This window comes from Alloyangia pacifica (genome assembly GCF_900116195.1).
In the GTDB taxonomy this organism is placed as follows: Bacteria; Pseudomonadota; Alphaproteobacteria; order Rhodobacterales; family Rhodobacteraceae; genus Salipiger; species Salipiger pacificus.
In genome coordinates this window covers 1-57,671 of the sequence record NZ_FOZW01000015.1, presented here as the reverse complement: position 1 = coordinate 57,671, position 57,671 = coordinate 1, and the positions used below count along the sequence as shown (strand labels likewise).

44 protein-coding genes and 4 pseudogenes (1 of these 48 running past the window's edge) are annotated in these 57,671 nt (G+C 63.2%); 19 read left to right on the top strand and 29 right to left on the bottom strand.

Annotated elements, in window-relative coordinates; all coding sequences use genetic code 11:
• The 3 genes in view from BM397_RS24670 to BM397_RS24660 are tightly spaced (at most 32 nt apart) and all read right to left on the bottom strand, a layout consistent with a single transcriptional unit that may run on beyond the window.
• Positions 1–372 carry the 5' portion of an ornithine cyclodeaminase family protein gene (locus tag BM397_RS24670; RefSeq protein ID WP_092430323.1) on the bottom strand. Its footprint begins 570 nt before the window's first position, so 372 of the gene's 942 nt are visible here — the first part of the coding sequence; the start codon lies at positions 370–372; its stop codon lies beyond the left edge, outside the window.
• Positions 373–387: 15 nt separating this feature from the next.
• Entirely contained in the window at positions 388–1,080 is a 693-nt protein-coding gene (locus BM397_RS24665) for a GntR family transcriptional regulator (protein ID WP_092430321.1), read from the bottom strand.
• Between the two features lie 32 nt (positions 1,081–1,112).
• Positions 1,113–2,129, bottom strand: a complete 1,017-nt coding sequence (locus BM397_RS24660) for an SIS domain-containing protein (protein WP_092430319.1) — start codon at positions 2,127–2,129, stop codon at positions 1,113–1,115.
• Positions 2,130–2,265: 136 nt separating this feature from the next.
• Between BM397_RS24660 and BM397_RS24655 the strand changes: the two genes are divergently transcribed.
• From BM397_RS24655 to BM397_RS24640, 4 genes are all read left to right on the top strand, one after another.
• A complete protein-coding gene (locus BM397_RS24655; RefSeq protein ID WP_092430317.1) occupies positions 2,266–3,159 on the top strand; it encodes a PfkB family carbohydrate kinase in 894 nt (297 codons plus the stop codon).
• 66 nt (positions 3,160–3,225) lie between these two features.
• Positions 3,226–4,203, top strand: coding sequence for a TRAP transporter substrate-binding protein DctP (gene dctP, locus BM397_RS24650; protein WP_092430315.1), 978 nt, complete (start codon positions 3,226–3,228; stop codon positions 4,201–4,203).
• 96 nt (positions 4,204–4,299) lie between these two features.
• Entirely contained in the window at positions 4,300–4,782 is a 483-nt protein-coding gene (locus BM397_RS24645) for a TRAP transporter small permease (RefSeq protein WP_092430313.1), read from the top strand.
• 6 nt (positions 4,783–4,788) lie between these two features.
• On the top strand, positions 4,789–6,063 hold the full coding sequence (locus BM397_RS24640) for a TRAP transporter large permease (RefSeq protein ID WP_092430311.1): 1,275 nt from the start codon (positions 4,789–4,791) through the stop codon (positions 6,061–6,063).
• A gap of 63 nt (positions 6,064–6,126) precedes the next feature.
• Here the strand turns inward: BM397_RS24640 and BM397_RS24635 are convergent, their stop codons facing one another.
• The 3 genes from BM397_RS24635 to BM397_RS24625 form a co-directional block, all read right to left on the bottom strand.
• Positions 6,127–6,900 carry an amino acid ABC transporter ATP-binding protein gene (locus BM397_RS24635; RefSeq protein WP_092430309.1) on the bottom strand — a complete coding sequence of 258 codons (774 nt, stop codon included), beginning with the start codon at positions 6,898–6,900 and terminating at the stop codon, positions 6,127–6,129.
• A complete protein-coding gene (locus tag BM397_RS24630; RefSeq protein ID WP_092430307.1) occupies positions 6,897–7,835 on the bottom strand; it encodes an amino acid ABC transporter permease in 939 nt (312 codons plus the stop codon). Before BM397_RS24630 ends, BM397_RS24635 begins: the two co-directional genes overlap by 4 nt.
• Before the next feature lie 87 nt (positions 7,836–7,922).
• Positions 7,923–8,792 carry a transporter substrate-binding domain-containing protein gene (locus BM397_RS24625; RefSeq protein WP_092430305.1) on the bottom strand — a complete coding sequence of 290 codons (870 nt, stop codon included), beginning with the start codon at positions 8,790–8,792 and terminating at the stop codon, positions 7,923–7,925.
• Between the two features lie 154 nt (positions 8,793–8,946).
• Between BM397_RS24625 and BM397_RS24620 the strand changes: the two genes are divergently transcribed.
• Entirely contained in the window at positions 8,947–10,065 is a 1,119-nt protein-coding gene (locus BM397_RS24620; RefSeq protein ID WP_092430303.1) for a LacI family DNA-binding transcriptional regulator, read from the top strand.
• Positions 10,066–10,140: 75 nt separating this feature from the next.
• Here BM397_RS24620 and BM397_RS24615 read toward each other — a convergent pair whose 3' ends face one another.
• A complete protein-coding gene (locus tag BM397_RS24615) occupies positions 10,141–11,070 on the bottom strand; it encodes a LysR substrate-binding domain-containing protein (RefSeq protein WP_092430301.1) in 930 nt (309 codons plus the stop codon).
• A gap of 95 nt (positions 11,071–11,165) precedes the next feature.
• Here BM397_RS24615 and BM397_RS24610 point away from each other — a divergent pair, with 95 nt between their 5' ends.
• The 3 genes from BM397_RS24610 to BM397_RS24600 all read left to right on the top strand — a co-directional run bounded on the left by BM397_RS24610 (position 11,166) and on the right by BM397_RS24600 (position 14,686).
• The gene (locus tag BM397_RS24610) at positions 11,166–12,386 is read left to right on the top strand and encodes a pyridoxal phosphate-dependent aminotransferase (RefSeq protein WP_092430299.1); all 1,221 of its coding nucleotides are present in this window, start codon (positions 11,166–11,168) and stop codon (positions 12,384–12,386) included.
• On the top strand, positions 12,383–13,660 hold the full coding sequence (locus BM397_RS24605) for an NAD(P)/FAD-dependent oxidoreductase (protein ID WP_092430297.1): 1,278 nt from the start codon (positions 12,383–12,385) through the stop codon (positions 13,658–13,660). The genes BM397_RS24610 and BM397_RS24605 overlap by 4 nt, the downstream gene beginning before the upstream one ends.
• Positions 13,661–13,774: 114 nt before the next feature.
• Positions 13,775–14,686, top strand: a complete 912-nt coding sequence (locus BM397_RS24600) for a LysR family transcriptional regulator (protein ID WP_092430295.1) — start codon at positions 13,775–13,777, stop codon at positions 14,684–14,686.
• Positions 14,687–14,750: 64 nt separating this feature from the next.
• On the opposite strand, the gene BM397_RS24595 is transcribed toward BM397_RS24600, so the two are convergent.
• Positions 14,751–15,704 (bottom strand): LysR family transcriptional regulator, encoded by a 954-nt coding sequence (locus tag BM397_RS24595; protein ID WP_256218779.1) that lies wholly within the window; start codon positions 15,702–15,704, stop codon positions 14,751–14,753.
• A 24-nt stretch (positions 15,705–15,728) separates the two neighbouring features.
• On the opposite strand from BM397_RS24595, the gene BM397_RS24590 reads away from it, so the two are divergent.
• Positions 15,729–18,569 (top strand): FAD-binding and (Fe-S)-binding domain-containing protein, encoded by a 2,841-nt coding sequence (locus BM397_RS24590; protein ID WP_092430291.1) that lies wholly within the window; start codon positions 15,729–15,731, stop codon positions 18,567–18,569.
• A 237-nt stretch (positions 18,570–18,806) separates the two neighbouring features.
• On the opposite strand, the gene amaB is transcribed toward BM397_RS24590, so the two are convergent.
• The 7 genes from amaB to BM397_RS24555 all read right to left on the bottom strand — a co-directional run bounded on the left by amaB (position 18,807) and on the right by BM397_RS24555 (position 27,696).
• Positions 18,807–20,327, bottom strand: coding sequence for an L-piperidine-6-carboxylate dehydrogenase (amaB, locus tag BM397_RS24585; protein ID WP_092430289.1), 1,521 nt, complete (start codon positions 20,325–20,327; stop codon positions 18,807–18,809).
• 19 nt (positions 20,328–20,346) lie between these two features.
• On the bottom strand, positions 20,347–21,726 hold the full coding sequence (gene hglS, locus BM397_RS24580; RefSeq protein ID WP_092430287.1) for a 2-oxoadipate dioxygenase/decarboxylase HglS: 1,380 nt from the start codon (positions 21,724–21,726) through the stop codon (positions 20,347–20,349).
• Positions 21,727–22,228: 502 nt separating this feature from the next.
• Positions 22,229–22,564: a substrate-binding domain-containing protein gene (locus BM397_RS30005; protein WP_369678443.1), complete on the bottom strand. Its 336-nt coding sequence runs from the start codon at positions 22,562–22,564 to the stop codon at positions 22,229–22,231.
• 50 nt (positions 22,565–22,614) lie between these two features.
• A complete protein-coding gene (locus BM397_RS30000) occupies positions 22,615–23,136 on the bottom strand; it encodes a LacI family DNA-binding transcriptional regulator (protein WP_092430283.1) in 522 nt (173 codons plus the stop codon).
• 220 nt (positions 23,137–23,356) lie between these two features.
• Positions 23,357–24,424, bottom strand: a complete 1,068-nt coding sequence (locus tag BM397_RS24565) for an ABC transporter ATP-binding protein (RefSeq protein WP_092430281.1) — start codon at positions 24,422–24,424, stop codon at positions 23,357–23,359.
• Entirely contained in the window at positions 24,421–26,622 is a 2,202-nt protein-coding gene (locus tag BM397_RS24560; RefSeq protein WP_092430279.1) for an ABC transporter permease, read from the bottom strand. Before BM397_RS24560 ends, BM397_RS24565 begins: the two co-directional genes overlap by 4 nt.
• Positions 26,623–26,682: 60 nt before the next feature.
• A complete protein-coding gene (locus tag BM397_RS24555) occupies positions 26,683–27,696 on the bottom strand; it encodes an ABC transporter substrate-binding protein (protein WP_092430277.1) in 1,014 nt (337 codons plus the stop codon).
• Between the two features lie 170 nt (positions 27,697–27,866).
• Between BM397_RS24555 and BM397_RS24550 the strand changes: the two genes are divergently transcribed.
• A complete protein-coding gene (locus tag BM397_RS24550) occupies positions 27,867–28,883 on the top strand; it encodes a LacI family DNA-binding transcriptional regulator (protein ID WP_245696230.1) in 1,017 nt (338 codons plus the stop codon).
• Here BM397_RS24550 and BM397_RS24545 read toward each other — a convergent pair whose 3' ends face one another.
• Genes BM397_RS24545 through BM397_RS24515 form a run of 7 tightly spaced genes read right to left on the bottom strand, consistent with a single transcriptional unit; the run spans position 28,884 to position 37,855 of the window.
• Positions 28,884–30,548, bottom strand: a complete 1,665-nt coding sequence (locus BM397_RS24545; RefSeq protein ID WP_092430273.1) for a Na/Pi cotransporter family protein — start codon at positions 30,546–30,548, stop codon at positions 28,884–28,886.
• A 13-nt stretch (positions 30,549–30,561) separates the two neighbouring features.
• Positions 30,562–32,130, bottom strand: a complete 1,569-nt coding sequence (locus BM397_RS24540; RefSeq protein WP_218124933.1) for a metallophosphoesterase family protein — start codon at positions 32,128–32,130, stop codon at positions 30,562–30,564.
• Positions 32,123–32,749, bottom strand: a complete 627-nt coding sequence (locus tag BM397_RS24535) for a dual specificity protein phosphatase family protein (RefSeq protein WP_092430271.1) — start codon at positions 32,747–32,749, stop codon at positions 32,123–32,125. Before BM397_RS24535 ends, BM397_RS24540 begins: the two co-directional genes overlap by 8 nt.
• A 3-nt stretch (positions 32,750–32,752) precedes the next feature.
• Positions 32,753–33,877, bottom strand: coding sequence for an ABC transporter ATP-binding protein (locus BM397_RS24530; protein WP_092430269.1), 1,125 nt, complete (start codon positions 33,875–33,877; stop codon positions 32,753–32,755).
• A 57-nt stretch (positions 33,878–33,934) separates the two neighbouring features.
• Entirely contained in the window at positions 33,935–35,158 is a 1,224-nt protein-coding gene (locus BM397_RS24525; protein WP_245696231.1) for an ABC transporter substrate-binding protein, read from the bottom strand.
• 45 nt (positions 35,159–35,203) lie between these two features.
• Positions 35,204–37,021 (bottom strand): ABC transporter permease, encoded by a 1,818-nt coding sequence (locus BM397_RS24520; RefSeq protein ID WP_245696229.1) that lies wholly within the window; start codon positions 37,019–37,021, stop codon positions 35,204–35,206.
• Positions 37,022–37,054: 33 nt separating this feature from the next.
• Positions 37,055–37,855 carry an inositol monophosphatase family protein gene (locus BM397_RS24515; protein WP_245696228.1) on the bottom strand — a complete coding sequence of 267 codons (801 nt, stop codon included), beginning with the start codon at positions 37,853–37,855 and terminating at the stop codon, positions 37,055–37,057.
• A 440-nt stretch (positions 37,856–38,295) separates the two neighbouring features.
• On the opposite strand from BM397_RS24515, the gene iolG reads away from it, so the two are divergent.
• The 5 genes from iolG (at position 38,296) to iolB (ending at position 44,973) form a co-directional block, all read left to right on the top strand.
• The gene (gene iolG, locus BM397_RS24510) at positions 38,296–39,294 is read left to right on the top strand and encodes an inositol 2-dehydrogenase (RefSeq protein ID WP_092430261.1); all 999 of its coding nucleotides are present in this window, start codon (positions 38,296–38,298) and stop codon (positions 39,292–39,294) included.
• A gap of 5 nt (positions 39,295–39,299) precedes the next feature.
• A complete protein-coding gene (locus BM397_RS24505) occupies positions 39,300–41,210 on the top strand; it encodes a bifunctional 5-dehydro-2-deoxygluconokinase/5-dehydro-2-deoxyphosphogluconate aldolase (protein ID WP_092430259.1) in 1,911 nt (636 codons plus the stop codon).
• A gap of 91 nt (positions 41,211–41,301) precedes the next feature.
• Complete coding sequence (gene iolD, locus BM397_RS24500; protein WP_218124932.1) at positions 41,302–43,152, top strand: 3D-(3,5/4)-trihydroxycyclohexane-1,2-dione acylhydrolase (decyclizing); 1,851 nt, start codon at positions 41,302–41,304, stop codon at positions 43,150–43,152.
• Positions 43,153–43,249: 97 nt separating this feature from the next.
• On the top strand, positions 43,250–44,167 hold the full coding sequence (iolE, locus tag BM397_RS24495; RefSeq protein WP_092430257.1) for a myo-inosose-2 dehydratase: 918 nt from the start codon (positions 43,250–43,252) through the stop codon (positions 44,165–44,167).
• Positions 44,164–44,973, top strand: coding sequence for a 5-deoxy-glucuronate isomerase (gene iolB / locus BM397_RS24490; protein ID WP_092430255.1), 810 nt, complete (start codon positions 44,164–44,166; stop codon positions 44,971–44,973). Before iolE ends, iolB begins: the two co-directional genes overlap by 4 nt.
• 337 nt (positions 44,974–45,310) lie before the next feature.
• Here the strand turns inward: iolB and BM397_RS24480 are convergent, their stop codons facing one another.
• Together BM397_RS24480 and BM397_RS24475 are read right to left on the bottom strand one after the other, a co-directional pair.
• A complete protein-coding gene (locus BM397_RS24480) occupies positions 45,311–46,834 on the bottom strand; it encodes a malonate--CoA ligase (RefSeq protein WP_092430253.1) in 1,524 nt (507 codons plus the stop codon).
• Positions 46,835–46,862: 28 nt separating this feature from the next.
• Positions 46,863–48,188: a malonyl-CoA decarboxylase domain-containing protein gene (locus BM397_RS24475; RefSeq protein WP_092430251.1), complete on the bottom strand. Its 1,326-nt coding sequence runs from the start codon at positions 48,186–48,188 to the stop codon at positions 46,863–46,865.
• 118 nt (positions 48,189–48,306) lie between these two features.
• On the opposite strand from BM397_RS24475, the gene BM397_RS24470 reads away from it, so the two are divergent.
• Both BM397_RS24470 and BM397_RS24465 read left to right on the top strand, forming a co-directional pair.
• Positions 48,307–48,957, top strand: coding sequence for a GntR family transcriptional regulator (locus BM397_RS24470; protein ID WP_092430249.1), 651 nt, complete (start codon positions 48,307–48,309; stop codon positions 48,955–48,957).
• 368 nt (positions 48,958–49,325) lie between these two features.
• Complete coding sequence (locus tag BM397_RS24465; RefSeq protein ID WP_092431548.1) at positions 49,326–49,520, top strand: MHC class I heavy chain; 195 nt, start codon at positions 49,326–49,328, stop codon at positions 49,518–49,520.
• 30 nt (positions 49,521–49,550) lie between these two features.
• Here BM397_RS24465 and BM397_RS24460 read toward each other — a convergent pair whose 3' ends face one another.
• Positions 49,551–50,300: a hypothetical protein gene (locus tag BM397_RS24460; RefSeq protein WP_092431546.1), complete on the bottom strand. Its 750-nt coding sequence runs from the start codon at positions 50,298–50,300 to the stop codon at positions 49,551–49,553.
• Positions 50,301–51,633: 1,333 nt separating this feature from the next.
• Positions 51,634–51,852, bottom strand: a pseudogene (locus tag BM397_RS24450) (transposase); the annotation flags it as partial.
• Between the two features lie 265 nt (positions 51,853–52,117).
• Here BM397_RS24450 and BM397_RS24445 point away from each other — a divergent pair.
• Positions 52,118–53,308, top strand: a pseudogene (locus BM397_RS24445) (IS110 family RNA-guided transposase); the annotation flags it as partial.
• Between the two features lie 124 nt (positions 53,309–53,432).
• On the opposite strand, the pseudogene BM397_RS24440 reads toward BM397_RS24445, so the two are convergent.
• A pseudogene (locus tag BM397_RS24440) lies at positions 53,433–54,434 on the bottom strand (IS256 family transposase); the annotation flags it as partial.
• 159 nt (positions 54,435–54,593) lie between these two features.
• Between BM397_RS24440 and BM397_RS24435 the strand changes: the two are divergent.
• Positions 54,594–55,637 carry an IS110 family RNA-guided transposase gene (locus tag BM397_RS24435; protein WP_245696285.1) on the top strand — a complete coding sequence of 348 codons (1,044 nt, stop codon included), beginning with the start codon at positions 54,594–54,596 and terminating at the stop codon, positions 55,635–55,637.
• 1,201 nt (positions 55,638–56,838) lie between these two features.
• Here BM397_RS24435 and BM397_RS24430 read toward each other — a convergent pair.
• Together BM397_RS24430 and BM397_RS30100 are read right to left on the bottom strand one after the other, a co-directional pair.
• Positions 56,839–57,327, bottom strand: a pseudogene (locus BM397_RS24430) (IS110 family RNA-guided transposase); the annotation flags it as partial.
• Positions 57,328–57,441: 114 nt separating this feature from the next.
• Positions 57,442–57,671: hypothetical protein (locus tag BM397_RS30100; protein WP_143015480.1), on the bottom strand; the 230-nt coding region annotated here is incomplete at its 5' end.

Genomic DNA, 57,671 nt, shown 5'->3' with positions numbered 1-57,671 from the left:
ATCCTCACGCGCCAGAAAAAGGGCGCCTAGGCCGCTGTCGGCAGCGGTCTTTCGGAACGTCATCGCCTCCCCGTCTGCCACCAGCTTCGGGGTTCCAGTGTCTGGATCGAAGACGGCGACGAGGCCCTGGACGCTGGCCTGTGGCGGGTCGAGTTGAAGGTTTCCGGGAAAGACGCCAACCAGTTTGGCTGCGATCGCCCCGTGGCCGTTCCAGCCGAGCAGGCTGACGAACTGGTTGCCAGTGCCTGCCGGATCGTCCGCAACGATATTAGCACCGAAGGGCGGCGGTCCGAGATGTGCCCGGCGCAGGGCGTCGATCAGATACGGGTAGTCCAAGAGGCGATGGACCTCTTCGGCGGTGACGAGTTGCATCGTGGCTCCTCCGCGTCAGGTGCGCAGCGAATAGGTTATTAGGTGGGTAGGGGTAACGAGGCGGGAAAAAGCTATGGGCTCGTCACCGGCGGCAAGCACGGTTTTGTCAATGCGCCAGACCGGATCGGTGGGCCCGACGCCTAGGTGACGGCGCTCGGCGGGCGTGGCGAAACCGACTGCCAGCGTCCGTTCGGCGGCGAGGGGCTGTGGCCCACCGGTATCCCGCAAGGTTTCGAAGAAGGAGGCGCCTTGGCTGACGGGACCGACGACCCGCGGCAGCGCCTCGGAGTCGATGAACAGGCTCTCGAGAGTGAGGGGGCGTCCGTCGACACAGATAAGGCGGTTGATGCGAAGCAACGGCGCGTCTCGCAGCACGGAAGCCTTGTCGTCGCGCACTTCCTCGACGTCGAGGACTTGGTGCGTGACCGCGCCCTCCGCCTTGAATGCTTCCGAAAACCCGGTGAGCGTCACAAGCTGCTGAGCGATGGGGCGCCGGGAGACCACCGTGCCGCGGCCCTGCTGGCGAAGAAGATAGCCTTCTTCGCATAGCTCCTTGACTGCGCGGCGCAGAGTGATCCGGCTGACGCCGAACTCAGCACACAGTTCCGGCTCCGAGGGGAGGAAGTCCCCCTCTGCCAGCGCGCCTGAGGTGACCCTGTTCTTCAAGTCCTGTTTCACGCGGGCATAGAGGGGGGCAATCTTGTTCATTTGGTTGGTGTGTCTCGCTCGACCGGTTCCGATCAGTAGTCGTGAAGCTTTTTCATGTAGCGCCGCGCTTCCAGCATTTCCTGGTCGCGAAGGTCTGCAATCTTGTACGCGAAACGCCACAGCGTGTCGAAGAAGATCAGGGGCACGAGGTTGCCTGCCAAACCGGCGTCGATGCCGGAGAGATCGAGTTCAGCCGCGTCGAGCACCAAGATGTTTTCCGTCGCGCCGAAGCGGTGGAGAAAAGTTTCCGCGCGCTCGGTGAGTGGGCGCGTGCTGTCGAGGCCCTTGAACAACACAAAGCTGGCATTTTCGTCCAGAACCTCAAACGGGCCATGGAAGAACTCGTTGGCATGTATTGCGTGCGAGTTGATCCACTGCATTTCCATCAACACGCAAATCGCAAAGGAGTAAGCCGCGCCATAGTCCGCGCCCGAGGCCATGGTATAGATGACGTCCTTCTTTGCGAGCCGAGGTGCGTAGTCGGCGAAGAGGGGGGCGAAGTGGGTATGCGCCCGGTCAATTGCGGGCTGCAGGGCTTCCAGCGAGTCCATCAGCGCGCCTAGTTTGTCGGAACCGTCGAAGATCTTCGCCAAGCCAAGCACAAGCTGGTAGATTCGGGCATAGTTGCTGTTCTTCGCATCGATCGGCACACCGGTGGTGTAGGGGGCCTCGAACCCAATGGCGTGATCTCCTGCCTCGGCAAGCGGAGACGCGGGATCGGTGGTCAGGACGAGCGTCAGCGCACCTGCGGACTGGGCAAATTTTGTCGCCGCAACGGTTTCTTTGGTCGTGCCAGTCATAGAGCACAGGACCACCAGCGATTGCTTCGTCAACCGCTTCGGGGCGCGAGCAACGAATTCAGCGGCATTTAGGACATCGCTCGGCAGCGCGGCTGAGTGTTGGTCGAGCATGAACTTCGCGGGATGCATGATGGAGAGAGAGCCGCCGCAGGCGACGAAAAAGACCTGATCAACTTCGCGCTCGGCCACGGCGGCAAGCGCGGCGGAAACACCTGGATCGAGGCGGGGGTCAATTGGGGTGAGCGGCATTTTCTAGCTCCATATGATAGTAATACGTCATATAACGTCATACTATCTGACATTGGAACCGTCAATGCCTTGAATGACAGTTGACAGGATGAGAGTGTAAATGAGAAGGTTCTCACAAAATTGCAGGACTGGCGAAATGAACAAGTGCAACAAGCGACCTTGGGTCGTGGCCTTCGGAGACAACGTGGTGGATTGCTACGCCGACCGAGGAGAGATGTATCCGGGTGGCAACACCCTCAACCTGAGTGTCTTCGTCCGCCGTTCGGGTGGACGTGCGAGCTATGTCGGAGCGGTTGCGGACGACGCTGCCGGGCGGCACATCCGAAACAGCCTGGCCGCCGAGGGCGTCGACATCTCCGGCTTGAGAACACTTCCCGGTAGCACGGCCTTTTGTGTAATCGGAAATAGTAACGGCGATCGGGAGTTCCTGGGCGCGGATCTCGGAGTCTCAATGATTTCTCCGGAGCCAGCGGATCTAAAAATGATCGCCGCCGCTGATGCCGTTCATACTGGACGTTCCAGCCACGCAGACAGGTTTCTAGAAGGCTTTTCCGCGCGCGCGAAGCTTTCCTTCGACTTTGCCGTGATCCGAGATCCCGGCCGCATTGCCAGGATTGCGCCGCACTGCTTCTTGGCAAGCTTTTCCGGAGGTGACCTGACTAAGGACGGCGCCGAGGCGCTGCTCCAGAACGCGCGCGCCGCAGGGGCTACTTGGGTCTTGGTGACGCGCGGCGGTGATGGCGCGCTGCTGGCCGGACCGGACGGAACCTTTGCAACTCCTGCGGCCTCTGCGACCCTGACTGATACACTTGGAGCAGGAGATACGTTCATTGCACGCACGCTGCTCGGCCTCTTGCGGGAAGAAGAACCTGGTACTGTTCTCACATCAGCCGCGAGGATGTCCGCAGAAACTTGCGGCCAGCGCGGTGGCTTTGGCCATCCAGCGCCGCTTGAGGTCGACCAGTCCCTCGCGAAACCACTTTCTGAGATTTACCTGGTCGAGGAAGCTCAGGAAGCCGCGCGAGCGTGAGTTTCGAAAACTTCAACCAAGCGACCCCCGAAACGTGGGGCGTATAATCCAACGGGAGAGAGAACCATGTCTTACATCACAAAAGCCGGAGTTGCCGCTGCGGCCCTTTTCGGTGCCACGCTATCCGCTCAAGCGGCCGAAATCACTCTGCGCATCGCGTCGGTCAACCCGCCGACCGCACTGTCGGTGCAGATCGCCGAGGAAGTGGCCGCCCGTATCACTGAACGCACCGAAGGCCGTATCGCCTTTCAGGTCTTTCCATCGGCGCAACTGGGCACAACGACAGATTCCCTTGAGCAAGCGAGCCAGGGCTTGCCAATCATCACCTTCACGTCCGCCAGCTTCATGAGCCAGTTCGGGGTGCCGGAACTCGCCACGGTCGAGGGCCCGTTCGCGATTTCGGGCGCCGAGGAGGGCCAGACGCTTGCCTTTTCGCCGCTTATGCAGGGCTACTATGACACCCTAGCGGAAAAGGCCGGCGTGCGCGTCCTGGCGCTGAACTGGTTCGACGGCGCACGCCATATGATCGGTGCAGCGCCCTATCCGGAACCGGCGGCTCTCGAAGGCGTGAAAATGCGGGTCCCTCCGGTCGAGACCTGGCTGAACACCTTTGAGCCGTTGGGAGTAGTGGCCACAACGGTCGAGGCCGCCGAGACCTATTCGGCATTGCAGCAAGGCGTTGTCACCGCAGCAGAGGCACCGATCACGGGTCTGCAGGCGTCGAAATGGTATGAGCCAGCGAAGAATATCACACTTACCGGACACTTTAATCTCTTTCTGGGTTGGGTCACCAGCGAAGCGGTCATGCAATCCTTGACCGAAGCGGACCGTAGCATCCTCATGGAAGAGTTCCGCAAAGGGGGAGAGGAGCTAACGCAGCAATCGATCGAGAAGGAAGCCAGGATTAAAGCCGAATTCGAGGCAGCGGGCGTTACCTTCCACGAGGCGAATCTGCCGGCCTATCGCGAGGCGACCGCGAGCTTCTGGGAGAACTGGCCTGCTGGGACTTATGACGCCATCCGCGCTGCCGCGACTGGCAAATGAACCATGTTTCGGACGACCTGGGTCTGACATTCGCCCCGGTCGTCCCCCTTCCATTGGCTGCACGAGTTTCCTGTAGCCTCTATTTGGGAAATGCTAATGCGCATACTATCGGGTTTCCTGACCCTTCTAGGTGCAGCTGTGCCGGCGACATTGCTCGGGATCGTCCTGTTGATCGTCAGCGCTGACGTGTTCGCGCGGTTATTCCTGTCTACATCGATCCACGTCGCCCATGACCTTGCCATCGTCGCGCTCGCCGGGGTCGTCTGGTTTGGAATGGTCGATACGGCGCGGCAGGGCGAACTGTTCGGTATCCGGTTCTTCAGTGACCGACTCCCCACCATTGTGCGCTACTGGGTGCAGGTGCTGGTCCACGTTGCGGTAATTGCCATCGCCTTCGAGATCGCCCGCTCTGGCATCTCACAGGTGCAGGGCTCACGCTTCACCCGTTTCGTATCTCTCGGTTGGCCGAAGTGGATCGTCTCCGCCGGATTGGTTGGAGCCATGGGCGCGCTAATGCTGGTCGAAAGCCAGCGCCTGTGGCGGCTGCTCACGACCCATCGCCCGACACCCTTGGACTAAATTCCCATGATGACTGCTGCCCTGACCTTCCTGCTTCTACTCGCGGTGGGCGTACCGATCGCCTTCGTGATCCTTGGCGCCTCCACCATCTACTTCATCCTGAACCCCCTTATGGCATCAATCGTGGCCCAGAGAATGGGCTCGGCGCTCGAGAGCTTTCCTCTGCTGGCTGTGCCCTTCTTCATCGTTGCCGGTGCCGCCATGGCCCGCGGGGGTATCGCGCGGCGGCTCTACCATCTCGCCGATGGCCTGGTAGGCCACTGGTGGGGGGGGCTGGCGCAGGTAGCGGTGATGAATTCACTGTTCCTTGGCGCGATGTCCGGCTCCTCCAACGCCGATGCCGCCATCGATGCCCGAACGATTGCACCGATCATGCGCGAACGCGGATATTCGAACGGGTTCGCGTCCGTGGTGAGTGCTGCCTCGGGGGCAATTGCCCCGATCATGCCGCCATCGATCGGCCTGATCATCTATGGCTTGTTGACCGATACCTCGATTGGAAAACTCTTCACCGCCGGCGTGATTCCGGCAATGCTCATAACCGCTGCGCTTCTCGTGACGGTTCGGATTGTGTCAAAGCGCCGCGGCTACGCGCCCGAACGCGCCACCCGCCTGCCTGCGCCGGAAATCGCGGCCCGCGCCAAAAGCGCGGGATGGGCGTTGGCCATGCCAGTCCTCCTGCTCGTGGGGCTTCGTGGCGGCTGGTTCACTCCCACCGAACTGGGCGCGATCGCGGCGCTCTATGCCTTCGTCGTGGGGTTGGTGATCTATCGCGGCTTTCACTGGAGCGAAACCTACGACCTACTCCGGGAATCCGCGCGCACCACTGCCAACGTGCTGTTCATAATAGCAGCTGCTGCCGTCTTCTCGATGATCCTCGCATTGGAGCAAGCGCCGCAGAAACTGATTGCCGTTCTTCTAGGAGTTTCTGACAACAAGTGGGTCGTGTTGCTAGTTATAAATCTGCTGTTGCTGGTGCTGGGCACGTTGCTCGAAGGCCTGGCGCTGATGATTATCCTGGTGCCTGTCTTGTTGGAAGTGACCCGGACCCTCGGGATTGATCCGGTACACTTCGGAATTGTGCTGGTTTTCAACACCACCATTGGGTCGATCACGCCGCCGGTGGGGACGGTGCTGTTTACCGTTTGCTCGATCACTAAATGCTCGATCGAGGAGTTCACCCGTGAAGCCTTGCCATTCCTCGCGGCGCTGGTGGCGGTACTTTTATTGCTGACCTTTGTGCCTCCGCTCGTGACCGTGCTGCCAAATCTGCTGTACTGAAGCATTGGAAATGGCCCCGGCGTGGTATCGCTCGGGGCCATTTTTTGCAGTGGACGCCTCACCTCAGGCGGTTTCGAGCACTCGAGAGAGGAATGCGCGGGTGCGCTCCTCGCGTGGGTGGGCCAAAACCTCTCGGGGGTTGCCCTCTTCGACAATCACACCGCCATCCATGAAAATGAGATGCTCCGCAACGTCCCGGGCGAAGCTCATCTCATGCGTCACGACGACCATCGTCGTGCCTTCTCGCGCGAGATCGCGCATTACGGACAGCACTTCTCCGATCAGTTCTGGGTCGAGAGCGGATGTTGGCTCGTCGAAGAGCACGAGCTCGGGCTTCATGGCAAGGGCTCGGGCGATAGCACAGCGCTGCTGCTGTCCGCCCGACAATTGGTGGGGATAATGCCCAGCACGGTCGCCAAGCCCCACCTTGGCCAGAAGTTCCATGGCCTCAGACTCGGCCCTTGCACGCGGCACGCCAGAAACGATCATCGGCGCCTCGCTCACGTTCTGGAGCGCTGTCAGATGCGGAAAGAGATGGAAACCCTGAAACACCATGCCCATTTTCTGCCGCTGCTTGGCAAGTTCGTTGAAACTCATCTCAAAGAGTCGCTCACCCCTCCATTTCAGTCCGATAGGCTCTCCCTTGAGGAAGACAGCGCCCGAACTTGGCTTTTCCAGGTGGTTGAGACAGCGCAGCAAGGTCGATTTGCCCGAACCGGAGGGGCCGACAATGCAGGTTACATCCCCCCGATGCACCTCCATGTCGATGCCCGAAAGCACCTCGTGGTTGCCGAAGCTCTTGCGAAGCCGTTCGACCTTGAGAAGCGGCGTAGTCATGCGAGATCCTCCTTTCGGCGCAGCGCGAAAGGCGCCTTGAGATTGCTTACCAAAGCCCGGGAAAGGCTGGGACGGCTGCGCGTCACATCGAAGTGTGCCTCAACGGCGTGCTCGATTAAGGTGAATGCGGTGGTCAGAACCAGGTACCAGATCGTGGCGACGATCAGTAGGGGGATCGTCTGGTAGGTTCGGGCATAGATCATCTGCGCCGAATACAGCAAGTCGGGCAGGGCCAGGATACTCACGAGACTGGAAAACTTGAGCATAGAGATGGTGTCGTTCCCAATCGGCGGTATCACGATGCGCAGCGCCTGCGGCAAAACGATCCGGCGCAGCGATTGCCAGCGGGTCATACCGAGCGTGGCGCACGCCTCTGTCTGACCGCCGCTCACGGCGCGAATGCCTGCGCGCAGCATTTCGGCTGCATAGGCGCTCTCAGTAAAGGCCAGTCCCATTATGGCCGCGCTGAAAGGGGTGATGAGGTCGTTGACGTCCCAGTTCACCAGCGTCGGGCCGAATGGTACAGAGATGGTGATCCGTGGGATCAGCAGCGCCATATTGTACCAAAAGATTAGTTGAACGAGCGGCGGCACCCCACGGAAGAACCAGATCCAGCCCCATGCGACCGACTGGAAGACCCGCGAGGAACTGAGTCGCATGACGGCCAGGATGACGCCGAGCAACAGACCCAGCAGCATCGCCAATAAGGTGAGCATGAGGGTGATACCCAGCCCCTTCAGGATATCGGGTGAAAAGAGGTATTCGAATACAACGGCCCATTGCATGTTCGGGTTGTTCACCAGCACTTCGAGGAAGAGCAAGGCGACGACCAGCAAGACTGCCCCGGCCAACCACTGGCCCATGTGGCGGACTGGAACGGGAGTAGCCGCATGAATGTCTCGGCTTGGCGTGGGTTTCGTTTTGGTTTCAGGCATGACGCTTTCCTGGCTTGGCGCCTGGCTGCGGCGCGGCGGAAACATTTCCCCGGCGCGGTTGGCGCGCCGAGGTGAAGCGGACCGACCTCATGGCGTCGGGTTCGTCTCGGTGATCAGCGCCGCTTCGGAGAGCATAGAGTCGTTGTTGAGACCCCAGTTCCCCATGATTTGTTCGTAGGTGCCGTCCTCGATCAGGGCTTGAATTGCAGCGGTAAAAATTGGGCCGATCTTGCTATCTTTCGGAACGCCGATGCAGGAGTGAGTCGCGGCGGCCTCAAGGCCACCAACCTCGAAGACCGGGTTGTTCTTCGCCATGTAGACCAGCTTAGCCCGAGCGGCGGCGGTCATGTCGACACGGCCAGACTGCACAGCAAGTTCCGCTGCGGATTGGCTCGAGAAGGTCTGGATGTCGATCGGCTCGAGACCTTGGGCGCTACAGACCTCGGCGTTCAGCGTCTCCATCAGATCGTGATCCCAGGAGCCATTGATGATTGCGGAGGAATGTCCGCAGACATCTTCGCGTTCTTCGATCTTCAGGCCGGAAGATTTCAGGAAGGCAAACCCGGTGCCGGCCGTACGTTGGGACACGAAGTCAAGAGATTTCAGGCGCTCTTCTGTCGCGCCCATCGAGGCGAAGGCGGCATCGAATCGCCCAGATATCAGCCCAGGTATGATCGCGTCCCAACCGGTCGGGACGTAGTTGAATGACACGCCCAACCGGTCCGAAATCGCCTGAGACAGTTCGACACTCCAGCCTTTCAGTTGGCCGTCTTCGAGGAATTCGTCGGGTGCCCAGTCGTTGAAGACCGCGATGTCGATTCCGTTTTCGATAAGGTCCTGGGGTACCTGCGCGTGCAGCTCTTCGATCACGGCGGCGCTGGCAGGCAAGGCTCCATGAAGAGCGGCTGAAAAGGCAACTGCCAGGAGCAGTTTGCCGTTGGCGACGTTTGGTTGCATGACGAGTTTCCCTATTGTCCAGAAGATAGCTTGCGAATTTCATACGCTTTTGTGTGAACGTTCTCACATGAATTCACAGGTTCGCATTGCGGTCAAGTGATCAGCGCGGCATCATGGGCGCCGGACAATTTTTTAATTCGGGGATCACCGCGGAATGCGGAAGGCGACAACGACAATCGCAGACGTCGCCCGGAAGGCGAACGTCAGTACCGCGACCGCCGGCAGGGTGCTAGGAAACTACGGCTATGCCAGCGAAACGGTTCGCAAAAAGGTACAAAAGGCGGCGCGCGAGCTCGGCTATCGCCCCAACCACCTCGCAAGGAGCCTGATCCGTGGTGAAACACGCACGATTGGCGTAGTCGTGGGTGACATTCAAAGCCCGTTCTACGCAAGGATCATTCGAGGGATCTCCGATGTCGCGCGGGCATCGGACATGGGCCTGATCATAACCAACAGCGACGAAGCCACTGATCTAGAAGAACAGTCTGTCGAGCTCCTTATGGACAAGAAGGTCGATGGAATGATCGTCTCGCCTTGCGACACCATCAATGCCGCTCATCTTAGAGCGGCCCACGAAGCTGGGATACCGATGGTCCTCATCGATCGCAGAGTGAAGGGGCTTGAAGTCGATTCTATCAGCCTGGACAGCGTCGGGAGCGCCCGAGCAGGAGTGGGGGACCTATTGCGCGCCGGGCATCGCAGGATCGCTCTTGTTGCAGAATTGGCGGGCACCGGCGGGATGACGATCGAGCGTATCATGTCGTCGAGTCCGCCGGGGCCGCCGGACATCAATTACCACTATCCGAGTTGGCAGCGGCTGCTGGGTTACCTGCTCGCACACCACGACGCGGGGATTGCGCCGCAGAGCGACCTGATTTGCCAGGTAAAGAGCTATTCATCCAAAGTTGCGGCGAAGAAAGCTGTGGAAATTCTCAGATCGGACACGCCGCCGACTGCGCTGTTCACCGCTGATGGCGTTATGTCCGCTGGTGTCATGGCAGCGGTCAAGGAAGTCGGGGCGCGGATCCCGGACGATATTTCGCTGCTATGCTTCGACGACTTGGACTGGATGGAATTCATGGTCCCCGGGATCGACGCGATCTCGCAACCTCGCAAGCAAATGGGCCAAATGGCCGCACGCCTGCTGATGGAGCGGATAGCCGACCCGACGAGCGAACCGCGCGTTTTGGATCTGGTGCCGCGGCACGTGGAGCGCGGATCAATTCGTCAAATCTTGACCACCGAAGGCGTCAATGGTGGCCCCGACGCCTGACATTGAGAGCGTTCTCACTGCATTGCTGCGGCTCGAGAGTATGCGGTTCACTTTAAGCGCCTCTTAGGGCACTCTTCATACAACAGTGGACGCAAATGATCGGGTAGGGCGTTGCGACCGGATCTTGCCACGTTGCCGTAGAAACTCGATCAATAGTTGCAGTTCGGGCGTCGGTTCGGCCTCCTGTGGCCAGACAAGGAAGTAGGAGTTCCCAGAGTCCTGAAATGACGGCCCCATCCGTATTAGGCGGCCAGCGTCGAGTTGCCCATCTGTGAGGAAGTCTGGTAGCAGCGCCACCCCCTGTCCGGCCAATGCCGCGTCGCAAAGCGATAGAAACTGGTCGAAAAGCGGGCCCCGCAGAGTACCGGGCACAACCTCCTGTTGCAAAAACCAGCTTTCCCAGGCCCCCGGCCGACTGGCCAAGTGCAGAAGCGGCATCTCGAGCAGATCCCGAGGCGTCGCCTCGGAGGGAAACCCTGCATTGGGGCTCGCGACGGGCACTAATCGGTTCTGCGCGAGCGGGAGGAACTCGACGCCCGGCCAATCGGGCGCCCCGAAATGAACCGCAGCGTCGAATTTCTCCGCCGCGAAGTCAAAGGCGGAGTTTCGGGTGGATTGATTGAGGTGAACGGTCGGGTTTTCCGCGAGAAAAGCCCGCAGATGCGGGGCGAGCCAATACAATCCGAAGGTTAGCGGAACAGCTAGGTTCAGCCCATTTCGGTCTCCCGCGGCTCGCAACTGCAAGCTGGCCCGTGCCAGGTCGTCGAGGCAATGCCGAACCGAGCGCGCATATCTGCGCCCCGCGGAGGTCAGGCGCAGCCCCTTACCTTCGCGAGTCAGCAAGTTCACGCCCAGCTGTTCCTCTAGACTCTTTAGTTGGCGGCTCACCGCGGAATGCGTCAGGTCGAGATCCCGCGCTGCCGCGACAGCGCTTCCCAGTCGATCCACAGCCTCCAGCGCCCGCAGACTGCTGATCGTGGGCAGGAAGCGTCTCGGGATTGACATGTGACAAAAGCTCCAAGGTTTGTGCGGACAAATCGCTTTTCGGGCACGTATCAGTACGGCAGTTTCTTGGAAAATCCCATGGTAGATTGGCACCAATGCAGAATGTTCCGAATTTTCGCCGCGCTCAGAGAATCCAGTCGTTGGAGATTTCTGAAATCGTCCAGCTTTCGGAGCGCGCCGCCTACCTGCGAGCCGAGGGACAGGACATAGTCGCTCTCTCGACAGGCGAACCTGACTTTCCGACTCCCCCGCATGTTGTCGCGGCGGCGCATTCCGCTGCCTTGGCGGGAAAGACGAAGTACCCGGCGACCCTGGGCACGCCCGAGCTTCGGGACGAAATCGCCCGTCAGGCGGGCGTCAGCCGGGCTCGGGTCATCGTGAGCACCGGCGCAAAGCAAGTGCTCGCGAATGCCATGCTCGCGACGCTCGACCCGGGTGAGGAGGTGATCATGCCTGCCCCGTTCTGGACCAGTTACTCGGACATTGTCCTTCTGGCCAGCGGCACCCCCGTGGTCCTGCCTTGCCCTGTGGAGGACGGTTTTCGCCTTACAGCCGAACGGCTCGAAGCGGCGATCACGCCACGCACTCGATGGCTCATGCTGAACTCACCCTGCAACCCAACTGGCACCAACTATTCCGAAGCCGACTTGCGCGCCCTCGCGGAGGTACTGCGGCGGTACTCGCAGGTGCAGATCCTGATAGACGAGATCTACGATCAGCTATCGTACGTGCCCTTCACCTCGTTCGCCACGGTTGCACCGGACCTGTCAGAACGGACGCTGATCGTGAACGGGGTCAGCAAAGCCTACGCGATGACCGGATGGCGCATCGGATGGGGTATCGGCCCAGCCGCCATGATCTCCGCCATGGGTGCGGTGCAGGGGCAGTCGACGTCTGGCGCGAGCTCGGTTGCGCAAGCCGCGGCCTTGGCGGCGCTCTCCGGGCCGCAAGAGTTCCTTCTGGAAAGACGCGAGGTGTTCCGGTCACGCCGCGACATGGTCGTGGCGCGTCTGAATGCCATGCCTGGCGTAACGTGCTCGCGGCCCGATGGCGCCTTCTACGTGTTCCCCGACATCCGGCGCGCGATGGCGACTAACGGCTTCGAGAGCTGCGCGCGCTTTTGCGAGGATCTACTTGAGCAGGTCGGCCTCGCACTGGTGCCGGGACGCGCGTTCGGAATGCCCGGGCATTTGCGCCTGTCCTACGCCTATTCCGAAGCCGAGCTTCTGGCCGGCCTTGACCGCCTGGAGCGATTCATCACCCACGTGCGGCCTGCCGCGCAAGAGGATTCTCAGCCGAACAGGGCAACCGTATGAGCAAGATGAGCAACCTTTGGGAGCACACGAAAGCCGAAGACCTATCGGTGACCCGGCTTTCTGCAGACAGGACGGCCGATCTTGTCGTAATCGGTGCCGGTTTCACCGGCTGCTCGGCTGCGCTCGAAGCAGCGCGCACCGGCGCATCTACTGTCGTGCTGGAAGCCGAAACCATTGCCCACGGCGGTTCGGGCCGAAATGTCGGTCTGGTGAATGCGGGACTGTGGCTGCCCCCGGATGACGTCGTCGCGGTCATGGGCGAGGCTGAGGGCACGCGACTGGTCGAGGCTCTTGGCAAGGGCCCCTCGGCGGTTTTTTCCCTCGTTCGGGACTTCGGGATCGCGTGTGAAGCGGTGCAGAACGGCACGCTGCACCTGGCCCATTCCCCCGCCGGCTTTCGCGATCTCGAGAAGCGCTTCAGCCAAGGCATCCAACTCGGCGCGCCGCTTCAACTCGTGGACCGAGAAGAGGCAAGCCGGCGGACTGGTAGCACCCAGTTTCACGGTGCGCTTCTGGACCCCCGCGCGGGCACCGTGCAACCCCGGTCGTATTGCGGTGGCCTCGCCCGCTCGGCCGTCGGGCTGGGTGCCGAGATCTACCAGAACAGCCCTGTCACCAAGATCGAGCGCGAGGGGGGAGAGTGGCGGGTTCACGCCAACGGCCAGGTTGTTACGGCGCAACGTTTGCTTCTAGCCACCAACGCGTACCACCAACTCGCGGAGGGCACCTGCGCGCCGGAATATGTCGTGGTGAACTTCTGTCAATTCGCCACAGCGCCGCTGACGGAAGCGCAGCGTGCGAAAATTCTGCCGGGGCGCGAGGGGTGCTGGGATACCGCACTGGTCATGTCGTCGATCCGAATGGACGAAAGCGGTCGACTCATTGTCGGAGGAATGGGAGACTCCGAAGGCTTGGGGGCACGGATCCACGGCCGATGGGCCCGCCGCAAGTTGAGGCGTCTCTACCCTGAGATCGGCGACATTCCTTTCGAGCATCGCTGGCGCGGTAGGATCGCGATGACACAGGATCACATTCCGAAAGTTGTCGAGTTCGGCCCTGGAGCCTACGCCCTCTTTGGTTACTCCGGGCGGGGAATCTGCCCTGGAACCGTCCTCGGCACCGCTGCTGCCAAAGCGCTCCTGGAGGAATGCCCGGAAGCAATTCCGCTGCCGGTAGTTCGCAAGTACGCGGAGCGCTTCAAGAGGCTGAAGCGGGCCTACTACGAATTCGGCGCATCGCTTACCCATGCAGCCAGGCCCGGCCCCTTGGGCTGATTGCTCTGCCAAGTGCGTACTTCCCTATGGGCATCTTCAAGGTGCGACGGGCGAGGCAACCATAGTTTGCAGCAACGAAAAGTTAAACGCTCACAATCTGGCGGGGTCCCGAAAATGACGACACTTTCAAGGCGTGATCTTCCCGATATGCGCCTGTTGCAGACATTCGAAAGTGCGGCGCGCCACGGTAATTTCACCCGCGCCGGAGATGAACTCGCATTGACGCAAAGCGCGGTCAGTCGGCAGGTCCGCGAATTGGAAGACCAACTCGGGCATCCATTGTTTGAACGGGTCCGTGGCCGGGTCATCACGACCCCGAAGGGTGAGGCGTTTCTTCTGGACGCCTCACGGCTTCTCCACATGGCCGAGGTCACCATGCGACATGCGAAGACCGCCGACGACGGTCAGAGGTTGTTGTCCATCAACGTGCTCCCGACCTTTGCCCAACGGTGGTTTGCGCCGCGCCTCGCAGGCTACCTCAAAAGGGATGCGAACACGACTTTCGACATCACCACGATCAAGGGCGTGTTCAACCTCACCGCCGAACAATGCGATCTCTCGATACACTTTGGCGACCCAAGCTGGCCCGGAGCAAAATGTGTCTACCTGTGCAGCGAAATCGTCGTGCCGATTGCGGGTGGCTTGCTTGGGAGAGAGCGGATCACGGACCCAAAAGACCTGATAGATGCGCCAAAACTGGTACTGTCGGAACGCCCAAACCTATGGTCGGACTGGTTCGATCGCTGTGGTGTTGACGCGCCGTTCAGGCGAATTTCTCATACTTTCGATCAGTTCACACTGACGATCGAGGCAGCGAAGGCCGGCCTTGGGTACGCGCTTCTCCCCCGCTACCTTATCGAGAAGGAGCTTGCCGCCGGCGAGCTGAATGTCGTTCTGGATGCTCCCCATTCTACACAGAAAGCCTACTACATGGTGATCCCGGACGGGCGCGAGACGAAGGTGAAGCCCTTCTGTGACTGGCTGGTCCAACAGGTGCGGTACCGTCCGCTCGCTCTAGCGCAATGAAATCGCGTCAGCACGGCTGAGAGGCCAAGCGACCCCCATGTTACGATCAGCGTGCTGCGAGCCTTTATTGCTTTGCCACGCACTGCGTGAAAGCCCGCTCAAAGATTTTTGCCGTAGGGCTAGGCGCGCGGCGGGCTGGGGTCAGTAGGTAGAGTTTTCTCTTGAGTACAAGATCGCTCAATGGCACGAAAGCGATACCCGGATCGTTGAACAGCAGCACGGCATTGCGCGGCAGCAACGCCACGCCGATCCCGGCGCGTACGAGGCAGAGCTGGGCAATCGTTGAATGGCTGCGGAGCGGGCCGGTTCTTAGCGCGAGCGGCAAGGCCGCGTGAGAGGCAAGCAACCTCGAAGAACCGGTTTTTGCTCCGAGATGAATGAGTTGCTGCGGATCGATGTCTGAAAGGCGGACCTGCTCGGCGGATCGCGCCAGCGGGTGGTCAATTGCGCATGCCAGGCCGAAGGGGTCAGCGCTGATCTCGTTTTGCAGCAAATCGGGCGAGCTGCGGGCACGACCCGCAATGGCAAGATCTAGCCTAGCATCCGCGACCATTCCGGCGAGCGTTTCGGCCACGTCGTCATGCACGGTGAGGACCACCCCGGGGTGTGCCGCGCGAAAGGTGGCAATCGCCGGGGCCACATGCGGGGTGATCGCCGAGGGCGTGGCGCCGATCCGCAGTGTGCCGCGCAGCCCACGCGCATGATCGCGCAGGCGATTGAGTGATTTGTCGAGCGCGGCGAGCAGTGGTTCGGTCTCTTTCAGGAAGTCCAGCCCCAGCGGTGTCGGGGCCGGCGGGCGGCTGCGGCGGTCGAAAAGTGCGCCGCCCTCGATCTCTTCGATTTGCCGCACAGTTTCGGTTAGCGCCGAGGGCACCACCCCGAGCCGGTCCGCGGCGCGGGCAAAACTGCCCTCCGCCCAGATCGCGTGAATGGCCCGCAGGTGGCGCAGGTTAAAGTTCGTATTTTCTGAATCAATCTTCATATGTTTCAATTTCAAAGAATGCGCGTCTTCGGTCAATATGCCGCCAGACAGGAGACCCAGATGACCGCCACCGACCGCAACCTTTCCGACGCCATCGACCGACTTCCCCGCGCCCTGAAGGACGCAGGCTTTCGCGGAGAGGTCACGCGTGACAGCGCGCTGAGGGCGGCCATGTCCACCGACAATTCGGTCTATCGCATCCTGCCCGACCTCATCGTCGCGCCGCGCGATGCCGCGGATGTGGTGGCCTGCATGTCGGTGCTGGAGCGGCCCGAGTTTGCCCATGTCCCGCTGACTGCGCGCGGCGGCGGCACCGGCACCAATGGCCAGAGCCTCAACCGCGGCATCATCCTCGACATGCGCCGCCATATGCACCGGCTCCTGGAGGTCGATCCCGAGGGACAATGGGCCGACGTGGAGCCGGGCATCGTGCTTGATGATCTGAACGCGCAGCTGCGGCCCAAGGGGCTATTCTTTGCGCCCGAAACCTCGACCTCGACCCGCTGCGTCGTCGGCGGCATGGTGTCGACCGATGCCTCAGGGAAGGGCTCGCGCATCTACGGCAAGACCTCGGACAACCTCTTGGGTGTCGAGATCGCGCGCGGGCAGGGGCTGGTCTCCAGCCTCGGCGACGCGCCAGACTGGGCCGCGCCGATGCTGGCGGCGGCAGAAACCGCAGCGCGGGCCGGGCGCACGGCCTTCATCGCAAACACCCCGCGGCTCAACCGTCGCTTCACCGGCTACGACCTCGAGCGCGCCTGTACAGAAGAGGGCGGCTTTCAGTGGTGGCGGCTGTTCCCCGGATCCGAAGGCACGCTTGGGCCGATCACCCGCATCCGGGTGAAGCTTTGCCCGCTGCCCAAGGAAAAGCGCCTCGTGGTCGCCGGGTTTGCCAGTTTCCGCGACTCGCTGGCCGCCGCGATGCCGCTGCTGCGGGACAACCCGACCGCCATCGAAGTGATGGACGAGCGGGTGCAGGCGCTGGCCGAAGAGGCCGGTCTGCTTGGCCGCCTGCCCGAAACCCTGCGTCCGCAGGGCGGTGAGGCGCTGGCCTATACGTTCGTTGAGTTCAATGGCGATGATGCGGCGGAACTTGCGGCACGCATCGCGGCTTGCGAGGCGCGTCTGCAGGGCTTGCCCGGCATCCGGGCGGTGCATGTCGCGGCAGGCAGCGATGACATTCGCGACCTTTGGGCGGTCCGCTCGGCCGGTGTCGGGCTCTTGGGCAAGATCGATGGCCGGGCGCGCCCCGTTGCCTTCGTCGAAGATTGTGTTGTGCCGCCCGAGACGCTGCCGGAGTTCCTCGACGGTTTTCTAGACATTCTCACCCGGCATGGGCTGAGTTTTGGCATCTACGGCCATGTGGACGTGGGCTGTCTGCACATCCGCCCGGCGCTCGACATCGACGCAGAGGAGGGCCGCGCGCGGCTGGTGCAGGTCTCTGACGAGATCTTCGAACTGGTCAACCGCCATGGCGGCATCTTCTGGGGCGAGCACGGCAAAGGGGTGCGCGGCGCCTATCTCGAAGGCTGGATCGGGCCGGAGGCCTATGCCGCGTTGCAGGGGGTCAAGGCCGCCTTCGATCCTTCGGGACGCTTCAATCCCGGCAAGCTGGTCGGCGCCGGAGCGCCGGTCATGGGGATTGCCACGACACCCTTCCGTCCGTTCAACGCGCCCGAGGGCGACCCGCTGGAAAAGGCCTTCCGCTGCAACGGCAATGCGCAATGCCTCAGCTATGCGGCGAGCATGCCCATGTGCCCGTCCTTCAAGGCGACCGGGGATGTCCGCCACTCACCCAAGGGACGCGCCGATGCGCTGCGCACATGGCACGGGGACCGGCGGACTGGAGAGGCGACCATTGACGAGGCGGATCTTCTCGGCACGCTCGACACCTGCCTCGGTTGCAAGGCCTGCGCCTCGACCTGCCCGGTGCAGGTGGACATTCCGGCGATGCGCGCGACATTCTACGCCGATGTATATGGCCGCAAGCGGCGCCCGCTGACCGACCGGGCGATGCTGCTGGCCGAACGTCTGAGCCCGCTCATGTTGCGCGCGGCACCCGTGATACGCCCGTTCTGGCCGCTCGCGCGGCGCGTGGCAGAGGTGGTGCTGGGCGTGACGGACCTGCCCGCTGATCTGGCGCACCCCTTGCCTCCTACGGCACGGATCTCAGTGGCCGAGCTCAAACAGCGCGAGCTTCCGGAGCGTGCAGTTCTTGTGTGGATGGATTGGTTCTCGGCGCTCTATGACGGCGCGACGCAGCGCGATGTCTATCAAGGCCTTACGACGCTCGGCTATGCGCCGCTCTTTGTCGAGATGCTGCCAGCGGGCAAGGTGGCGGGCGATCTTGGCGACCGGGCGGGGTTTGCGAAGATGGCGGGGCGTTTGGTGGCGGCGCTCAGCGACGGTGCGGCCAGCGGCGCGCCGATGATCGGTCTCGACCCGGCCTTCGTCATGGCGCTGCGGCAGGACTATCGCAAGGCGGGGCTCGACGTGCCGATGGTGCTCTTGCCGCAGGAATTTCTTGCGGCGGAGGTCCGGCGCGGGGCGAGGATGCCACAGGTGCCCGGCGGGGCGCTGAGCCTCTTCACCCATTGCACCGAAAGCACCGGATCGCCGGCGGCGCGTAAAGACTGGCAGGAGGTTTTTGCCGCGCTTGGGCTGCAGATCGACACGCCCGCAACCGGCTGCTGCGGCATGGCCGGCATGTTTGGGCACAAAGAACGGCACCAGAAGATGTCTCGCAAGCTGTTCGATATGTCCTGGGCGGAGCCTTTGGCTAAGGCCGAGGAGGCGGTGGCCACGGGGTTTTCCTGCCGTTGCCAGACGGAGCGGCTCTCTGGCATGCCGATGCGCCACCCGTTGGGCCTGATTGCGGACCGGCTGGGGACGCGGAACTAGTGCCGATCCTTTCCCGTGCATGAGACCCGACGGTCGATGGTACTTTGCGTCTGCGAGAATTCGGGCAGCTGAGTTCTGCGCCAGGACCCCAATACTGAGTGGGGCTGCAGAACGGCACATCGTGCGTCGAAAGCACTTGGATAGAGAAAAGGGCCATCAAAGCGTCTAAGGAACGACCGGAACAGCCCTTGGCGTCCGAGTGCGCAGGACCGGTATCGGCCCTGCGCACACACGGCATCAGTCGATGTCGAACACCACGCCCTGCGCCAGCGGCAGTTCAGACGAGTAGTTGATCGTGTTGGTTGCGCGCCGCATGTAGGCGCGCCAGGCATCCGAGCCGCTCTCGCGCCCGCCGCCGGTCTCCTTCTCACCGCCGAAGGCCCCGCCGATCTCGGCCCCCGAGGTGCCGATGTTGACGTTGGCAATGCCGCAGTCCGAGCCGCGCGCCGACAGGAAGGTCTCCATCTCGCGCAGATCGGTGGTGAAGATCGACGAGCTGAGCCCGCCGCCGACGTCGTTGTGCAACTCGAGAACCTCGTCGAAGTCGCTGTATTTCATCACGTAGAGGATCGGTGCGAAGGTTTCGCGCAGCACCGGGCCGGCCTGTTCGGGCATCTCCACCAGAGCGGGTTTGACGTAGTAGGCTTTCTCGCCCTCCACTGGTTCGCGCTGGCCGCCATGCACGGTGCCGCCAAGCGCGTCGGCTTCCTTCAGCGCGGCCTGCATGCCTTCGAAGGCCGCCGCGTCGATCAGCGGGCCGACCAGCGCCTGGGTCTCCAGAGGGTTGCCGACGGTGACGCTGGCGTAGGCCTTGCACAGGGCTGGTACGAGCTGATCGTAGACGCTCTCGTGCACGAAGAGCCGGCGCATGGTGGTGCAGCGCTGGCCCGCGGTGCCCATGGCCCCGAAGGCGATGGCACGCAGGGCCATGTCCATGTCGGCCGAGGGGCAGACGATGCCGGCATTGTTGCCGCCGAGCTCGAGGATGCACTTGCCGAAGCGCGCCGCCACCTTTGGCCCGACGATGCGCCCCATGCGGGTCGAGCCGGTGGCCGAGATCAGCGCCACCTTCGGGCTGTCCACCAGGGCCGCGCCGAGCTCCGGCCCGCCGACCAGAACCTGGCTCAGCCCCTCGGGGGCATCGCCGAAGCGGGCGATGGCTCGCTCCAGCACCGCCTGGCAGGCGAGCGCGGTGAGCGGGGTTTTCTCCGAGGGCTTCCAGAGCACCGGGTCGCCGCAGACCAGCGCCAGCGCGGCGTTCCAGCACCAGGGCGCGCAGGGGAAGTTGAAGGCGGTGATGATGCCGACCACGCCCAGCGGGTGCCAGGTCTCCATCATCCGGTGGCCGGGGCGCTCGGTGGCGATGGTCAGCCCGTAGAGCTGGCGCGAGAGACCGACGGCGAAGTCACAGATGTCGATCATCTCCTGCACCTCGCCGAGCCCTTCGGAGGGCGACTTGCCCGCCTCGATCGAGACCATGCGGCCGAGCTCGTCCTTGGACTTACGCAGTTCCTCGGCGAAGAGTCGCACTAGCTCACCGCGGCGCGGTGCAGGTACCAGGCGCCAGCCGCGGAAGGCCTCGTTGGCCTTGACGATGGCGGCATCGGCATCAGCGACGCCGTGTTCGTCCAGCGTCGCCACGATCTCGCCGGTGATTGGAGAGACCACGACCATGCCTCCGTCCACGTTGAGCGCAGCGGTAACATTGCAGGAACCCATAGTTTCGGCGGTGATGGCGGACAGTGGCTTGGTGAGCATGTTGAATCCTTTCGGTAGATCAGGCGTGTGCATGAGCGAGAACGGCGCGTGCGTGGGCCAGCGAGGCCGCTTCGACCTCGGCATAGCGTTGGTGAAGGTCAATGACGGGCGCTCCCAGGTCTTCTTCGAAGCGGGCCCGGTTTGGGTTGGCTGCGAAGCCCTGACTAGCTTCGTCGCCGAGGTTAGACTGAAAGATCCCGGCGGCCGAGATCGGCAGGAAGTCCTCGTAGATGATCGGGTCGGCGCGCAAGACACCTGCGGTCACCAGCGTGGCAGGGTCGCGCGCCAGATCCTCAGTCGAGCTCCCTTTGCCGGTAGCGCTGTAGCGGAAATAGCCCAGCCCCTCGGTACGGATCGTCTCCAAGTCGTCGGGGAAATCGGCGAAGGTGCGCTCCAGCGTCTCCATGTACTCCGCCGCGTTAGAGCCATCTGCGGCAGGGCGCACGAGGCCCCGTGTGTGCGCTAGAAGCCGGTCGTAAAGTGCCTGGCCCTTTGGGGTCAAAGCCAGGCCGCGTTGTTCGATCTCCCCAAAGCGGGCGGTGTGGCTGCCGTCGACAGTGGTGACCCCGTCGCTGTAGGAAACCGGCTCCTCCAGTGCCTTGAACGATGTCTGGCGCAGCAGGATGGGGACGGCGCGGGCCGGGGGACCCTCGATCACGGCCTTAGGCGCAATGCCGCGTTCGGGCATAAGGCGCTGCACTGCATCGATGTCCAGTGTACGAGGTGTTAGGTGGTTGATGTGCGGCCCTTTGAAAGCCACCACGTCGGCAACCAACCGGTGCGCTTCGTGCAGGCGCTTGTAGAGCGCGTGCTCCACGTTAGCCTCCGGGTGCCATCGGAACGTCTCGAGCGCTTCCGCAACAAAGGATTCCGCCTCCTCGGATGTAAGACCTCCGTCCGCCTCGGCGCGCGCGATGAGGTCTAGGCAGCCCTGAGTAAAAATCTTGCGCTGCGAGAGAACCTCGTCGGCCTCGGCGCGCAGTTCGGCATCCTCGATCAGGTCGAGCCGCAGGAGCGAGGTAAAAACACGGAATGGGTTTGCGTTCAGCGCCGATTGTTCCAGCGGGCGGAAAGCGGTGGAATGAACCGGCACTCCTGCTGCGGAAAGGTCATAGTAACCGACCGGGTACATTCCCATGACTGCGAAGAGACGACGCATGGTGGAAAGTTCCTGTGGCGTGCCGAGACGGATCGCGCCATGGCGCTCTTCGCTTACGCGGTCCAGCTCACCCAGCTCTTGTAGGCGTGCACGCTCGGAGGGCTCTGCTTCCAGTCGCGCTTCGTTGACCAGCCGCACCAAGTCGAGCAGCGTGCCGTAGGCAGGGACCTCGTCGCGGTACATGCCGGACATGGCGCGGGAAAAGAGGGTTCGGATGGCGTTTGGGTCGATGTGGCACATGCGTTCGGATCTCCGCTGGGTATAGAGCCGGATACCAGCTTAGTCTTCCAGCAGGGAGAACCCCAACGACGGTTCGGACTGCACCTATTCTGACTCCGCATGTAGGAGCTTCGCTCTAGATCAGGAGGTTACATGGTCAGTTATCAATCTCGCGACCTGCTCCCCTGAAAAGTCAGCGGTTTGAAGTTGGCCTGTTCTTCAAACGAGGAGACAGACGATGCGGAAGAGCCGGTCTCAAAAAAGACCAACGTATATCACATAATTTGGCCTTATCCGAGGGTTAGAGGAGAACAGTCGGCGCGAAGAACAACTGCGGGCTGCCTCGGTGAAGATATCACACAGTCTCAGAAGGTCGCGTTCGACAATTTTCCGAAAGCAGGATCCTGAAAGGAAACTCCCGCTTCCTCGCCAGGGTCTCGCCCGCGCCGGTGGCCCACTCCGCGATGACCGTTATGGCCCCGTCCATGATCTCGAGACCGGGGTGTTCAAGGATTACGTGGACCTATCCTGCCTTGAGCATCGCCCGGGTCGCAGACGTCAGCTCATTACCCACGACAAGGATATCTGGGCGGCGCGCATCGCGAAGGGCGTTGACTGCGCCTTCCAGGCCTCCTCCAATGACAAATACGCCACGAAGTCGGCTGCCAGCCTTGCCCAACAAAGTGCTGACTGCCCGCGCGGCTCCGATGTCGCACTCCCCGCTGGACAAGGCAGGCAGGACGGACAATCGGCTGCCTTTTTCCTTGAGGAAGCTACGGAAGCCGTCTTCCTCCGCCCACTGATTGCGAAAGAGGGTCCCGCCGTTGACCAACCCGATGCTGCCCTCGGGACCCCCCAAGCCGGCACATGAACCAAGCAGCAGTCCGACCTAGTTCTATTTCGTTGCTTTCAACCAGGCCGGGCGCCGCAGGGCAACCGAGGCCCGAAATTACCGGCAGCACCGGGACGCCCCTGCGGTTGAGAACCTCTATCGCGGCATGAACCTACGGATGGTCGATGCAGTGACAGGCGATCACATCGCTGCGCCAGATCCACGAGGGCAGCCACTGTGGCCTCGGGTTCAGGGTGGGTGAGATGATGCGTGATGACCCGGGCCTGAACGTCGTGGCTGCTTTCCGCAATGGCCTGCGCACGATCAGCCATGTCGAGGAAGGTGCGTCGAGTCCTTGCGTGTAGCAAGAGCTCGATCCGGCAATGGGCTGCCTCGGTGCGCAGCCGGCTGCGGATTACACCGCCCCCATGAAAGGAGACCTCTTCCGCGATTTCCAGGACGTGTTCGACTGTGGCCCGTTTGACGGGCGACCGCCCTGTCATGATGCGGTCGACGGTCGAAACACTAACACGTGCGGCCTTGGCCAGCGCCTTATTCGTGATTCGTTGCAATCCTTGTCCCCGCGCATTTCGGGGCATCAGAGCCTCGGGGATGAGAAATTTAAGCGAATGTCATGCTCACTGCGCTGGCCTTCCTGCTGCTGATCGTGACCGTCGTGCTGACGAGCGCTGGCAGCTCGGTCATCGCGAAGCGCTACAAGGCAGGGTGAAGAGTTCGACAGACGGCACTGTTTGAACGCTGCGCCATGGCAGGCGGCCGGCCGCCACTTTCAAGCTCCGGCCGCCCTGTCTAAACGGTTCAGCCCCCGATAAGGACGGCACCACCCTGCTCGAAACTCAACTGGACCGGCTGACCCGGCGTGAGAGGCTCGGCATGATCGGTGCTTATGGCAAAGAGCGCCCCGATATCGCTGTCGATCTCGTATTCGAGATGGTCGCCAAGATAGGACATGCTCCGCACCCGGCCGGTTTCCTCTCCCGCGTCGACCGGGACAAGGCGGATTGCCCGAGCTCGAACCGACAGCTTGGCCGGCCCGATCTGCGCCGTCCGTGCGGGCAGATCAAGTGACAGCCGCCCGAGGGTGACTTGCGCGCGCCCGGCTGCGACGGCATCGACGGTGCAGGGCACTACGTTCGCCTCGCCGATGAAATCCGCGATGAATTCGGAGGAGGGCTCTTCGTAGAGCGTGCGGGGGGTGCCGGATTGCTCGATGATCCCTTCGCGCATCACCACCACCCGGTCGGACACTGCCAGAGCTTCGTCCTGGTCGTGGGTGACGTAGACGGCGGTGAAGCCGAGCCGCTGTTGCAGCTCGCGGATCTCGGTTCGGACCCGGCGACGCAGCCGTGCGTCGAGGTTCGAAAGCGGCTCATCGAGCAGCAACACCTGCGGTTCGAGCACGAGCGCCCGCGCCACCGCCACGCGTTGCTGCTGCCCGCCCGAGAGCTCGGCGGGCAGACGGTGGCCCATCGCCTCGAGTCCGACCAGCGCAAGACCCCTGTCGGCCAGCTCTCGCGCCTCGCCCCGTTTGAGGCCGCCCGATTCCAGCCCGTAGGCAACGTTGTCGAGCACGCTCATATGCGGGAAGAGCGCATAGGATTGAAACACCATCGCCACGTCGCGCCGGTTCGGGGGCAGGTGGGTCACGTCCTTACCTCCGATCAGGATTTGCCCGGCGCTCGGGGTCTCGAGCCCGGCCAGCATGCGCAGCGTCGTGGTCTTGCCGCAGCCCGATGGGCCGAGCAGGGTGACCAGCTCTCCGGGAGCGATTTCGAGATTTAGGTCGGGGATCGCGGTGAAGGCGCCGAAGCTCTTGCGAATACCGCGGAACGACACCGCGCCGCGCTTTTCTGTCTGGTGGGTCATGCGGAAATCTCCCGTGCCTCAATGTTGTGGACCTTGCGCCCGTCTTCCGCCCTGCGCCGTAGGCGGCGCTCTCCTATCAATAGCTGGAAGCCGCCAATGACGGTGATCATCACAAGGATCAGCGCCGAGCTGTAGGCGATGGCGATGCCGTATTCGCCGTTTTCGACGAGGCCGACGATATAGGCCGTTGCCATGTTGTATTTCGCGCTGACCAGGAAGATCACGGCCGAGATCGACGTGATCGCGCGCACGAAGCTGTAGACCAGAGCTGCGAGGATCGCCGGTTTCAGGAGCGGAAGGATCACCCGCCGCAAGGTCCGCGCCGAGTTGGCGCCGAGCGTCAGCGACGCCTCGTCGAGACTGCTGTCGATCTGGCTCATGGCCGCGACCCCGCCGCGCACGCCCACCGGCATGTTGCGGAAGACGAAGCAGAAGATCAGGATCAGCGCCGATCCGGTCATCTGCAGCGGCGGCAGGTTGTAGGCCATGACATAGCTGATGCCGATCACCGTGCCGGGAATGGCGAAGCTCATCATCAGCGAGAACTCAAAGACAGACTTTCCTGGGAAGCGTTGCCGCACGATGAGCCAGGCGGTGAGCAGGCCCACCGCGGCCGTCAGCGGCGCAGCTGCCAGCGCGATGCCCATGGTTGTCCAGAAACTGTTCCATGCGACGCCGGTAAAGCCGTGCTCGAGACTGACCGAGAAGGCACGGGCGTAGTGTTCCAGGGTCAGAGTGTGGTCGAGCCCCCAGACCTTCGCGAAACCGCCGAAGAGGATCATGCCGTAGATGAAGAGGGTGAACAGCGACCACAGCACAGCGATACCGACAACGAGCCCGCCGAGCACCAAAGGCAGTTCTGCGTGCCGTCCTCCGTCGCCCTTGCCCGAGACGGTGGCGAAGTTGCGCCCCGCCAGCCAGAACCGCTGCGCGAGAAAGGCCGAGAGGGTGAAGCACAGCAGAATGATCGCGAGCACCGCCGCCCGCGACGGGTCGTGCTGGGCGCCGACCACGGCGAAGAAGATCTCGGTCGAGAGCACACCGCCATTGCCGCCGAGGATAAGCGGGTTGCCGAAGTCTGCCATGGATTCGATGAAACCGATGAGAAAGGCATTGGCCAGTCCCGGCGCCATCAGCGGCAGCGACACGCGGCGGAAGGTGCGCCAGCGGTTCGCGCGCAGGGTCTGGCTGGCTTCTTCCATAGACGGGCTCACGCCCTCGACGACGCCGATCAAGACGAGGAACGATATGGGGGTAAAGCTCAGGACCTGCGCGATCCAGATGCCCGGCAGGCCATAGATCCAGCGTCCGAGTTCCTGACCGGTGAGGCTTTCGAGCAATTCGGTGACAAAGCCCGCGCGCCCCATGACCATGGTCAGAGCGAGACCGATGACAAAGGGCGGGGTGATGATCGGCAGAACGGTAAGCAACCGCAGCCCCTTCTTGAAGGGCATGGCGGTGCGGGTGGCAGCCAGCGCGAAGACCAGCCCGAGGAGAGTCGACCCGGTCGCCGTGCAGAGGGCCAGGAACAACGTGCGCCAGGCAACACCGCAACCGCCGCCCGACAGGCAGCCAAGACTCCAAATGGCAGGATCAAGGATGTTGGCGGCAATACCGTCGGTCGTGAAATTCCCGCGGAAATCCTGGAAGGCACCTGCGAACATGGCCAGGATGGGGTAGGCGACGAAGGCAGAAACCAAAAGCACCAGCAGCACGATGGCCCCCAACACGAAGCCATCCCCGCGTAGAGCACCGCGCTCGGCGAGGCCGAAGGCGAAGAGTCCGGAAAAGCTCAGCAGTGCCAATACCGCGCCCGCACCGAAGGCGGGTTGGCCCTCGATCGCGCCGAGCAGCGGCTCGAGCGGCAGCGACCAGCCGCGTAGCCCGATGGCAAAGCCTTCGGCGATCATCCAGCCCAGCCCTGCCGCGCCCAGCACCAGAAGTAAACGCCCTCGCGCCGGCCCCGGCGCACTGCGCCGCAGCCAGAGCGCAAAACCCAGAAGCAGCAATACCGGCAGGAGCTGTAGCCGGCCGTCGGCGATCTGGCCGAGCCCCGGCCAGAGACGCGGATCGGATAGCATGTCCCCGATCCAGTCGAACCCGAAAAACCCCGACCGGATGTGGTACCACGGAACGAGCAAGAGCCCGGCAAACCCAAGCAGCAGGGCGATGTCGATAGAGCGGTTTGCGCTGTTCATGGTCCCCTCCCGAACGCGTCGATGCGACGGGCGGCGCGGGGCCGCCCGTCCGGTGCGGCCTTAGAAGGCGGCGCCGATTTCCTTGCTCCAGCGGTCCAGCAGGCGCTGACGCACATCGGTCTTGCCGTATTCGGCGAAATCGTAGTCGATGAGCTTGATGTCCTCGAGCGCGGGGGCCTTCTCCGACGCTACCGCCGCGCGGTTCGACGGCAGCTGAAACGAGCGCGCCTCAGGCATCAGGTTTTGGGCCTCGGCCGAGAGCGCCCAGTCATAGAAGGTCTTCGCGGCCTCGAGATTATACGCCCCGTCGATGATCGACATCGAACCGACCTCGTAGCCGGTCCCCTCGCAGGGGGCGACAACCTCAATCGGGAAGCCTTCGTCTGCCTGCGCCACCGCGTCGTGCATGAAGACGATGCCGATGCCGGTTTCGCCGCGCGCAGCCGCCTTGACCGGGGCGGAGCCGGACTTGGTATATTGCGACACGTTGGCGCCAAGCTCGGCAAGGTAGGCAAAGGCCTCGTCCTCGCCCATCAGCTGCACCAGCGTGGCCAGCGCGGTATAGGCGGTGCCCGAGCTGTTGGGATCGGCGATCTGGATCTCTCCTTTCAGAGACGGATCGGTCAGGTCAGCCCAGCATTTCGGCGGCTCGATGCCCTTTGCGGCAAGTATTTCGGTATTGTAGCCCCAGCCAAGCGCGCCGGAATAGACGCCAACGGTGCGATACTCTGCATTTTCAGCCTGTGTGACGGCCCAATCGTGCAGTTCGGAAAGCCGTGCGCTCTCATAGGGATGCGTCAACTTGTCGTTGGCGGCCTGCAGATGTGGATCGCCCGAGCCCGCCCACCAAAGATCGGTCTGCGGGTTGCGGGCTTCGGCGCGCAGCTTGGCATAGGCTTCGCCCGACGACAGGCGTACCATATTGACGTCGATGTCGTGGCCCTCCTCGAAGCGCTCGACGAGCAGTTCGCAAATGACGATGTCCGCCGAGCAGATCAGATTCAGTTCGTCCGCGGCGGCGATGCCTGGGGCCAGGCCAGCCGCAAGGCCGGCCAGCAGATAAGTATGTTTCATGATGTCCTCCCAATGACGTAACATGACCGGTCTATGTACACGTGTACACAATGATGCGGCAGCGTGCGCTTCGTCAACCATGAATCTGCTATTCATTGAGCGCATCTTTAGGGTATTACGGTAAGAAGCCGGTGCAAGCGTGAGCAGGGAAGATGACATCAAACAGCAGGATGCAACGCAAGGGTGCGGTAACGGCCAAACAGGTGGCCGACCTTGCCGGGGTGTCGCGAGCGGCTGTTTCCCGCAGCTTTACACCCGGAGCCAGCGTCTCGGCCGAGACGCGGCGCAAGGTGATGGCGGCAGCGGATCAGCTGGGCTACCAGGTCAATCACCTTGCGCGGGGGCTGATCAGTTCGCAAAGCGGGCTGGTCGCCCTGATCGCTGCCGAGATCGAAACGCCCTATCGCGCGGCGCTGCTCTCGGCGTTGGCCCAGGCGTTGCAAGCCGCCGGGAAAACACCGATCCTGATCGCCACAGAGCGGTCCGATGAAAGCGTGCGCAATGCTTTGCGTCAGGCGACGAGCTATCGCACCGAGGCGGCAGTCGTGCTGTCGGGCATGCCTGACACGGCTCTGACCGAGATGTGCCTGCGCCACGGAATGCGCCTGGTGCTGATCAACCGCGACGACGCGCAGCCCGGCACATTGCAGATCCGGCTCAACGACCGGGCCGCGGGCGAGACCGCCTTCAACACACTGCTGAGCACCGGCTGCAAGCGTATTGCGCTTATCGCCTCGGATGCCGGAACACCAAGCCTTGTCGGGCGGATCGAAGGCTTCGAAGGGGCCGCACGGGCGCAGGGAGTGGAAATAAGCCGACTGATCTCGGGCGCGACCTCCTATGCCACCGGCTTGCAGATCGGCACGCAGCTGTTCTCGCGGCCCGACCGGCCGGACGGGGTGTTCTGCGTGACCGACCTGCTGGCCTGCGGCGTGATGGATGCGGCGCGCCAACGCTTCGGGCTGCGCGTTCCCGAGGACGTCTCTTGCATAGGCTACGACGACATTCCGCAGGCCAGCTGGGAGAGCTACCAGCTCACCACCTTCGCCCAGCCCATCGACGAGATTGCCGAAGCCGCCATAGACTGGCTCGCCGCACCGACCGAGGATCACGCCCGCAGCGAGATCGTCGAGCTTCAGGCGCCTCTGGTCTGGCGCCAGACGCTGCCGCGCCTCGCGCCGTCCTGATCAGGCGCCTTCGCGGGCGTTCCTGCCAAGCTGCGGCGCCGGGCGCGCGTCAGGGCGTAGGCGGCTTTCGTCCAGCAGGCCCTGTTCATCCATGATCGGATGCGCGACAGACGCGAGATGCGCCGTGATCCGCTTGAGGTCGCGCAGCATGTCGAGATGCAGCGAGCTTGTGTCGACGCTTTCGCTTTGCGCGGCGCGCAGGCGAGCGAGGTGGCGTTCGGCCGACTGTCGCTCGCGCCGGCGAACCTCGACCTTGCCCTCGATCATTTCGCGCGCAAGGCCGGGGTCTTCTGTCGCGAAGACGGTCTGCGCCGACTTGAGCGTGTCCAGCGTCATAGAAAACAGCCCTATCAGTTCCAGGTACCCCTCGTCGGAAAAGCGCAGCCCCTCCTCGGCGCGCTTGCGGGTCATGGAAGCGAGGCCCTTTTCCGCGATGTCCCCCACATGTTCGAGGTTGATGACGTAGTCGACAACGGCGATGGCCCGGCGCCTCTGCCGGTCGCTCAGCTCGTGCCGCAGCAGCCTTGCCACATAGAGCTTTACCTCCTGCTGGGTACGGTCGATGCGGTCCTCGAGCGCCGGCACCTCGGCCAGCGGCGCGAGGTCCATAGTGCGGAACGAGGCCAGGATCTGGACCAGCATCCGCTCGATGACGTCGCCAACCGCAAGCACCTCGCGGGTGGCACTGGCGAGCGCCACGGTGGGGGTGCTCAGCTCTTCTTCGGCCAGAAATCGCGGGGCTTCGCGTGGCGTGGGCACGTCGGGCAGCAGGTGCTCGAAGGCACGGGCGATAGGCTCGGCCAGCGGCCAGCCGACCAGCAACAGTGCCAGGTTGAAACCCAGATGCGCCGCGATCGGGTCAGCAAGCGCGCCGACGTCGAGCAGCGGCAGCGCGGCAAGCGCCACGACCGCCCCAAGCCCACGCACCGCGAGATTGGCCAGCGTCAGTCGCCGCATCGAGGGCGCGGCGCCGAGCGTGGCGATCACGGCGGGCAACGCCCCGCCGACATTGGCGCCCAGCACCAGGGGGATGACCAGCTCCTGCGACAGCTGCCCCGCTGCTGCCAGTGACGCGATCATCATCACCGCGGCAAGGCTCGACGCCGACAGAAGCGCGATCACCGCGGCGAAGGCCAGCGCGATGACCGGCGCGCTCGAGAGCATGGCAAGCAGCACCTTGAGCGCCTCGGAATCGCGGATCGGCGTGCTGGCCGCATCGAGCAGCCCGAGCGACAGCAGCACCAACCCGACCCCGACGATGGCCCGACCAAAGCCGATGCGCCGCGCGCCGCTGCCGCGCCCGACCGCATGCCCGACAAGGATCGCCAACGGTGAGATCCATCCGAGGTGCAGCGACACCACCCATGCGGTGATTGCCGTGCCGACATTCGCGCCGAGCATCGCCACCTGCCCCTGGCGCGACGTCATGATACCCCGCTCGGTAAAGGACGCGGCAAGTAGCGCGGTCGCGGTCGAGCTTTGCAGCGCCAGCGTCACTCCCAGCCCCGATAGGAGCGCGCGCGGCCCGGTGCGTGTGCTAAGCGCGAGGAAGTGCCGAAGCCGCGCCCCGGCGGCGCGGTCGACCCCGACACGGATCTGCGACAACCCTACCAACAGCAGGGCCACGGCCCCGCCGAGGTTCAGCAGCACGACGGTTTCGGACATGCGCGGGGCTCCTTTAGGGCAGGGCAGGCACAGGCTGGTAGAATGGCCCGGCCTCGGTTTCGGCATCGCGGACGAAGTCGGACAGGCGGCGCAGGAACAGCGCCCAGAAGGCGCCGCGCTGGTCCTGCGCAGTTTCGGGAAGGCGGGCGGCGAGCCCCTTGTACAGCGCCCGGCGCTCGGCGTGCAGGTCGGCCATGCCCAAGGCCCCAGCGGCACGCAGCCGGTACCAGTCGCCGACGACTTCGAGCAGTGGCAAGTCTTGCCCCGAGGGCGCGGCTCCGGCGAACCCCAGTGCCGTATCAAGGCTTCCCGTGACCTCGGCGGCGCGTTCGGCGGGCCATTCCCGTGGCAGGTAGCGATGCAGGACCAGCGCATCCACATGCGCCCTGAGAAAGCTGCCATAATCCTGTGCAGCGCGCACCCCGGCAGAGGACTCGAGATCTTCCCGGCCATAGGCCCCGAGGATGCGAGTGTCATTGCGCAGATCGGAAAGGCTGACATCTTCGACCGTCAGCCCTTCGGCGCAGGTTCGCGCCACGCAGAAGCCCGCCGGCCAGGCGACCAGAGAGGGCACTGCGATGTTCACGAGCTGTCGGCTGGCGTGGTGCAGCGTGCTGCGGCGGCGCACATGCAGGTGGCCGCTGAAATGCACATCGATCCCGGCGGCGCACAGCGCCTCGCCAATGTCGCACCGTGGGCGGCGCAGGGCGGTCGCGGTCGTACCGAAAAGCCGTTCCTCGGCACATTCGTCGTCGCGGTAAGGGTCGAGCGCAGGATAGTGTGAGAAGCACAGCAGTCGCTTGCCCTGCCGCTCGGCGCGCAGCGATACCCCTGCGATCCAGCGCAGCAGGTGCGGCTTGACCCGGTGCAGGGCGTTCCAACCCGCGTTTGTGCTGTCGATCACCTCGTCGCCGCGGCCGGTCGGCTCGAAGACATTGGCGTCGATCATCAGGAACCACAGGCCGGGCACCGGCTCCACCAGATAGCTTGCATCGAAAAGCCGCAGCGTGGTGCCACCATCCCGAGACCGGCAGTCGAAGCGCCGTGCGGAAGGGGTAGGATCGGTACCGAAGGGCGTCTCCCAGTGCAGCACATCGGCCTGCGGGGCAAAGCCATGGGCCGCCATCCGCATCACACCGGTCTCATGATCCGCACAGCGCATCCGGGGGTCGTGATACGCGCCCGCGCCGCTGCGGCTCGACACGGTGACGGGCCGGGCAGCGGCGTCGAGAAATCCCTTGGCATGATCGCGCCCGCCCGGGCCGAAACTATCGTGGTTTCCCGGCAGGGCGAAGAACCGGAGGTTGCGTCGCGCCGCAAGCCGCTCAAGAAGAGCGGAAACGCAAAGCTCCTGCCCGTCGTCGCTGTAATCGCCAAGCAGCACCACGTCGCGCAGGCCCATGGCCTCGATCCGGTCGAGCGCCGCCTCGAAGGCAGCGGCGCTTTCGTTGAACACCCGCGTCGAGGCGCGGGTGTCGGCCCAACTGCGCAGGCTGAGCCCGTCCGGTCCGCGCACACCGTAATCGCAATCGAAGGGATGGTAATGTGCATCGGCGATGATGGCGAAGCGGTGCTCAGTCAAGGGGCGGGGCTCCCTTTGCGATGGCGCGGGCCCAGACGGCAGCCTCTCGTGCGGCATCGAGCAACATCGGCTTGGGCGTCTCGAACCATTCATCGGGGCGCAGCGCACGCGCCTCGCGCACATGGGCGACGGCGTCGTCGAGCGTCGGGAAACGCTCGGGCGCCTCGACATGCAGAAGCAGCGAGACCAGCGCCACCGACCGGCTGCGCCCGGCGCGGCAGTTGACCAGCACGTTGCCGCCATCCTCGAACGGGTAGGTGGCGCGGGCGGGCATGGTCTGCCGCAGCGCGCCCTGCAGGATAAGCAGCCCTGCCAGCATCATCGCCGACGGGTTGCCGTCACCGTCGATCATCCCGATCTTGTAATAGCGCAGCGCCCCGTAACCCGCTGCAACCTTGCCGTTCTCGGGCGCCAATAGCGCCCGGTCCACCAGGTCAAAATCGAGGTTTACCGCGCAGTTTACCAGGATGCGAATGTCATGGGCGCGCAGCAAGTCCATGTCGCGCGCCCCCTCCATGCCACCGATGTAGAGCGTCGCGCCATGCGGGCCGATGTTGTCGGCGATGAGGCTGAGGGCGGGGCGTTCGTATACCGGTGCGCGGCGGTCTTCGTCCTTCATGCCTTACTCCGCCGCGATGCTCGCGGGCGCCTCGGCCCGGTGCAGAATGTTCTCGCCGCTGGCGGCGTCGAAAACCATCGCATGCGCCGGGTCGAAGTCCAGCCAGACCCGCTCCTGAGGCCAGCTCTCGCGGAACTGCGCCACCAGCGCTGTGACCCGCTGATCTGGCATGTCTAGGCTGACGATGGTCTGCGAGCCTGTGGGCTGGACAACGTCGATGCGCGCTTCAACCGCGCCTTCGCGGGGGCTGGTGTGGATGCGCAGGTGCTCAGGGCGCACCGCCACACGCACCGCGCCGCCGCCGAAGCCATGTGCCGCCATTTCGAAGCCGAAGCCCGCGCCCGAGATGCGCAGCCCGCCGTCGCGGCGCTCTGCCGTCGCGTCAAAGAGGTTGACCTTGGGATCGCCGATGAACTCGGCGACGAAGAGGTTCGCCGGGTGGTGATAGATCTCGTAGGGTGTGCCTGCCTGCTGGATACGCCCGTCGTTCATCACCACGATCATGTCCGACATGGTGAGCGCCTCGACCTGGTCATGGGTAACGTAGACCGTGGTCGCCTTGAGCTCGCGCGAGAGGCGCTTGAGTTCTGCGCGCATCTCGGTGCGGAGCACCGCGTCGAGGTTTGACAGCGGCTCGTCCATCAGCAGGATGCCGTTTCGCGCCGCGATCAGCCGTGCCACCGCCACGCGCTGCTGCTGGCCGCCAGACAGCTCCGAAGGATAACGGTCCTGCAGCCCTTCGAGCTGCACCTTCTTCAGTGCCTGGGCCAGCCGCTCGGCGATCTCGGCCTGGGGCATCTTTGCCTGTCGCAGAGCCAGCGTGATGTTGCGTTCCACGGTCATGTTGGGCCAGAGCGCGTAGCTCTGGAATATGAAGCCGAGGCCGCGCTTTTCCGGCGGGACGTTCTCGTGCGATTTGTCGGAGAACATGCAGCGTTCCGACAGGTGCAGCGCGCCTGCACTTGGCGTCTCGAGCCCCGCTATGATGCGCAGGGTCGTGGTCTTGCCGCAGCCGGAGGGTCCGAGAAGGGTGACGAACTGTCCTTTCTCGATGTTCAGGTTCATTTCCGGCAGCGCAAGATAGCCGCCGTAATACTTGGTGATGCCGTTCAGACTGACTTCGCTCATGATATCCTCCCTCTCCCGGTTTCCCGCGCGGAGGGGCGCTCCGCGCGGGCTGATGGTTTACTGGCTGGTTTCGTAGACCCAGAAATCTGCGACCAATGCGACGTTGTCGCGTTGGAAGGCGGGGGTGCCCCAGAACTTGTTCACCTTGGGCCAGACCTCGGCACCTTCGGGCGTCGGCACGTCATTGCGCGGCGAGAAGGTGCCAACCTTGAAATAGGGGCCCATACCCTCGAGCAACTCGAGGTTTTCGCCCTCGCGAAGCTCTCCCTGGATGGTCGTGTCGGCGGTTAGCTCGTCAGAGCCCATCTGGAACGCGACGAACAACTTGGCCGCGTTGGGATGCGGCGCCCGACCGGCGATCGAGGTGTAGGTCGAGTAGGCAAAGACCCCTGACGGCTCGATGTCGTAAAGGATGCCATTCTTGTAGCCGTCGCTATCGTTCTTGTTGATGTAGTGCATCGAAGAGAAAGTGATCGGCGGTGCCTCCTGCCCGGAGAGACCCGAGGCTGCGGCCAGTTTCGAGCCCGAGTTGTAGATCACGAGATCATTGCCGATGAGCCGGTGGAAGAATTCGTAGGCGCCGTTGCCTATGCCGTCGGAATACTCCAGCGGCTTGCCAGTGTGGCTTTCATAGGCGGCGTCGAATGCATCGCCATGCTCCACGAGGTTGGCGATCAGCGCCAGCGTGGTCAGCGAGCCGAGCGGGCTCTTCATGCCGACGCGTTTGGACCATTCGGGCTCGGTCAGCTCCCAGATATTCGAGATAGGCGGGCCGTCGGGATAGGTCTCCGTATTGTAGAACAGCACCGTCGCTTCCACCATTTGCGTCAGCAACGGCTGCTGCAAATCCTCGGGAATGTCGTCAGCCAGATACCGCGGCACATAATTGACGATGCTGTCCTGAGGCAGAAGCTCGTAAACCATCTGCGCCGCTCCGCCCGTGGTCACCACGTCGACGTTGTAGAGCTCCGCCTGATGCTCGCGCATCAGCTTCTCGATGGTCTTCTCCGAGCCGAGATCGAATGCGCTGACCTCGATCTCCGGGTAGAGCTTCATGAAATCTTCCGCCACGGCGGAAATCGACGAAGACGAGGCGTAGACGGTCAGCGCACCTTCCTCCTTGGCGGCCTCCCGGATCGCGTCCCAGTCCTCGGTTTCGGGCTGGTGGACACCAAGCTGCGCCCATTCTTTCCACTCATTGATGCTCATGCTGCCAGTGTTCTGGGCCGGGGCAATGGCGGGCAGTGCCGCCAGCGCTCCAGCAAGGATCATTGTCCTCATAGTCACGGTCTCTCCTCCTCTTTGGGTTCCATCAAGCTGCGCCTATCAGGCGAAGCCCAATTTCGCGTTCCGGAACACGAGCCGGAACAGTATGTTAAAGCCGACAACCAGCAGTACGAGCAGCAGCGTGGCGGCACCGATCAACTGCGGGACATCATCGGTCTGGTAGGTGTAGATCACGCTCGCGAGCACCGCTGTCGAAGGCGTCACCAGAAGGATAATTAGCGACAGCTCGCGCATGGTTCCGATGAAGCTCAACAACATCCCAGACATCAGCCCGTTCGACGCCAGCGGCACTACGATGCGCCGCACGCGTGCCAGCCAGCCGATGCCCTGGGTGCGCGCCGCCTCTTCGAGCGATTTATCGATCTGCAAGAGCGCCGCAATGCCGGTGCGCGACGTGTAGGGCAGGTTCTTGACCGCCGCGATCAGCACGAGAAGCGCGAAAGTGCCATAGAGCGCCGGCATCGGCCCGATCGGCTTCGAGAACATGCCGATGTAAATCGCGCCGAAGGCGACCGACGGGAAGATGTAGGGCAGGAAGGCCGAGGTCTCGAGCGCCTTTGACGCCATGGTGCCGCGGGTGCGCACCACCACGTAGCCGACAAGAAAGCCGAGGAGCCCGGTGAGCAGCGCCACACAGAGCGCCAGGCGGATGGAATTCCAAGCCGCGCCAAGGATCTGCGGGTTGTGGAAAACGCCCGGATAGAGCGCATTGACCTCGCCACGCTCACCAAACCAGTAGTGCAGCGTCAGGTTCGACAGGTCGTAGTTCCCGGCGGTTTTGGACAGGGATTCCAGCAAAAGAAGGCCGATCGGCAGTATCACCGTGAATGAGAGCAGGAGCACCACCAGCCCCAGCACCAGCCAGCGCGCCGGGCCGAGGTCGATGGTCTTCGAGCGCACGCCCTTGCCGGACATGGTCACAAAGCTCTTGCGGACCCCGATCATGCGCTGGTTGATCCAGATGAACAGCACCGCCATGACCACAAGCACCAGCGCCAGAAGATAGCCGTCGCCGACATTGCGCGAGCCGATGGCGGCATAGATCTGCGTCGGCAGGGTGAAGTAGCGGACCGGCATGCCGAGTACCGCCGGGGTGCCAAACGATCCCACCACGCGGATGAAGGTCATTACCACGGCAGAGCCCAGAGCGGGCAGCACCAGCGGCATGGTGATGGCCGCGAACTGGCGCAGGCGCGACAGGCCCGCGATGGCACCCGCCTCTTCGAGCTGGCTGTCCACCGTGGTCAGTGCGCCCGACAGGATAAGGTAGGCATAGACGTAGTAATGGAACGCCAGGCAGATGATGATCGGCAGCGCCCCGAAGGCCAGCCAGTCGGGCGGCTGCACTCCGAAGATATAGACGAAAACACCCGAAGAACCGCCCAGCCGGTCATTCTTGAAGAAGGTGAGCCAGGCCAGCGCCATCACCCAGGACGGCAGCATGTAGGGCACCACGATCATGGTGTTGACCGTTTCGCGGAACGGCACGTTGGTGCGCACCACCACCCAGGCCAGCGACGCGCCCAGGAGCAGGCACAGCACTGTCGCACCGAAGGCAGTGATCAGTGAGTTGACGAAAGGCTTGTAGAACAACGCCGAGGACATCCGCCCCGAAAAGACCCTTTCGTAATGGAAGGTGGTGAAGCTGCCGACCTCCTCGCCCGGCAGGTAGGCCTTGTCATAAGGCTGGACGCTGAACGTCTCGCGGATCAACTCGGCCAGCGGGGCCAGAACGAGCAGCGCCAGAAGCGCCGCAAGCGCCACCGCGATCAGCCGTTCCGGCGTCATCATGGCGGCCCCGAACCGGCGCAGGTGCCGGGTTCCGGCGCGCGCCGTCATCTCTTCAGTCAAAGCCATGTCTCCTCCCTTGCACGGCGGTCTGTTTCGCGGTCAGGCCCGGAGGGCCTGCCTTGGCGCATCAATCAATGCGGTTCCGCTGTCGACGCTCAGCACCTCGGCAATCCCCGGCGCAGAGGCCAGGATGCGGCCTCCCGTGCGCAAGTCCCCGGCCGAAAGGTAGGGACAAACAGCGCCCCCGGCTTCCGCGACCAGCAACAGGCCCGCGACGCAATCCCATGAATTCATGTGAAGTTCCACGTATGCATCCGACCGGCCGTCGGCGACTTGCGCCAGCGCCAGCGCGCCCGAGCCGCAGCGGCGCACGTTAAAGCCGCGATCCAGCAGCGCGGTCATTACCGAGAGGTATTCCGACTGGGGCACTCGCGTTGACCAGCCCATCTCGACGGTTGCCGATTGCGCATCATGTGCGGCCGAGACGCTCAGCGCCTTGCCATTGAGCGTTGCGCCATGGCCCTCCCGAGCAAGATATATCTCTTCGGTGATGGGGTTGTAGATGCCGCCAAGCACCGGGCGGCGATCCACCACGTAGCCGATCGAGATGCAGAAATGCGGAAGTCCGCGCGCGAAATTGGCGGTGCCGTCGATGGGATCGACCACCCAACAGCGCGCACCAATCTCGCCGCCGTCCTCCTCACCGAAGACGCTGTCCCCGGGGTAGCGGGCCAGGATCGTCTCGCGAATGTGCCTCTCCGAAGCGGCGTCGACCTCTGTAAGGTAGTCCTGCGGACCCTTCATCGCCCAGCTCGCCGAAGTCCGGTTTTCGAAGCCCCTCTTCACGATCCGCCCCGCAGAGCGCAGAACTTCCTCGAGGAACACCTCTCTGTCCCGCATGCCTTCACCGCTGTCCATGTCGCCCTCGCATCGTTGTTTGTTGCAGCAAGAATTGCAGATGATGCACACGAGAGCAACAGATCTGTTAAAGTTGAAAGATGCCTCGACCATAACTCTGATTTATTTACATAAATTGGATCATCTTAGAGACCCACGCGGGTTAAGTCTGGCGAATACTGAGAACTCGCGCCTCAGGATTTCACCCCTCAATCACGGAGCTCCTTGGCGTTACAGGAGGTGATTCCCATACGATTTTCCTCACAATTTAAGTAAAAAATACCGCCAAATTGCCATTCCAATCTCGCGAGGACGTTCCGCTCGATCCAAGGTTCGATATCGAATCTTGCACACGTGCACAAAAGCTCTTTGCACTCGCGTGCAGAGATGCTAGGCCATGAGTTGAGGAGAGGCGCTGGCGCGCCGGAGTCGAGGAGAAAAACATGCTCAGGACAGGTCTTCTGGGAGCCGGCCGGATCGGCCGGATCCACGCGGCAAATATTGCGGCACATCCGGGCTCGCAGCTTGTGGCCGTCGCGGATGTCGATGCCGCCGCAGCGCAGGCGCTGGCAAATGCGCACAGGGCCGAGGCGTGCGACGCTGCGCAGATCCTAGAGGATCCGCAGATCGATGCGGTGCTGATCGCCACCTCGACCGACACGCATGCGCCGCTGATCGAAGCCGCGACCCGCGCGGGCAAGGCGGTGCTCTGCGAAAAGCCGGTCGACCTGTCGCTGGAGCGGGCTCGTGCCTGTCTTGCGGTGGCCGAGGCCAACGGCAGGCCGGTGATGATCGGGTTCAACCGTCGGTTCGACCGGAACTTCGCAGCGCTACGCGCCGCCCTCGATGCCGGCGAAATCGGGCAGGCCGAGATGCTCTCGATCACGTCCTTCGATCCGGCGCCACCGCCCGCGAGCTACGTCAAGGTCTCGGGCGGGTTGTTTCGCGACATGACGATCCACGATTTCGACATGGCGAATTTCCTGATGCAGGATCTGCCGCAGACCGTGCGCGCGGTGGGCAGCGCGATCGTCGATCCGGCGATCGGCGAGGCGGGCGACATCGACACCGCCATCGTCACCCTGACCTATGCAGACGGACGGCTCGCGGTGATCAAGAATAGCCGCCGCGCCGCCTATGGCTATGACCAGCGCGTCGAACTTCTGGGCTCCGAGGGTATGCTGAGCGTGGGCAACCTGCTCGAAGACACGCTGGTGCGCGCCACAGCGAAAGGGGTGCGCGGCGCCAAGCCGACCTATTTCTTCCTCGAACGCTACATGGCCGCCTATGCCGAGGAATGGGGAACATTCGTCGAAACGGTCACATCCGGCGCGCCGATTCCGGTGACGCTGGCCGACGGGGTCGCGGCGCTCGAACTCGCCGAGGCCGCCACGCAGTCGCTCAAGAGCGGCGAGGCGGTGACTGTCCGGACCAAGGGGTGAGAGCAGTGGCAGATCTGGATGTGATCACGATAGGTCGGGCTGGTGTCGACCTTTATGGCTCGCAAATCGGCGGGCGGCTTGAGGACATGGGGTCCTTCGACAAGTATATCGGCGGGTCTCCGACCAACATGGCCTGCGGGACAGCGCGGCTGGGGCTGCGCTCCGGGCTCATCACGCGCGTCGGTGACGAGCACATGGGGCGTTTCATCCGCGAGGAGCTGATCCGGCATGGGGTCTGTGTCGATGGAGTTGCGACGGACCCGGAACGGCTGTCGGCCCTGGTGATCCTCGGCATCCGCGACGAGGAACAGTTCCCCCTGATCTTCTACCGCGAGAACTGCGCGGACATGGCCCTGTGCGAAGACGACATCGACGCGGCGCTGCTGAAGCGGTCGCGGTCTGTCGTGGCGACGGGCACGCATCTGTCGCACGCGCGCACCGAGGCAGCGGTCCTGAAAGCGCTGAGGATCGCCCGCAAGAACGGGCTGAAGACGGCGCTCGACATAGACTACCGGCCGAACCTCTGGGGCGTGGCGGGGCATGGCGACGGCGAGAGCCGCTTCGTCGAGAGCTCCAAGGTGACGGCGAAGCTTCAGGAGAGCCTGCATTACTTTGACCTGATCGTCGGCACCGAGGAAGAGTTCCATATCGCGGGCGGCTCGACGGACACGCTTGAGGCGCTTCGCGCTGTGCGGGCGGTGTCGAAGGCCACGCTGGTCTGCAAGCGCGGCCCGATGGGCGCGGTGGCCTTCGAAGGGGCCATCCCGAAAAGCCTTGACGAAGGCATCTCCGGCCCGGGCTTTCCGATCGAGGTTTTCAACGTTCTGGGCGCCGGCGATGGCTTCATGAGCGGACTGCTCAAGGGCTGGCTCGACGGCGAAGGCTGGCCGGTGACATTGAAGTATGCCAACGCCTGTGGCGCCTTTGCAGTGTCGCGCCACGGCTGTACCCCGGCCTACCCGTCCTGGGAGGAGCTGCAGTTCTTCTTTGAGCGGGGCATCTTGCGGAAGGACCTGCGCAATGATGAAGAGCTGGAGCAAGTGCATTGGTCGACCAATCGCCATGGTGACTGGTCAACGGTGCGGACCTTTGCCTTTGACCACCGGATGCAGCTGGAAGAGATGGAGGGATACACTCTCGAAAAGGGTGGAGCCTTCAAGCAGCTATGCCTGGAGGCCGCGTTGCAGGTGCAGGACGGGCGCGGCGGCTATGGCATCCTTTGCGACAATCGCATCGGGCGGGCCGCGCTTCACGCGGCGTCGGGCTCCGGTCTCTGGATCGGGCGGCCCACCGAGCTCCCGAGTTCGCGCCCGATCCGTTTCGAACCCGAACTTGGCGAGGACTTGGGGCAGTTGCGCGAATGGGCGCGCGAGAACGTAGTGAAGCTGCTGGTGTTCTGCCACCCCGATGATGATGCCGAGACAAGGGCCCACCAAGAGGGACGCGTCAAGGCGCTCTGGACGGCGGCGCGGCGGAACGGGCTGGAGTTCCTGCTCGAGGTGATCCCATCGAAGGTCGGCCCCACGGATGACAGCACCACCGCGACGCTGATCCGCCAGTTCTACGCTGCGGGTGTCTATCCCGACTGGTGGAAGCTTGAGCCGCTGAAGACCGAAGCCGCCTGGGCGCAGGCAGTGGCGGCGATCGAGGAACATGACCGTTACACCCGCGGCATCGTTGTGCTGGGGCTCGACGCACCGGAGGCGGAACTGTCTGCGAGCTTCGAAGCGGCGGCGCGGTTCCCGCTGGTGAAGGGCTTCGCGGTAGGCAGGACGATCTTTGGCGATGCGGCACGGGCCTGGATGAGGGGCGACATGTCCGACGAGGCCGCGACGTCGCAGATGGCGGAGCGGTTCGAGCGGTTGTGCGGACTTTGGGATGCGGCACGAGCAAAGGTCGGACGCCACGCGGCTTGAGACGGGGAGGGCGCACTGCCCCGCTCCGTCGGAGCCGCCGTGGAATAATGGAAGAGAAGAAGGGGCAGGTGCCTCTGGGAGGAGAGCCATCATGGGCACGATCAGGCTGACGGCGGCGCAGGCCATGGTGAAATGGCTATCGGTGCAGATGACGCCCGAGGGTCAACGCTATATCGACGGGATGTGGGCGATCTTCGGGCACGGCAACGTGGCGGGCATGGGGGAGGCGCTACACGGGTATCGCGATGTCTTCCCGACCTGGCGCGGTCAGAACGAGCAGACCATGGCCCATGCCGCCATCGCTTTTGCCAAGGCATCGAGGCGGACCCGTGCGATGGCGGTGACGTCTTCGATCGGACCGGGGTCGACCAACCTGGTGACCGCGGCGGCTCTGGCGCATGTGAACCGGTTGCCGCTGCTGGTGGTGGCGGGGGATGTATTTGCCACGCGTCGGCCGGACCCGGTCTTGCAGCAGGTCGAGGATTTCGATGACGGGACGGTGTCGGCCAACGACTGTTTCCGCCCGGTGTCGCGATACTATGACCGGATCTCGCGGCCCGAGCATATTCTGTCGGCGCTGCCGCGGGCGCTCAGGGTGATGACCGATCCGGCGAATTGCGGGCCGGCGGTACTTGCCTTCTGCCAGGATGTGCAATGCGAGGCGTATGACTATCCTGAGGAATTCTTCGAGCCACGCGTCTGGCATATCCGCCGTCCGCGTCCCGATGAGGATGAGCTGGGGCGCGTTGCGGATTTGATCCGCGCGGCACGTCGGCCCGTGATCATTTCGGGCGGCGGCACCGTCTATTCGCAAGCCGAGGAGGTGCTTGGCGATTTTGCAATGCGGCACCGCATCCCGGTGGCCGAAACCCAGGCGGGCAAATCGGGGCTGGCGCAGGCGCACCCCATGAATTTTGGGGCATCCGGGGTGGATGGCTCAGCGGCGGCGAACGCGGCGTCCGTGGGCTCGGATCTCGTGATCGGTGTGGGCACTCGGTTCCAGGATTTCACCACCGGTTCGCGGACGCTGTTCGGGGCGGATGCGACGCTCGTGTCGATCAACGTTCATGGCTATGACGCCGCCAAGCATGGGGCGGAAAGCCTCGTAGGCGATGCGAAGGTGACACTCCAGGCGCTGTCCGGTCTACTTGGCGACTACCGCGCAGATGCACCGGACGAAGCCGCCCGCGAGGACTGGCTGCTGGCCGTCGATGCCTATTGCGCCCGCCCCGGGGACCAGGGCGCCAAGCCGACAGACGGGCAGGTCATCGGCGCGGTGCAGCGGGCCGCCCCGTCTGCCGTGGCGATGTGTGCGGCGGGAACGATGCCGGGGGCGCTCAAGCTGCTGTGGAAGCCCAGCCAAGGCGGGTATCACATGGAATACGGCTATTCCTGCATGGGCTACGAGGTCGCGGGTGCCATGGGGCTGAAGCTCGGTGCGCCGGAGCGCGAGGTGATATGTTTCGTCGGGGATGGCTCGTACATGATGGCGAACAGCGAGCTGGCGACGGCGGTGATGCGGCGCATTCCCTTCACCGTGGTGCTGACCGACAACCGGGGATATGGCTGCATCAACCGGCTTCAGACCCTGGGCTGCGGCGGCGAGCCGTTCAACAACATGTACATAGACTGCAATGTCGAGGTCCAGCCAGAGATCGACTACGTGATGCATGCCACCGCCATGGGGGCGCATGCGGTCAAGGCGGCGGGCACCGATCAGCTCGAGGCGGAGATCGCAGCGGCGCGGGAGCGGCATGTTCCGACGGTGATCGTAATCGAGACGGTGGCGAGAGATTTCCCCGGCACCGGAATCGAGGCGTCGGCGGGCGAGCATGGATTCTTCTGGGATGTCGCGGTGCCCGAGGTGTCGGAGCGCGCAAGGCAGCGTGACCGCTTCGTGGAATACCTCGGCCAGATCGCACAGGCGCGTCTCGTGAACTGAGGCGGAACGCGGGGGCAGCCGCAGGTGCGCCCGCGCCGGAAACTTGACCAGAGGGGCCATGCCCCACGACCACCCCCTTCAACCGAGAGGCAGCGCCATGATCCGCTTCGGAACCAATCCCATTGCCTGGGCCAACGATGACGACCCGTCGCTCGGCGCCGATATCCCCACCGAACGCATCCTCGACGAGGCCGGCCGCCAGATCGGCTTCGACGGCATCGAGAACGGCCATCGCTGGCCTTCCGACCCCGAGGCGCTGCGTCTGCTTATGCAGGCGCACGGTCTTGCCTTCATCTCAGGTTGGCATTCGCTGAACCTGCTGGCGCAATCCGTCGACGAGGAGAAGCGCGCAATCCAGCCGCATCTCGACCGGCTGAAGCACAACGGCTGCACCGTGTGCATTGCCTGCGAGACCTCGAACTCGGTGCAGGGACTGGACGCCCCGCTGTCCGCCCGTCCGGTTCTGGATGCCTCCGGCATGGCTGCCTTCGGTGCGAAGGTGGAGCAGATCGCCAGTTTCTGCGCCGACCAGGGCGTCGAACTGGTTTATCATCATCACATGGGAACCGTGGTGCAGAGCCCTGAGGACATCGATGCCTTTATGGCGGCGACCGGCCCCGCAACCAGCCTGTTATTTGACGCCGGGCACTGCTTTTTCGGCGGTGGCGATCCCGAGGCGGTACTGCGCCGCCACATCTCACGCGTTGGCCACTTCCATGCAAAGAACGTCCGGCCGCTCCTGCGCGCGCGCGTCGAGTGCGAGGGCCTCTCTTTCATGGACGGGGTGCGAGCCGGGGTTTTCACCGTGCCAGGCGACCAGGAGGGTGCGATTGATTTCGCTCCGCTGATGCGCGTGCTGGCGGAGCATGGCTACGACCGCTGGATTGTCATCGAGGCCGAGCAGGACCCGGCCGAACGAAACCCGCTGCTCTACCAGACGCTGGGGCTCGCCACACTGCGCCGCCTCGCCGCCGAAGCGGGGCTGATAGATCGGAAAGAAGGAAAGTTCTCATGAGCCATTTGCTGCACCGCCCCTTCGGCACCCACGGCAAGGTGCACGACATCACCCCGGCCTCGGCGGGCTGGCGCTATGTCGGCTTCGGGCTGCATCGCTTGCGCGCAAGAGACGTCGTCGCCGAGGCGACGGGGGCCAACGAGGTTATCATCGTGATGGTCGAGGGCAGGGCGAAGATCGGCGGCGCGGGTCAGGATTGGGGCGAACTCGGGGACCGCATGAGCGTCTTCGAGAAGACCGCGCCGCATTGCCTCTACCTTCCGGATGGCACCGACTGGACCGCCGAGGCGACCACCGACTGCATCATCGCGGTCTGCGCCGCCCCCGGCAAGGGCGGTCACGCGGCTCGGCGCATCGGCCCGGACGGTATTGAACTGACCCAGCGGGGCGAAGGCAGCAACACGCGCTTCATCAACAATATCGCCATGGAAGCTGAGGATTATTGCGACAGTCTTCTGGTGACCGAGGTCTTCACTCCGGCGGGAAACTGGTCGTCCTATCCGTCGCACCGCCACGACGAGGATGATTTTCCGCGCGTCACCTACCTCGAGGAAACATACTATCACCGGCTCAACCCGGCGGACGGTTTCGGCATTCAGCGGGTCTATACCGACGATCTGCAACTGAACGAGACAATGGCAGTGCATGATGGCGACGTGGTCTGCGTGCCGCGTGGTCACCACCCCTGCGGCGCCCCCCACGGGTTCGAAATGTACTACCTCAACGTCATGGCGGGCCCGCTGCGCAAATGGCGTTTCGTCCCGGCACCTCAGGTCGAATGGCTCATGGAGACCAAGGCAGAGTAACTGGGCGTTTGGTTCGGTCAGATCGCTCTGCTCCCCAAACGCGCAATGAAGGATGTACAGGCTCTCCCCTGCGCCAGCAGCATCTCCGCGGCCCGGCGCCCGAGATGGGTACGCTTATGGGCTGCCGTGGTCAGCGGCACGCTCGCGTCGCCCGACATCTCGATAATGTCGAAGCCGACAAAGAGATGTCCTCAGGGGCACCCACCCCTGAGGCGCGTAGGCCGACCGCCATCTCGTCGTTGTCGCAGACCACCGGGCGTCGGACCGATTACTGCGATGGCAATATATGTGCGTTCTCGCGGCAGCCGAATGAAGGGGCGCCGGGCGCCCCCGGAGTCTACCCTGCTGGTTCTTCGGTGAAGATATCTGCATAGGTGCGGCGCAGCTCGGCCTTCTGAACCTTACCCATCACGTTGCGCGGCAGTTCACCGACAATCACCACGTGCTTTGGCTGCTTGTAGCGGGCAAGCTGGCCCTCGAGCGCGTTGACGATTGCTGCCGCCTCGAGGTCTGCACCGGGGCGGGGCACGACGATGGCGGTCACTCCCTCGCCGAAGTCTGCATGCCGAACACCGATGACCGCGCTTTCGAGCACGCCGGGCAGCGCGTCGATCGCCTCTTCGACCTCCTTGGGATAGACGTTGAACCCGCCCGAGATCACCAGGTCCTTGTCGCGCCCAACGATGCGCAGGTAGCCGTCGGGCCCGATCTGCCCCAGGTCGCCGGTGATGAAGAAACCGTCGGCGCGGAATTCCTGCGCGGTCTTTTCCGGCATGTTCCAGTAGCCTTTGAAGACATTCGGCCCCTTGACCTCGACCGCACCGATCTCGCCACCGGGCAGCGCGGCGCCGGTGGCGCGGTCGGTCACCCGCAGTGACACGCCGGGCAGTGCCATGCCCACGGCGCCGGGAATGCGCGCGCCCTCATAGGGGTTGCTGGCGATCATGCAGGTCTCGGTCATGCCGTAGCGCTCGAGGATGGCGTGGCCGGTCCGCTCCTCGAAGGCGCGGTGATCCTCGGCCAGCAGCGGCGCCGAGCCCGACACGAAAAGACGCATGCCGGCGGTCGCCTCTCGGGTCAGGCGCGGAGATTTCAGAAGGCGCGTGTAGAAGGTCGGCACCCCCATCAGCACGGTCGCCTCGGGCATCAGGTCGAGCGCAACCTCGGGATCGAACTTCTCCTCGAAGAGCATCGTCGCACCGGCGCAGAGCACCATGTTGGCGGCAACGAAAAGCCCGTGGGTGTGGAAGATCGGCAGGGCGTGGATCAGCCGGTCGTCGGCGGTGAAGCGCCATTCGGAGAGCAGCGCCTCGCAGTTCGACGCAAGGTTGCGGTGGGTGAGGATCGCGCCCTTCGACCGGCCGGTCGTGCCCGAGGTGTAGAGAATGGCGGCGGGCTCGTCGAGATCGGCCTCATGCGCGCCTTGCCGTGGCGAGACCATGGCCGCGCGCTCCATCAGGCTGCCGCCCCCGCTGGTGCCGAGCGTCAGGATCGCCAGCTCGGGGCCTTTGCGATGCGCATGGTCGGCCAGCGCAGCGGGATCGCAGACGAAGAGGCGCGGCGCGGCATCGCCGATGAAATAGTCGATCTCGCCGCCCGTGTAGGCCGGGTTCAGCGGCAGGAAGATCGCGCCCACCTGCAGCACCGCGAGGTAGAGCGCGATGCTCTCGGGGCTCTTGCCGGTCTGCACTGCGACCCGGTCTCCCGGTGCGACGCCGACGGCATCCAGCACCCCGGCGAGCCGTTCGACCAGCTCGGCGGTGTCGGTGTAGCTGAGATCCTGCGCCTCACGGCGCTTAAACAACGGTTTGCCCTGCAGCGCTTCGGCCACGGATACGAATTTCTGATAGATGGTCTGCATCTTGCTCCTCCTCGAAATCTTCTGCGGCTCACTCGGCCAGGGCAGCTGCCAGCGACGGACCATGCGCGATGGTGCCCTCGCGGACGTGGGCCTCGTGCTGGGTCTCTACGGCACCCAGCTCGTACAGGTAGTTTATCATCAGCCCATGCGCGCGGCTCAGCGCGCCCGGCGAAAGGTCGGCGGGCCAGTTCACCCGCCAGGCAGAAGCGCCGTTGCCCAGGTGGAAGCGCGCGACCGGATCAACCGGGCGGTTCCTGCCGTCGCGCGCCTCGACGAAATAGCGCGCTGCGAGCGCGGCGACCTCGGGCTTCAGGGCGGCCTCGCGCGCCGGGTCGCTGCGCCAGCTGCCATCCTTCAGGGCCACGTCGAGCGCCTGCGCCCGGTCATCCTCCTGCGCCGCCAGCCAGGCGGCGAAGCCGGGCGCGGGCGAAAGGGTGACGAAGGTCTTCAGCTGCGGCAAATCGCGTGAGAGATCGGCCGCCACCTGCTTGATCAGGAAGTTCCCGAAGGAGACGCCCTTCAGTCCCGGCAGGCTGTTGTTGATCGAATAGAAGACCGCCGTGTCGGCCTCGACCGGTTCGGTCGGCACCGGCGCTTCCAGGATCGCCCCGATGGTTTCCGGAACGCCGCGGGTCAGCGCGACCTCGACGAAGATAAGCGGCTCTTCCTCGGTAGCGGTGTGGAAGAAGGCGTAGAGCCGGCGGTCCTCCTGCGCGAGGCGGCGGCGCAGATCGTGCCAGCCGGCCATCGGATGCACGCTCTCATAAGCCATGATCCGCTCGAGAATGCTGGCCGGGGTGCTCCAGTCGATATGGCGCATGGTCAGGAAGCCGCGGTTGAACCAAGAGGCGAAAAGATGCGCGAAATCCGCATCCACAGGGGCGAGCGAGCGGTCCTTGCGGATGGCATCAAGCAGGTCTGCGCGCATGCGGACCAGCGCCTTCGTCGCGCCCGGCGCAAGGTTGAGATGACGCAGGAGCGCCTGCCGGCGGGGCTCGGTCGCGGCGAAGAGCCTGGCCACCGCGCCGGCATCCGGGGCCGCCTCCCAGGCGGCATAGGCCTCGCGGATCGGCTCGGCCCGGACGCCGTAGCTGTCGCGCAGCAGTCGGAAGAAGGCGAGCTTTCCATCATCCTCGAGCTCGGCATAGGCGGTCAGCGCCTGCTCCGCCACGGCGACCCGAGAAGCATCGCCGATGTGACCCATGAGCACGGCACAGGCGGCCTCGACCCGCTCGGACGCGGGACGCGAGAGCGCCAGCGTGGTCGCATCTGCGCCCGCGTCGGGTTTCCAGCGTTCCCGGCGGGTGATTGCCTCGACGAAATCGCTCAGGAACGAAACGCGTTGCTTACCCATACTGAAGTCCTCCTCTCAATCGTCATACATTTTGAGGAGCCTGTTGTATATAACATCTTGGTTTGAGTATTTTGCAGTGATGTTGTAACGACTTGCAGCAGACAGATGGGAGCCAGATGTGCAGACAGCCCAGCGAATCCGCCTCGAATTGGAGAACGAGATCGTCGATGGCCGCCTGCTGCCCGGCGCAAAGCTCGACCCCGAGGAACTGGCCTCGCGCTATGGCTGTTCGCGCACCCCGGTGCGCGAGGCTCTGCAGGCGCTCGAGGCGTCGGGACTCCTGCGGGTCCAGTCGAAGCGCGGCACCTTCGTCACCGAGCTCAGCGCCGAGGAGCTTATGGAGCGTTTCGAGGTGATGGCCGAGATCGAGGCACTCTGCGCGTCCCTCGCCTGCCGCCGCGCGCTGCCCGAGAGCATCGACCGGATCGAGCGCGCCATGCAGGGCTGCGAGGCCGCGGCGGCGCGCGGCGATCTAGATGCCTATTACGGCGAGAACACCGAGTTCCACCGGGCAATCTACGCGGCGTCTGGCAACCATTTCCTGGCGGCAGAGGCGGGGCGGCTGCAGGCGATCCTGCAACCCTACCGCCGCCGCCAACTCGGCGCGCCGGGGCGCATGCTGCGCTCGCTCGACGAGCACCGGCGGATCTTCGACGCGATCCGCAGTGGCCAGGAGGTGAGCGCGCGCCAGAGGATGCACGACCACGTGCTGGTGCAGGGCGAGCGCTTCCGTGACCTGCTGGCGATCCTCGGCAATTTGAAGGCATGAATGCATTCGGCTGCTGGGGGGCCTTGTCGTTCACAGCGTGCCTTAGGGGGCGAACCTTGGCGGTGAGGACGAGCTACGAAGCGTCGGGACATTCTTGGAAGATACATCCGAGACCGGACCTCGCACTCGCCGGCCTTTTCAACATAATTTCCCTTACGCGAATGCGAACAAATCGCGAACTGTTGTCTTGCCGTGCCCCCCTTTGGTCGTCTACTCGCAAGACAAGTCTCGGGCAGAAGCTAGCGCAATCTGCCTGAAGTTGAAATCTCCCCTTGCCGAGACCGGGCCCGATCGCCGACGGTGGAAGAAAGCAGAACACTGCAGCAGGCAAGACATCAAGCGACGGCAACACTGCGCTGGAGGAAGACATGTCAGCCGAATGGATCAACATCCAAATCATGGAATGCGAAGACGTGGTCGGCCGCGCCGTCACCGTGTTCAGACAATCTGATGGAACTCACCAACGCTATGTTTTGGGCAACGGGCGCAAGGTCGAGGCGAACGCAGACGGCACCTTCGTCATCCCAGAGTCCGCCACGGAATTGCGGGTCATGGGCATCTAGCGCGGTCTGCAGCGCGGGCCTGGGGCAAGGCTAGGCAGCTGTCTTTTTCCGGGTTCTTGCTGCGAGTCCGCGCATGACCTGCTCGAAATCGCCCTCAGCAAAACGTGCGACCCCATTGTGGGCGGCGCAGACGGATTTCGTGCCGCGCCATCGCGCCCCAATTTCCTCGAGCCAGCGGCAGAATTTCTCTTCTGCACCGTCCTCAGCATTCATCGCCGCCCCTAGCGAGGGATGCAGGACGAGCCGCGGCACGTACCCCCGCAGAGCTCCTGGCACGGGCAGAACATTCAGCGTGTCGTCAACGTGCAGAGACCCGCTGGCCGGATGAAATGCCAGGAGTGAGCCCGCATGCACCTTCTCATTTTCAGAAAAATAATGGATGCCCGGCGGCAGCGAAAACTGCAGGTCGCGAGAATACCGATCCGCCACCGCCGCGCTTTCCACGCGCTCGGTTTCCCAGGGCACCGAGGTACAGACACGACGGTGTCGCTCGGAGCCGTAGAACTTCGCGGTCGGAAAATCTCGTGCCATGGCAGCGCAGTGCAGCGTGTGGAACGGGTGAAGATTGAGGACCGCTTCCACAAGACTGCCATCCTGGGTCAGCCCCATGACGAGCTCGCGGATTTCGCCATTCAACGTGTAGCTGTCCAGAAACACGAAACGGCCGCTCTGCAGCCGAACGACCGAGACCTGCGTCCCGACGTTGACGATTCCGGCCACCTTCATGGTGCAACGGATATTCCAGAAACCGCTCCCGAGGTTCACCAACCGTCGAGCCAACGCTCTCTCCCTTTGAATTGGTGCGGCGATCTTTCGTAGCTATTCCTAGCACCTAGGCCAATGACCTCGCTTGACCAGACCAGAAGAGCAAGTTCCGAGCGAGCCCAACCGACTTCACAGTCGTCATGTGTCGAGTGCCGCCGTGCATGACTGTGCGCTGCCGCTCTCCCGAGGTCGGGCAACCATCAGGTCCCGAAAACTGTGTACACCTTCATGGAGGCAATCACCGCGACTAGTGCCGAAGCGTAATTTGGCTTGGGCTCTGCAGAATGATCTGCGGTCTTCCTTTGTAGAGCTGGACCGTTCCAGACAGTGCGATAGTCTGGCCCTCAAGTGCGCGAACCTCTGAGAATTGCCTCGTATTACTCTTGAAGATCACACCATAGAACTCTTGATTGGGGTACCGACCGCCGAAGTTTATGAAGATCGTCCCCCCACTACTGACCGAAACCTGGCTAACAACGCCTTCGACAGTAACTGAGCTGCCGACATGGTGTGCTGAATCGCCGGGCGTTATGGTCTCAGCATGAGCCGACAGAGAAAGAAGAAGAACGAAGCCAATGGCCGAAATGATTTTACATGCGAAATTCATACTCAATTCCTACGCTTGCCGGAAGGCATAGGGCGTCGCTATGGCTTCCGAATGTACACTGATACACTCTGTATCTTCGGAAAGCTCCGCTCAAACAAGGAAAACATTCTGAATATTTCAGTGGCGCTCTCGATGTCAGACCTCATCTTGAAGAGCGGCCCAAAGATCTCCTGAGAAAGGTTCCCACCTATTTTTCAATAGGATCGCGCTGCCTTCAGAGTTCCGTAGGAATGCGTGGGACTGGATAGGTGAATTTTGACGCTGCGCGAATTGGATCTGAACAAGAGGCATTCTTAGAGCTTGACCCACTTCATTCGACCGCGGTTGGTTCATACTACACCTTGTTTCGTGTTCGGCGCGAATGCCGTCATCTCGTGCGCACGACCCGCTTTTCAGCCCACGGAGGAGCGATCTTCATATCTTGCGTGATTGGGTAATTCATATGGTATTCGAAGTCGCCGTATCGACGATCATAAGCGCCCCACTCGCAGACATACTCTACTCGGTACCCTGCCAACTTCATGAGACCCTTGATCATCGCTCCGCCCTCGCGCTCGCTATTTGGCCGGCCTCTCGCTGTTGCCGCCAGTCAGTACTTTTAGCTTGGCTGGAACAATTTTCTTAGCCCCGCGGAGGGATGTCGAGGTAGCACCGAAGACGACGTCGCTACCCCTCAGGATGATGTCCCGAGAGATGGTGTAGCTCACCGCGGGCCTCGCGCTTTCAAGCGGGCCGAGCTGGTCAGTCGCTCTGCGCTGCAGGCAGGCTGACACCGAGATCATCGCAGACGGGCGCGAGCGTTTCCAGCGTCATGTATCTGGCGCGCTGGACAGTCCATTCCTCGGTCTGCTCCATGAGGATCGCGCCGACGAGGCGCCGGATCGAAGCCTCGTTCGGAAAGATGCCGACGACGTCCGTGCGTCGCTTGATCTCGCCGTTCAGCCGCTCGATCGGATTGGTAACCGGTATGAAGATCCCGGTGCCGATGTTCGGCCCCGATTTTCGGATCAGGGTGTATGCTGCGAGCATCCGGGACAGAGGCACCGGGAGCACGAAAGTGCGGGCAGGCCGATCCACACGATGAGCTGCGAGCTCGTGTTAGTAGCTGGCCGCCTCTGCGACTCGCCCGGTTGCGCCGAGAGCGCGAATCCGTAGTTGTCGTGTCGCCCGCCGCTCCCGCCTGTTTTCATTGGCAAGGGAGGCGCGCATGCGACGCGTGATTGGCATCGACATCCACCGAACCTTCGGAGAGGTGGTGATATGGGAGAACGGCCTGACCCGGCACGAGTGTCGGGTCGATATGACACGAACGGCGCTCGAGGGTTTTGGGCGGCAGCTCTTCAAGACAGACGAGGTCGTGATCGAAGCGACAGGGAATTGCATGGCGGTTTCGCGGGTGCTTTCACCTCACGTCGCGCGAGTGGTGATCGCCAACCCGCTTCAGGTGAAGGCGATCGCTCATGCCCACGTGAAGACCGACAAAGTGGATGCGGCGACTCTGGCGAGTCTATACGCCGCGGGCTATCTGCCGGAAATCTGGACACCGGATGCGGCGACGGAGCGGCTGCGCAGGCTTGTCGCTCGCCGCTACCAAATCGTGCGCCACCGGACCCGGATCAAGAATGAAGTGCATGCCATCCTGCACGCGCATCTGATCCCGAAATGCCCGCATGCAGATCTCTTCAACAAGCGCGGCCGCGACTGGCTGACACGCCAATCGGTTCCGGAGGATGAACGCGCCGCGATTGCACGCCATATCCGCGAACTCGACCGGCTCGGGGATGATCTTGCCCAACTCGACCGCGACATCGCGCAAGATGCCTTGAAGGACGAAGAGATTCAGCGCCTCCTGACAATCACCGGGGTTAATCTGGCGGTTGCCGCGGGCCTGATGGCGGCGATCGGCAGCATTGAGCGGTTCAAATCGCCGCAAAGACTGGTGAGCTACTTTGGTTTGAACCCGCGTGTGCGCCAATCCGGTCTGGGGCCTGCCCACCATGGTCGGATCAGCAAGGCTGGCCGCAGCCATGCCCGCGCAATGCTCGTCGAGGCGGCCTGGGCCGCCGCGAAGGCACCGGGACCGCTGCGGGCTTTCTTCATCCGCATCAGGGCGCGGCGCGGACATCAGATCGCTGCCGTGGCCGTGGCCCGCAAGCTTGCGACCCTTTGCTGGCACATGCTGACGAAAGGCGAGGATTACCGCTGGGCCCGGCCCAGCCTTATCGCCCACAAACGCCGCGCCATGGAACTGGCGGCCGGGTTGCCGCAGAAGAAAGGCAACAGGCGTGGCTCAAGCTATGCGTACAACGTAAAGGAGTTGCGCCATCAGGAAGCCAAGATCGCCCAGCATGCGGAAAAGAGCTATGAGCACTTCGTTGCGGCGTGGCGGACGCATCCTCCCGGAAAGGGCAGAGGGTGTGCGGCCGCCTCAAACCGGCAGGAACTGAATAGGCTGCCCGGTGACGCTTCCAGCCGACACGCCACGCTTCGCCCCGAGGTCGACCGCACCGTCAAAGAATAGCGAATTCCGGCGGAAAAGTCTTGTCGATCTCATCCGTGCTGTGCAGCTTAGTGCGATGCTGGGCCGGGAAGGTCATGTAGGCCAGGACGTCCTCCTCGGCCGTGTCCATGAGCGTGGCCAGCTTGGGGAGCTTGCCGCGCATCTGGTCCGCCACGAGACGCCACTGGGCCTTCGCCGCCGCATGGTCGGGCTGGGCAAAGGCCGTGGCGATGAAGGCCGAGACCACCCGGCGGCTGTTCTTGCCGGCGTGGGCGAGCGCATTGCGCTGGAAGTGGACGCGGCAGCGCTGCCAGGTCGTGGACAGGACCCGGGCGGTGGCGGCCTTGATGCCTTCATGCGCATCGCTGATCACCAGCTTCACGCCACTGAGGCCACGGCGGACGAGGTCACGCAGGAACTCGGTCCAAAAGGGCTCGGCCTCGGAGGCGCCGATCGCCATGCCCAGCACCTCGCGCCTGCCGTCGGTGTTGACGCCCACTGCGAGTGTGACCGCAACCGATACGATCCGCCCGCCCTGGCGCACCTTGAGATAGGTGGCATCGATCCAGAGGTAGGGCCATTCGCCCTCGATCGGCCGTGTCAGAAAGGCGTCCACACGCTCGTCGATCTCCTCGCACAGGCGGCTCACCTGGCTCTTCGACACCCCGGTGCCGCCCATAGCCTGCACCAGGTCGTCCATCGAGCGCGTCGACACGCCATGGACATAGGCTTCCTGGATCACGGCGGTCAGGGCCTTCTCAACAGAGCGCCGCGGCTCGAGGAACGAGGGGAAATAGGAGCCGGTGCGCAGGCGCGGGATGCGCAGCTCGACGCTGCCGGCCCGGGTCTGCCAGTCCCGATCCCGATACCCGTTGCGCTGCGCCAGGCGCTCGCTGCTCTTCTCACCATAGTCAGCACCGGTCTTGGCGCCGAGCTCCAGCTCCATCAGCCGCTCAGCAGCAAAGCCGATCATCTCGCGAAGCAGGTCGGCATCGCCGCTCTTCTCTACCAGCGCACGCAGGTCCATCATGGGTTTGGTCATCGGGGGCATCCCTCGGTTCAGGTTGGCTCAGCAACCCGACCCTACCGAGAAACCCGATGGCCACCGAAAGCTACACCACTTAGCGTAATCGCCATGTCCCACCCGCTCCATACCGTGGTGCAGGATGACCGCAGCTCAGCGTGTCGCTGAGTAGCGAACATGGAGGCGACGATGAATGTATTTGCGGCACTTGATGTCTCACAAGATCTGACGGCGATCTGCGTAGTCGATGGCGCGGGAACCGTCCTGGCAGAGGACAAGGTGCGGACCTGTCCAGACGCGATCTCGGCGTGGCTCGCAGGACAACCGGGCGACATGGAACGGGTAGGCATGGAGACGGGTCCGTTGGCCGTCTGGCTCTGGAATGCACTGACCGAGCGCGGGGTGCCAGTCCTTTGCCTCGATGCCCGCCACGCCAATGGCGTGCTGAAGATGATGCCGAACAAGACGGACAGGCTGGATGCCCGAGGCTTGGCGCAGATCGTCCGGACCGGCTGGTTCCGGGCCGTGCAGATCAAGAGCCACGACGCCTATGTGACACGCGCCTTGCTGACTGCGCGGGATACGCTGGTCAGCATGCGCGTCCGGCTGGAGAATGAAGTTCGGGGGCTGTTGAAGACCTTTGGCGTGATGTTCGGCAAGCGGGTCGGCGGCTTCAAGCGCCGTGCCGAGGAGATCATCGCACGGGATCTTGCGGTCTCGCCCGAGCTCGTGCCCGTATTCGAGGCCCTGATGCAGGCCCGGCGCGACATCCTGGTCAGGATCGCCGATCTCGATCGCCGGATCCGCATGATTGCCAGACGCCATCAGACGGTCCGCTTGCTGATGACCACACCGGGCGTCGGACCGATTACTGCGATGGCAGTCGTCGCGGCACTCGACGATGCCGGACGGTTCCGTCGCTCGTCGAGTGCCGGGGCCTACCTTGGCCTGACGCCGCGACGTTACGAGTCGGGCGAGATCAGCCGGAACGGCCGCGTCTCGAAGCGCGGCGATGCCTTCGCCAGGAAATGCCTCTTCGAGGCGGCAAACGCGATCTACTGCCGGAAGCTGGGTGGCGGCCGCCTTCGCGACTGGGCCAAGGCAATTGCAGAACGCACCGGACCGCGGAAGGCAAAGGTCGCGTTGGCCAGGAAACTGGCTGTCACGCTGCACGCCATGTGGCGCACCGGCACACCCTTCCGGGAGGGTGCCGCCATCTGAACAAGCCAGAACCACGACGCTGACTTCGCCACACCCGAATGCGTCCAGCCGGGACGCGCGGCGAGGGCAAGATCGCTCCCAGTACAGCGGCATTGACCGCGCACACCACTTCGATCTGCCCGACCCTGAACGCAAACATGCGGCGCCCATCGCGGTGATCGCGGAGAGAACCCAAGAGCCCGGCACGCAGAAGGACCTGATGAGATCAGCACTTGACCAAGGCGATTAGAGAACGACCTGGGACGTCACCCCCCTCAGGATAGGTTTGCGGGTCAAAGGCGCCACCTGGCTTGTGCGTGCTGAAGGGACGATGCGGGAGCAAAACCTTATTGGACGGAAACACAAACCGCCGCGGACAGCCGAAGCACAACTCACTCATCGAGCAAGCTCGAAACCTGTCCAAGGGCTCTTCGTCAGTACCAGCAACGATCGAACACGATAGAAGCGCCCCAGCCTGCTAAGGGCCGGTCACGCCGTCAGGCCTGGCGCGTTACGGTGGGGGCTGCCGCGCCGCCGCGGATCTGGTTCGAGGCCATTGCAGCCGTAGCGAAAATCAATCATCGATGACAGCAGTACATCATGAATGAAAGGCAAGTAAAATGTCGACGAAAACAAGTTTGAAGAACGCGCTATCAAGCATTGATGATGCAAAAAGAAAACTGAAGAAACTGCCGCTGCCCGAAAATTTTGATATTGAACGTGATATCAAGAGGGTAGTTCGAGAATTGGAAGACGCCGAAAATTCGATCAACCGAGCGTTAAGAGACGTAAGACGGGCTGAATAGGAGAACACGACAACCTTCTGGCCGCGAGTTGGCATTCGAGCACCTCATCAACCGTAGAAACGCAAGCCACCAGAAAGCGGAAAGCGTCTCAGAAAAACCCATTTGCAGGGAGCCGCATTGTGCCACGTACTGTGATTTTCGAACCCGGCCAGTTTCTGCTCGTGCAGCGAATGTCTTGTGTGGATGGCTCCCGCATAGCAAGGCTTAAATGATCTTGTGTACCTTTTCAGAAGCGGTCTTGTGTCCGGCCTGTTGACGCGGTCATTGCCGCTGGCCCTGATGGGATCCGCAGATCAGGTTCCTATCTGCTTCGCGGGCAATGGCGCCCGGGACATTCGTCGGAGCGTCCTGATCGTTGCGGCTGAATGGCACACCATCACATCGTTGGTCTTGCTATCTCGTGGGCGCGCGGCCTCTCATACGGCGTGCGGCTTGTAGGGCTCATCCCTCGTGAGGATTGCCCACATGATCCTCGCTGTTTTGTTCGCCATGGCGACGGTCGCCAGCCTTGCGGGCTTTCTCTGCAGCAGCTTCGTCAGCCAAGGGTCGGCTCGCTCAGGATGGGTCGCGACTTGTCGGACGCGCGACGTCATGCCGACCACGATGAGTTGGCGCAGGTATCGGTCACCCATCTTGGTGATCTTCCCCAATCGTTCCTTGCCGCCACTGGAATGGTTGCGAGGCGTCAGCCCTAACCACGCAGCAAACTCGCGGCCACTCCTGAACTGTCGGCCGGACCCGATCGTCGCAGCCACGGCGGAGGCGGTGACCGGGCCAACACCAGGAATTGTCTGCAGAAGTTGAGCTTGTCGGCTGAGGCGCGCCTGGATGCGCAACATGGTTTCGAACCAGTCAAGGCGGTTGTGAAGATCCATCAGCTGTCGGCTGAGGACGCGCAGAACGTCCTGGTGTGCAGCGACACCGCTGGTGAAACAGCGCGACATTGCAGGTGGTGATTTTGGGGGAAGCGGAAGCCGGGCGTAGCCCGGATGTAGCTTCCCCCAAAATCTCGCGCGGGTTTACCCCGTGCGGTTGGCGGTGACGGCGGTCAGGGTGGTCCGATCTTCGACGACCAAGAAGAGGATCGGATGCCCGGCCGTTTCATCACCGACCGACAACACGAGGATTACATGACCCTTCGACAGCATCACACGCAAAAGATTGCGGCTGCCAAAGCCGGCTTCAGCGTCAGCACCGGAGCCCGGATCGAACGTGACCCCCGCCCTCCATCTCAGAAACGACGTGAGCG

Coding starts and splice junctions, on each gene's coding strand:
- iolB (WP_092430255.1), top strand. CDS start 44,164: ATGAGCCATTTGCTGCACCGCCCCTTCGGCACCCACGGCAAGGTGCAC.
- BM397_RS24625 (WP_092430305.1), bottom strand. CDS start 8,792: ATGCAACCAAACGTCGCCAACGGCAAACTGCTCCTGGCAGTTGCCTTT.
- BM397_RS24530 (WP_092430269.1), bottom strand. CDS start 33,877: ATGAGCGAAGTCAGTCTGAACGGCATCACCAAGTATTACGGCGGCTAT.
- BM397_RS24620 (WP_092430303.1), top strand. CDS start 8,947: ATGCGGAAGGCGACAACGACAATCGCAGACGTCGCCCGGAAGGCGAAC.
- BM397_RS24545 (WP_092430273.1), bottom strand. CDS start 30,548: ATGTCCGAAACCGTCGTGCTGCTGAACCTCGGCGGGGCCGTGGCCCTG.
- BM397_RS24610 (WP_092430299.1), top strand. CDS start 11,166: ATGCAGAATGTTCCGAATTTTCGCCGCGCTCAGAGAATCCAGTCGTTG.
- BM397_RS24655 (WP_092430317.1), top strand. CDS start 2,266: ATGAACAAGTGCAACAAGCGACCTTGGGTCGTGGCCTTCGGAGACAAC.
- BM397_RS24630 (WP_092430307.1), bottom strand. CDS start 7,835: ATGCCTGAAACCAAAACGAAACCCACGCCAAGCCGAGACATTCATGCG.
- BM397_RS24555 (WP_092430277.1), bottom strand. CDS start 27,696: ATGAAACATACTTATCTGCTGGCCGGCCTTGCGGCTGGCCTGGCCCCA.
- BM397_RS24600 (WP_092430295.1), top strand. CDS start 13,775: ATGACGACACTTTCAAGGCGTGATCTTCCCGATATGCGCCTGTTGCAG.
- iolD (WP_218124932.1), top strand. CDS start 41,302: ATGGGCACGATCAGGCTGACGGCGGCGCAGGCCATGGTGAAATGGCTA.
- BM397_RS24605 (WP_092430297.1), top strand. CDS start 12,383: ATGAGCAAGATGAGCAACCTTTGGGAGCACACGAAAGCCGAAGACCTA.
- dctP (WP_092430315.1), top strand. CDS start 3,226: ATGTCTTACATCACAAAAGCCGGAGTTGCCGCTGCGGCCCTTTTCGGT.
- BM397_RS24535 (WP_092430271.1), bottom strand. CDS start 32,749: ATGAAGGACGAAGACCGCCGCGCACCGGTATACGAACGCCCCGCCCTC.
- BM397_RS24465 (WP_092431548.1), top strand. CDS start 49,326: ATGTCAGCCGAATGGATCAACATCCAAATCATGGAATGCGAAGACGTG.
- BM397_RS24660 (WP_092430319.1), bottom strand. CDS start 2,129: ATGCCGCTCACCCCAATTGACCCCCGCCTCGATCCAGGTGTTTCCGCC.
- iolE (WP_092430257.1), top strand. CDS start 43,250: ATGATCCGCTTCGGAACCAATCCCATTGCCTGGGCCAACGATGACGAC.
- BM397_RS24520 (WP_245696229.1), bottom strand. CDS start 37,021: ATGGCTTTGACTGAAGAGATGACGGCGCGCGCCGGAACCCGGCACCTG.
- BM397_RS24435 (WP_245696285.1), top strand. CDS start 54,594: ATGGAGGCGACGATGAATGTATTTGCGGCACTTGATGTCTCACAAGAT.
- BM397_RS24635 (WP_092430309.1), bottom strand. CDS start 6,900: ATGACTACGCCGCTTCTCAAGGTCGAACGGCTTCGCAAGAGCTTCGGC.
- BM397_RS24475 (WP_092430251.1), bottom strand. CDS start 48,188: ATGGGTAAGCAACGCGTTTCGTTCCTGAGCGATTTCGTCGAGGCAATC.
- BM397_RS24615 (WP_092430301.1), bottom strand. CDS start 11,070: ATGTCAATCCCGAGACGCTTCCTGCCCACGATCAGCAGTCTGCGGGCG.
- amaB (WP_092430289.1), bottom strand. CDS start 20,327: ATGCTCACCAAGCCACTGTCCGCCATCACCGCCGAAACTATGGGTTCC.
- BM397_RS24515 (WP_245696228.1), bottom strand. CDS start 37,855: ATGCGGGACAGAGAGGTGTTCCTCGAGGAAGTTCTGCGCTCTGCGGGG.
- BM397_RS24480 (WP_092430253.1), bottom strand. CDS start 46,834: ATGCAGACCATCTATCAGAAATTCGTATCCGTGGCCGAAGCGCTGCAG.
- iolG (WP_092430261.1), top strand. CDS start 38,296: ATGCTCAGGACAGGTCTTCTGGGAGCCGGCCGGATCGGCCGGATCCAC.
- BM397_RS24640 (WP_092430311.1), top strand. CDS start 4,789: ATGATGACTGCTGCCCTGACCTTCCTGCTTCTACTCGCGGTGGGCGTA.
- BM397_RS24560 (WP_092430279.1), bottom strand. CDS start 26,622: ATGAACAGCGCAAACCGCTCTATCGACATCGCCCTGCTGCTTGGGTTT.
- BM397_RS30000 (WP_092430283.1), bottom strand. CDS start 23,136: ATGCCCCGAAATGCGCGGGGACAAGGATTGCAACGAATCACGAATAAG.
- BM397_RS24590 (WP_092430291.1), top strand. CDS start 15,729: ATGACCGCCACCGACCGCAACCTTTCCGACGCCATCGACCGACTTCCC.
- BM397_RS24550 (WP_245696230.1), top strand. CDS start 27,867: ATGCAACGCAAGGGTGCGGTAACGGCCAAACAGGTGGCCGACCTTGCC.
- BM397_RS24525 (WP_245696231.1), bottom strand. CDS start 35,158: ATGAGGACAATGATCCTTGCTGGAGCGCTGGCGGCACTGCCCGCCATT.
- hglS (WP_092430287.1), bottom strand. CDS start 21,726: ATGTGCCACATCGACCCAAACGCCATCCGAACCCTCTTTTCCCGCGCC.
- BM397_RS24645 (WP_092430313.1), top strand. CDS start 4,300: ATGCGCATACTATCGGGTTTCCTGACCCTTCTAGGTGCAGCTGTGCCG.
- BM397_RS24565 (WP_092430281.1), bottom strand. CDS start 24,424: ATGACCCACCAGACAGAAAAGCGCGGCGCGGTGTCGTTCCGCGGTATT.
- BM397_RS24665 (WP_092430321.1), bottom strand. CDS start 1,080: ATGAACAAGATTGCCCCCCTCTATGCCCGCGTGAAACAGGACTTGAAG.